The sequence below is a fragment of the Shewanella sp. SW32 genome, assembly GCF_025653365.1.
GTDB classification, from domain to species: Bacteria; Pseudomonadota; Gammaproteobacteria; order Enterobacterales; family Shewanellaceae; genus Shewanella; species Shewanella oncorhynchi.
Genome location: NZ_JAKKSJ010000027.1, coordinates 1 through 57671 on the forward strand (window position 1 = coordinate 1; position 57671 = coordinate 57671).

At 45.8% G+C, this 57671-nt stretch carries 50 protein-coding genes, 1 pseudogene and 1 riboswitch (1 of these 52 running past the window's edge); of the genes and pseudogenes, 27 read left to right on the forward strand and 24 right to left on the reverse strand.

Annotation, left to right across the window (positions count from 1 at the left end):
• Both L5M28_RS16175 and L5M28_RS16180 read right to left on the reverse strand, forming a co-directional pair.
• Positions 1-142: transposase (locus L5M28_RS16175; protein WP_263203336.1), on the reverse strand; the 142-nt coding region annotated here is incomplete at its 3' end.
• A 177-nt stretch (positions 143-319) separates the two neighbouring features.
• Positions 320-1192: a pirin family protein gene (locus L5M28_RS16180; protein ID WP_263203926.1), complete on the reverse strand. Its 873-nt coding sequence runs from the start codon at positions 1190-1192 to the stop codon at positions 320-322.
• A gap of 650 nt (positions 1193-1842) precedes the next feature.
• Between L5M28_RS16180 and L5M28_RS16185 the strand changes: the two genes are divergently transcribed.
• Positions 1843-2394 (forward strand): outer membrane beta-barrel protein, encoded by a 552-nt coding sequence (locus L5M28_RS16185; protein ID WP_113939043.1) that lies wholly within the window; start codon positions 1843-1845, stop codon positions 2392-2394.
• Between the two features lie 369 nt (positions 2395-2763).
• On the opposite strand, the gene prmC is transcribed toward L5M28_RS16185, so the two are convergent.
• The 3 genes from prmC to hemA are packed head-to-tail and all read right to left on the reverse strand — an operon-like array spanning position 2764 to position 5971.
• The gene (gene prmC, locus L5M28_RS16190) at positions 2764-3612 is read right to left on the reverse strand and encodes a peptide chain release factor N(5)-glutamine methyltransferase (RefSeq protein ID WP_113939044.1); all 849 of its coding nucleotides are present in this window, start codon (positions 3610-3612) and stop codon (positions 2764-2766) included.
• A 2-nt stretch (positions 3613-3614) separates the two neighbouring features.
• Positions 3615-4706: a peptide chain release factor 1 gene (gene prfA, locus L5M28_RS16195; protein WP_131523734.1), complete on the reverse strand. Its 1092-nt coding sequence runs from the start codon at positions 4704-4706 to the stop codon at positions 3615-3617.
• 14 nt (positions 4707-4720) lie between these two features.
• Positions 4721-5971 carry a glutamyl-tRNA reductase gene (gene hemA / locus L5M28_RS16200; protein ID WP_028761678.1) on the reverse strand — a complete coding sequence of 417 codons (1251 nt, stop codon included), beginning with the start codon at positions 5969-5971 and terminating at the stop codon, positions 4721-4723.
• 253 nt (positions 5972-6224) lie between these two features.
• Here hemA and lolB point away from each other — a divergent pair, with 253 nt between their 5' ends.
• From lolB to L5M28_RS16215, 3 genes are all read left to right on the forward strand, one after another.
• The gene (gene lolB / locus L5M28_RS16205) at positions 6225-6869 is read left to right on the forward strand and encodes a lipoprotein insertase outer membrane protein LolB (RefSeq protein WP_263203928.1); all 645 of its coding nucleotides are present in this window, start codon (positions 6225-6227) and stop codon (positions 6867-6869) included.
• A 1-nt stretch (position 6870) separates the two neighbouring features.
• Positions 6871-7725, forward strand: coding sequence for a 4-(cytidine 5'-diphospho)-2-C-methyl-D-erythritol kinase (gene ispE, locus L5M28_RS16210; RefSeq protein ID WP_263203930.1), 855 nt, complete (start codon positions 6871-6873; stop codon positions 7723-7725).
• 112 nt (positions 7726-7837) lie between these two features.
• Positions 7838-8785: a ribose-phosphate pyrophosphokinase gene (locus tag L5M28_RS16215; RefSeq protein ID WP_006080255.1), complete on the forward strand. Its 948-nt coding sequence runs from the start codon at positions 7838-7840 to the stop codon at positions 8783-8785.
• 185 nt (positions 8786-8970) lie between these two features.
• Here L5M28_RS16215 and L5M28_RS16220 read toward each other — a convergent pair whose 3' ends face one another.
• Positions 8971-10833, reverse strand: a complete 1863-nt coding sequence (locus tag L5M28_RS16220; protein ID WP_263196960.1) for a methyl-accepting chemotaxis protein — start codon at positions 10831-10833, stop codon at positions 8971-8973.
• A 450-nt stretch (positions 10834-11283) separates the two neighbouring features.
• Here L5M28_RS16220 and L5M28_RS16225 point away from each other — a divergent pair, with 450 nt between their 5' ends.
• From L5M28_RS16225 to L5M28_RS16235, 3 genes are read left to right on the forward strand one after another with little or no spacing between them, the layout of a single operon-like run.
• Positions 11284-11817 (forward strand): RNA polymerase sigma factor, encoded by a 534-nt coding sequence (locus tag L5M28_RS16225; protein ID WP_113939254.1) that lies wholly within the window; start codon positions 11284-11286, stop codon positions 11815-11817.
• Positions 11817-12401: an anti-sigma factor gene (locus L5M28_RS16230; RefSeq protein WP_263196962.1), complete on the forward strand. Its 585-nt coding sequence runs from the start codon at positions 11817-11819 to the stop codon at positions 12399-12401. Before L5M28_RS16225 ends, L5M28_RS16230 begins: the two co-directional genes overlap by 1 nt.
• Entirely contained in the window at positions 12398-13354 is a 957-nt protein-coding gene (locus L5M28_RS16235; RefSeq protein ID WP_263196963.1) for a DUF4097 family beta strand repeat-containing protein, read from the forward strand. Before L5M28_RS16230 ends, L5M28_RS16235 begins: the two co-directional genes overlap by 4 nt.
• A gap of 71 nt (positions 13355-13425) precedes the next feature.
• Here the strand turns inward: L5M28_RS16235 and rsuA are convergent, their stop codons facing one another.
• Positions 13426-14178, reverse strand: coding sequence for a 16S rRNA pseudouridine(516) synthase RsuA (rsuA, locus tag L5M28_RS16240; protein ID WP_263196964.1), 753 nt, complete (start codon positions 14176-14178; stop codon positions 13426-13428).
• Between the two features lie 77 nt (positions 14179-14255).
• Between rsuA and L5M28_RS16245 the strand changes: the two genes are divergently transcribed.
• The 5 genes from L5M28_RS16245 (at position 14256) to L5M28_RS16265 (ending at position 19271) form a co-directional block, all read left to right on the forward strand.
• Positions 14256-14810, forward strand: a complete 555-nt coding sequence (locus L5M28_RS16245) for a sugar O-acetyltransferase (protein WP_263203932.1) — start codon at positions 14256-14258, stop codon at positions 14808-14810.
• A gap of 261 nt (positions 14811-15071) precedes the next feature.
• Positions 15072-17156 (forward strand): M13 family metallopeptidase, encoded by a 2085-nt coding sequence (locus tag L5M28_RS16250; RefSeq protein ID WP_131523741.1) that lies wholly within the window; start codon positions 15072-15074, stop codon positions 17154-17156.
• A 217-nt stretch (positions 17157-17373) separates the two neighbouring features.
• Positions 17374-18159, forward strand: a complete 786-nt coding sequence (locus L5M28_RS16255) for a RelA/SpoT domain-containing protein (RefSeq protein ID WP_263196966.1) — start codon at positions 17374-17376, stop codon at positions 18157-18159.
• A gap of 173 nt (positions 18160-18332) precedes the next feature.
• Positions 18333-18740 (forward strand): SMI1/KNR4 family protein, encoded by a 408-nt coding sequence (locus tag L5M28_RS16260; protein WP_113939053.1) that lies wholly within the window; start codon positions 18333-18335, stop codon positions 18738-18740.
• Between the two features lie 30 nt (positions 18741-18770).
• Complete coding sequence (locus L5M28_RS16265; protein WP_198571879.1) at positions 18771-19271, forward strand: DUF4447 family protein; 501 nt, start codon at positions 18771-18773, stop codon at positions 19269-19271.
• 127 nt (positions 19272-19398) lie between these two features.
• On the opposite strand, the gene L5M28_RS16270 is transcribed toward L5M28_RS16265, so the two are convergent.
• Positions 19399-21984 (reverse strand): TonB-dependent receptor, encoded by a 2586-nt coding sequence (locus L5M28_RS16270; RefSeq protein WP_131523744.1) that lies wholly within the window; start codon positions 21982-21984, stop codon positions 19399-19401.
• 243 nt (positions 21985-22227) lie between these two features.
• Here L5M28_RS16270 and L5M28_RS16275 point away from each other — a divergent pair, with 243 nt between their 5' ends.
• From L5M28_RS16275 to L5M28_RS16290, 4 genes are all read left to right on the forward strand, one after another.
• Positions 22228-22767 carry a PH domain-containing protein gene (locus tag L5M28_RS16275; protein ID WP_263203933.1) on the forward strand — a complete coding sequence of 180 codons (540 nt, stop codon included), beginning with the start codon at positions 22228-22230 and terminating at the stop codon, positions 22765-22767.
• Between the two features lie 151 nt (positions 22768-22918).
• Complete coding sequence (locus L5M28_RS16280; protein ID WP_263181952.1) at positions 22919-24193, forward strand: Nramp family divalent metal transporter; 1275 nt, start codon at positions 22919-22921, stop codon at positions 24191-24193.
• Between the two features lie 141 nt (positions 24194-24334).
• Positions 24335-24799: a DUF1456 family protein gene (locus L5M28_RS16285; RefSeq protein ID WP_168824742.1), complete on the forward strand. Its 465-nt coding sequence runs from the start codon at positions 24335-24337 to the stop codon at positions 24797-24799.
• A gap of 269 nt (positions 24800-25068) precedes the next feature.
• Positions 25069-26757, forward strand: coding sequence for an NAD-dependent malic enzyme (locus tag L5M28_RS16290; protein WP_263203935.1), 1689 nt, complete (start codon positions 25069-25071; stop codon positions 26755-26757).
• A gap of 129 nt (positions 26758-26886) precedes the next feature.
• Here the strand turns inward: L5M28_RS16290 and L5M28_RS16295 are convergent, their stop codons facing one another.
• Both L5M28_RS16295 and L5M28_RS16300 read right to left on the reverse strand, forming a co-directional pair.
• Complete coding sequence (locus L5M28_RS16295; protein ID WP_105250165.1) at positions 26887-27321, reverse strand: DUF3069 domain-containing protein; 435 nt, start codon at positions 27319-27321, stop codon at positions 26887-26889.
• A 31-nt stretch (positions 27322-27352) separates the two neighbouring features.
• Entirely contained in the window at positions 27353-27877 is a 525-nt protein-coding gene (locus L5M28_RS16300; RefSeq protein WP_263203938.1) for a phosphatase PAP2 family protein, read from the reverse strand.
• Positions 27878-28098: 221 nt separating this feature from the next.
• On the opposite strand from L5M28_RS16300, the pseudogene L5M28_RS16305 reads away from it, so the two are divergent.
• Positions 28099-28329, forward strand: a pseudogene (locus L5M28_RS16305) (diguanylate cyclase domain-containing protein); the annotation flags it as partial.
• Here the strand turns inward: L5M28_RS16305 and L5M28_RS16310 are convergent.
• Positions 28326-29123 (reverse strand): substrate-binding periplasmic protein, encoded by a 798-nt coding sequence (locus L5M28_RS16310; RefSeq protein WP_028761670.1) that lies wholly within the window; start codon positions 29121-29123, stop codon positions 28326-28328. The pseudogene L5M28_RS16305 and the gene L5M28_RS16310 overlap by 4 nt on opposite strands.
• 174 nt (positions 29124-29297) lie before the next feature.
• Between L5M28_RS16310 and queG the strand changes: the two genes are divergently transcribed.
• Entirely contained in the window at positions 29298-30500 is a 1203-nt protein-coding gene (queG, locus tag L5M28_RS16315) for a tRNA epoxyqueuosine(34) reductase QueG (protein ID WP_263203940.1), read from the forward strand.
• 95 nt (positions 30501-30595) lie between these two features.
• On the opposite strand, the gene metE is transcribed toward queG, so the two are convergent.
• The gene (gene metE / locus L5M28_RS16320) at positions 30596-32866 is read right to left on the reverse strand and encodes a 5-methyltetrahydropteroyltriglutamate--homocysteine S-methyltransferase (RefSeq protein WP_263203942.1); all 2271 of its coding nucleotides are present in this window, start codon (positions 32864-32866) and stop codon (positions 30596-30598) included.
• Between the two features lie 199 nt (positions 32867-33065).
• On the opposite strand from metE, the gene L5M28_RS16325 reads away from it, so the two are divergent.
• Positions 33066-33971 carry a LysR family transcriptional regulator gene (locus L5M28_RS16325; RefSeq protein ID WP_105250171.1) on the forward strand — a complete coding sequence of 302 codons (906 nt, stop codon included), beginning with the start codon at positions 33066-33068 and terminating at the stop codon, positions 33969-33971.
• A gap of 79 nt (positions 33972-34050) precedes the next feature.
• On the opposite strand, the gene L5M28_RS16330 is transcribed toward L5M28_RS16325, so the two are convergent.
• From L5M28_RS16330 to L5M28_RS16345, 4 genes are all read right to left on the reverse strand, one after another.
• Complete coding sequence (locus L5M28_RS16330; protein ID WP_105250172.1) at positions 34051-34779, reverse strand: HDOD domain-containing protein; 729 nt, start codon at positions 34777-34779, stop codon at positions 34051-34053.
• 281 nt (positions 34780-35060) lie between these two features.
• Positions 35061-37022 (reverse strand): TonB-dependent receptor, encoded by a 1962-nt coding sequence (locus L5M28_RS16335; protein ID WP_113939063.1) that lies wholly within the window; start codon positions 37020-37022, stop codon positions 35061-35063.
• A gap of 108 nt (positions 37023-37130) precedes the next feature.
• Positions 37131-37366, reverse strand: a riboswitch (cobalamin riboswitch).
• A 134-nt stretch (positions 37367-37500) separates the two neighbouring features.
• The gene (locus L5M28_RS16340) at positions 37501-38943 is read right to left on the reverse strand and encodes a hypothetical protein (RefSeq protein ID WP_263203944.1); all 1443 of its coding nucleotides are present in this window, start codon (positions 38941-38943) and stop codon (positions 37501-37503) included.
• A 3-nt stretch (positions 38944-38946) separates the two neighbouring features.
• Positions 38947-40281 (reverse strand): hypothetical protein, encoded by a 1335-nt coding sequence (locus L5M28_RS16345; RefSeq protein WP_263196985.1) that lies wholly within the window; start codon positions 40279-40281, stop codon positions 38947-38949.
• Positions 40282-40484: 203 nt separating this feature from the next.
• Here L5M28_RS16345 and rihA point away from each other — a divergent pair, with 203 nt between their 5' ends.
• The 3 genes from rihA (at position 40485) to azu (ending at position 43143) form a co-directional block, all read left to right on the forward strand.
• A complete protein-coding gene (gene rihA / locus L5M28_RS16350) occupies positions 40485-41441 on the forward strand; it encodes a pyrimidine-specific ribonucleoside hydrolase RihA (RefSeq protein ID WP_263169443.1) in 957 nt (318 codons plus the stop codon).
• A 19-nt stretch (positions 41442-41460) separates the two neighbouring features.
• Positions 41461-42372 carry a ribokinase gene (gene rbsK / locus L5M28_RS16355; RefSeq protein ID WP_263196987.1) on the forward strand — a complete coding sequence of 304 codons (912 nt, stop codon included), beginning with the start codon at positions 41461-41463 and terminating at the stop codon, positions 42370-42372.
• 294 nt (positions 42373-42666) lie between these two features.
• Positions 42667-43143 carry an azurin gene (gene azu, locus L5M28_RS16360; protein ID WP_028759449.1) on the forward strand — a complete coding sequence of 159 codons (477 nt, stop codon included), beginning with the start codon at positions 42667-42669 and terminating at the stop codon, positions 43141-43143.
• Positions 43144-43243: 100 nt separating this feature from the next.
• Here the strand turns inward: azu and L5M28_RS16365 are convergent, their stop codons facing one another.
• Both L5M28_RS16365 and L5M28_RS16370 read right to left on the reverse strand, forming a co-directional pair.
• The gene (locus L5M28_RS16365) at positions 43244-44428 is read right to left on the reverse strand and encodes a DUF3103 domain-containing protein (protein ID WP_263196988.1); all 1185 of its coding nucleotides are present in this window, start codon (positions 44426-44428) and stop codon (positions 43244-43246) included.
• Between the two features lie 380 nt (positions 44429-44808).
• Complete coding sequence (locus L5M28_RS16370; RefSeq protein ID WP_105250177.1) at positions 44809-45111, reverse strand: DUF3622 domain-containing protein; 303 nt, start codon at positions 45109-45111, stop codon at positions 44809-44811.
• Between the two features lie 370 nt (positions 45112-45481).
• On the opposite strand from L5M28_RS16370, the gene L5M28_RS16375 reads away from it, so the two are divergent.
• Positions 45482-46759: a glycerophosphodiester phosphodiesterase family protein gene (locus L5M28_RS16375; protein ID WP_263203946.1), complete on the forward strand. Its 1278-nt coding sequence runs from the start codon at positions 45482-45484 to the stop codon at positions 46757-46759.
• A 108-nt stretch (positions 46760-46867) separates the two neighbouring features.
• Here the strand turns inward: L5M28_RS16375 and L5M28_RS16380 are convergent, their stop codons facing one another.
• Positions 46868-47434 (reverse strand): phosphoribosyltransferase, encoded by a 567-nt coding sequence (locus L5M28_RS16380; protein ID WP_028759331.1) that lies wholly within the window; start codon positions 47432-47434, stop codon positions 46868-46870.
• Between the two features lie 284 nt (positions 47435-47718).
• Positions 47719-49485, reverse strand: coding sequence for an alkaline phosphatase D family protein (locus L5M28_RS16385; protein ID WP_263177111.1), 1767 nt, complete (start codon positions 49483-49485; stop codon positions 47719-47721).
• Positions 49486-49738: 253 nt separating this feature from the next.
• Here L5M28_RS16385 and L5M28_RS16390 point away from each other — a divergent pair, with 253 nt between their 5' ends.
• On the forward strand, positions 49739-50164 hold the full coding sequence (locus L5M28_RS16390; protein ID WP_219253916.1) for an HPP family protein: 426 nt from the start codon (positions 49739-49741) through the stop codon (positions 50162-50164).
• Between the two features lie 98 nt (positions 50165-50262).
• The gene (locus L5M28_RS16395; RefSeq protein WP_263203948.1) at positions 50263-50868 is read left to right on the forward strand and encodes a DUF4274 domain-containing protein; all 606 of its coding nucleotides are present in this window, start codon (positions 50263-50265) and stop codon (positions 50866-50868) included.
• 27 nt (positions 50869-50895) lie between these two features.
• Here the strand turns inward: L5M28_RS16395 and L5M28_RS16400 are convergent, their stop codons facing one another.
• Positions 50896-52257, reverse strand: a complete 1362-nt coding sequence (locus L5M28_RS16400; RefSeq protein WP_263203950.1) for an MATE family efflux transporter — start codon at positions 52255-52257, stop codon at positions 50896-50898.
• A 412-nt stretch (positions 52258-52669) separates the two neighbouring features.
• On the opposite strand from L5M28_RS16400, the gene L5M28_RS16405 reads away from it, so the two are divergent.
• On the forward strand, positions 52670-53587 hold the full coding sequence (locus tag L5M28_RS16405; RefSeq protein WP_263203951.1) for an alpha/beta hydrolase: 918 nt from the start codon (positions 52670-52672) through the stop codon (positions 53585-53587).
• An 83-nt stretch (positions 53588-53670) separates the two neighbouring features.
• On the opposite strand, the gene lgt is transcribed toward L5M28_RS16405, so the two are convergent.
• Both lgt and L5M28_RS16415 read right to left on the reverse strand, forming a co-directional pair.
• Positions 53671-54450 carry a prolipoprotein diacylglyceryl transferase gene (lgt, locus tag L5M28_RS16410; protein ID WP_131523760.1) on the reverse strand — a complete coding sequence of 260 codons (780 nt, stop codon included), beginning with the start codon at positions 54448-54450 and terminating at the stop codon, positions 53671-53673.
• Between the two features lie 216 nt (positions 54451-54666).
• The gene (locus L5M28_RS16415) at positions 54667-55137 is read right to left on the reverse strand and encodes a cupin domain-containing protein (RefSeq protein WP_173242850.1); all 471 of its coding nucleotides are present in this window, start codon (positions 55135-55137) and stop codon (positions 54667-54669) included.
• 398 nt (positions 55138-55535) lie between these two features.
• Between L5M28_RS16415 and L5M28_RS16420 the strand changes: the two genes are divergently transcribed.
• The gene (locus L5M28_RS16420) at positions 55536-56444 is read left to right on the forward strand and encodes a GGDEF domain-containing protein (RefSeq protein WP_263203952.1); all 909 of its coding nucleotides are present in this window, start codon (positions 55536-55538) and stop codon (positions 56442-56444) included.
• Between the two features lie 160 nt (positions 56445-56604).
• On the opposite strand, the gene L5M28_RS16425 is transcribed toward L5M28_RS16420, so the two are convergent.
• Positions 56605-57671, reverse strand: the 3' end of a protein-coding gene (locus L5M28_RS16425) for an OsmC domain/YcaO domain-containing protein (protein WP_263203954.1). Its footprint extends 1123 nt past the window's final position; the window shows 1067 of its 2190 coding nt (coding positions 1124-2190); the start codon falls outside the window, past its right edge; it ends in the stop codon at positions 56605-56607.

The window sequence follows — 57671 nt, forward strand, 5'->3', positions numbered from 1 at the left end:
AAAGGGATTGCACGATAGATTGTCCTGTATGAGCTGCAAGTTGAGCCGCCAACTGTACAAGCCGTTTGGTCCTTCGTACATCCCCTAATTGTGCGCGCTGAAAAATGCTTTGTGCCCAGAGTGATGGTTCACTTAAAAACATGGTATGTGGTATCTGAAACAAAAGGTCAGGATCAGATCAGGGTAATTGAAAATGGTTCAAAAAAATCCCTCGGGGCAAACCGAGGGATTTGTGTAGAAGAGACAGGCAGGAATACAGGGCTTAGGCTTAGGCTTAGGCTTGGATTTAGAATTAGCTCAGTGCGGCAGATTTAACAAATTACGCGATCTGGCCGAAACGCCCTTCTTGGTAATCGCGAATCGCCTGCTGAATCTCCGCTTGGGTGTTCATCACAAAGGGACCCATCTGGACGATTTTTTCACGGATAGGTTTACCCGCAAACAGTAACATCCCAGCGCCACGCTCATCGGCTTTAAGCTTAAGCACACTTTGGCTATTGAGCACTAAAAACTCGCCCTGATGATGTTGATTTGAAGCAGATGACCACTGTGAATCTTCACCTTTACTTAAGTCACCTTGGTACAAGTACAAGGCGACAAACTCGTGTTGAGACAAATCAAGCGTGGCCTCAGCATTTGGCGCTAGGCTCAGATCGGCAATGGCTGCTTCGCCCGCTAACCCTTGAATAGCTGCACTAATAAGCGGTTGATCTTTAAAGCCCCAATCACCCGCTAAGGCTTTTAAGCTAGCACCCGTGTCATTGGCCACTTCAACTCTCGCGCTACCCGCAGTATCTTGATACTTCGCTGGACGCAGCTTGTCTTTGGCGGGCATATTGACCCAAATTTGGAATCCATGCAGACCATCGACAGCATCGGCCAGCGGCATTTCAGAGTGTACTACTCCGAACCCGGTGCTCATCCACTGCACGTCGCCGGCACGAATCGCCTTCACATTGCCCATTTGGTCACGGTGCTCAAAACCGCCCTTACGAATATAAGTGAACGTCTCCATCCCGCGATGGGGATGTGCGGGGAAGCCGCCAATAAAATCTTGTTCATCATCGGATTTTATTTCGTCGATCATCAAGAAAGGATCAAATTTAGTCGTCACAAAATCGGCGACACGGCGAATATTGACCCCATCGCCATCCATCGCGGCTTTGGCGGAAAACTGACTTAATACTTTCATTGCTGCTCTCCTATCGGTTGAGCAAAGCGATACGTGAAACGCCAAGACCGTACGGCTAACACAAGACGCAAACGCTTTGCTGATGGAGGCAGAATAACAAGGAAGTTTACAAAAGAATAACGCGAAATCACGACCTAAACATTCGAAAAAATAGAACGGTATGCAGGAAGGAGCGAGTAACCTAGTGCTCTAACTGGATAATAAAATAGTGGTTTAGTTGCCAAATCTTGCACTTCGGATTTGAACTCGTGGCTATCAAAAATAGCGTTAACAAAAAAATTTAAATTATTATGGTACATAAAAAACAAACCTTAAATCTGAATGAAATAACTTCCATTCATTAAAAATGTATTTCCGCACACTGTATACAAATACAACCAACACAAAAAATACTATAAAAATCTAATTTAGTTCATTTAGAAACAATGAGGATTTAACAATAATTACTGCTTACCAAGCAAAATACATAGCGAATTACTGAAGTCTAAGAAGAAATAATAAATTATTACATTTGTTTCAATATAAACTTACTGACATCTGTCTACTTATCGGGAGACCATACGAAATAAATAAAAATCAAAATATTTACAATTAGCAACCAAATCTGTTACTTTTAGCGTTCATGGATTAATGTGATTACAGGAAGTACAATGAAACGCTTATTTATACTTTTAGCTTTACTCATTTCCACTACAGCATCTAGCGCAGACGAAACCCATGGTTTCTCTGCAGGCTTGGGTTTAGGCTCAACAGAAGACTATGGGGGCTTTACCCATTATGATTTTGCCTATCGCTATCAATTCACCCCAGATTGGGGAGTAGAAGTAGGTTACACACCATTTCAAAGTGAGCCTTTTACCGCAGCAATACATGGTATTTTTGACGATTACGTGTTGGAGAACTCTTATTCCTCTCGGCTTGCTGGCACATATACATACCAAATATCAGCAAGACATAATGCGATATTTAAGGCCGGATTATCTCAATCTAAAGCTAATTATCAATTGAATGACTACGGAAATAGTAGTGATGATGTTATAACTATAGAGGAGTATTCAGACGATGGCTATGGCTTATATGCCGCATTAGGTTGGCGTTGTCGTTTTTATAATGGCTTCGAAATTATGACAACATTAGCCTACCAGGATTCTGGAGTATTTGAAATGACGAGCTTCACTGTAGGAATAGGCTACAGTTTCTAAAGCTATAAATTTAAAACCCATAATGCCAGTAAATACTGGCATTATGTTCCCAATAAAAAATTTAACTTAGAATTATAGTAAAAACCCATTTTTATCATAATTAATTACGTTATTTCTATTAACGCTATATAAAATTTATAGCAAATGCTGAAGAAAAATTTCCCATTCCACAGCTGATTAAACTATATCCCATAACTATATTTCCTAAGAATAGTCATCTTATATTCACTGAAGACACTATTTTAAGCAAATATCTATACATAAAAAACGCTATTGCAGATTGGCAATAGCGTTATATTTGAGATGGCAAGTTAATAAGTCTAAAGTCTCATCATTATTCTATGGGTCATCGAATTTATTTTTAGTAACTTACTCCGCCCATTTACCCATAGTGCATCTGTCATTACTGCCAAAGTCTCGCACTGTGGCGACATTCTCGTAGCCGAGTTCGATAAGCTTAGCTCTGAGTTTTACAGCCTGCTCAAAACCATGTTCGAGCAGGATATAGCCGTTAGGCTTTAAGTAATCTCGAGCTGTGTTGGCAATATAATAAAGATCGGCAAAGCCTTCCTCGGCGGCGGTTAACGCGCTTTGGGGCTCGAAACGCACGTCACCTTGGTGCAAGTGTTCGTCAGCTTCATCAATATAAGGCGGATTTGAAACGATTAAATCAAAGTCCCGCGACTTTACGGCACTGAACCAGTCACTCTGGAGAATTTCGACCTGTGGCAGCTTTAAGTTCTCGCGATTCGCGATAGCCAAAGCCACGGCATCATCGACTTTATCGACCGCGGTGATTTGCCATGACTCACGCTCAGAGGCCAATGCCAGCGCAATTGCCCCAGTGCCAGTGCCTAAATCGAGCACTTTGGCGTAGGTGGAAAGCGGCATGTTCAAGGCGGTTTCAACCAGAATTTCCGTATCAGGACGCGGGATCAAAGTGGTGTCGTTGACGATAAAAGGCAACGACCAAAATTCGCGCTCACCGACAATATGTGCCACAGGCACGCCCTTTTGGCGTTTCTGCACCATTTGCTGGAAGCGTTTCCACTGTTCAACCGTTAGGGATTTTTCAGGCCAAGTATACAAATAGCTGCGGCTTTTATTGAGGCAATATAACAACAAAACCTCTGCATCCAAATGAGCGGATTCAGAGGTTGATGCTAACTGCACATAAGCCCATTGCAGGGCTTCGGCTATGCTAGATTGATCTGACAAAATTACCCCTGCTCGTCAGCCAGTGCGGCTAACTGATCGGCTTGATGCTCTTGCATCAGAGGCAATAAAATAGCATCGAGATCGCCTTCCATTACTTCGTTCAAGCGATATAAGGTCAAGTTGATGCGGTGTTCGCTCACGCGGCCTTGCGGGAAGTTGTAAGTACGTACACGTTCGGAGCGATCGCCACTGGCAACCAGACTACGACGGGTCGATTCTTCGGCGCTGCGGCGTTTTTCGTCTTCAACAGCTTGAATACGTGCGGCCAGTACACTCATGGCTTGGGCACGGTTCTTGTGTTGCGAACGTTGATCTTGGCATTCCACCACGATCCCAGTAGGAATATGGGTGATTCGAATAGCTGAGTCAGTTTTGTTAACGTGCTGACCACCCGCGCCCGATGAACGATAAGTATCGACTTTCAGATCGGCTGGATTGATTGAAATCGCTTCCGCTTCAGGCACTTCGTGGAGTACCACAACAGTAACCGCTGAAGTATGCACACGTCCTTGGGATTCGGTTTCTGGCACACGCTGTACACGGTGGCCGCCGGATTCAAACTTAAGTTTGCCGTATACGCCGTCACCGCTGACCTTCATGATCACTTCTTTAAAGCCACCATGTTCACCTTCGTTACAGCTCATGATTTCGATCTGCCAGCGATTCGCTTCAGCATAACGGCTGTACATGCGGAATAAATCACCGGCAAAAATAGCCGCTTCGTCACCGCCTGCGCCAGCGCGGATCTCAACGAAGGCATTTTTATCGTCGTCAGGATCTTTTGGCAATAATAGAATTTGTAATTCGTCTTCGAGCTGCTCGAGTTTGGCCTTAGCGGCTTTCATCTCTTCCTGCGCCATTTCACGCATTTCAGCATCGTCTTCTTCCAGCATTTCTTTGGCAGAATCGAGATCGGCCTGCGCTTGCTGATAGGCTTTAAAGCCAGCAACAACGTCTTCTAACTGGGCATATTCTTTCGATAACGCACGAAACCTGTCTTGATCAGAAATGACGCTAGCATCACCCAGCAAAGCCATGACTTCTTCATTGCGCTCGAGCAAGCCTTCCAGCTTGCGGATAACGGATTCCTTCATTTAACTCGCTAACCTTAGTTTTTATCTAATCCAAGCGCTGATCTTAACTGACCGAGAGTATTCAAATCGCCCTGACGACTCGCTGCCGTGAGGGCCTGTGTCGGTGCGTGGATAAGTTTGTTAGTCAGGCGATTGGCTAGTTCAATCAATACCTGCTCAGTGTCTGAGCCCTGAGCTAATTTATTCAAGGCGCGTTCCACTAACTCATCTTTTACCGCCATGCTCTGGCTGCGATACTCGCGAATACTGTCGACCGACTCTAAAGAACGGATCCAATCCATAAATAGGAAAGATTGTTCTTCAGTAATTACTTCAGCTTGCTCGGCGGCTTCTTTTCGAGAAGCCATATTCTGTTCAATAATGCTATGCAGGTCGTCCACTGTATACAGAAACGCGTCATCCAAATCGGCGACTTCCGGCTCAATATCCCGGGGAACTGCTATATCAACCAATAACATAGGTTGATGGCGACGCTGCTTTAGCGCTTTTTCGACCATGCCTTTACCTAGGATAGGCAGAGGGCTGGCGGTAGAGGATATCACGATATCGGCTTTTGGGAGATAATCTGGTATCTGCGCCAGTGTAATTGCTGTTGCGCCAAACTCCTCGCACATGCCTTGGGCACGTTCTAACGTCCGATTTGCTACGACCATTGAAGCCACGCCGTTATCTTTAAGATGCTTCGCAACCAGTTCTATGGTTTCACCTGCGCCAATTAACAGTACTTTAGTGGTCGATATCGATGAGAAAATATGTTTCGCCATGCTTACCGCGGCAAATGCCACAGAAACTGCAGCGGCGCCAATTTCAGTGTCAGTGCGGACTTTCTTAGCGACTGAAAAAGTGTTCTGAAAGAGTCTATCTATGGTTAGTGCAACCGTACCAGCCTCTTTGGCCTTAACAAACGCTTGCTTTACTTGACCGAGAATCTGCGGCTCACCAAGGATCAAAGAATCGAGCCCGGAGGCTACGCGCATCAAATGCCTTACGGCATCTTGACCGTGATAGTTATAGAGACAAGGTGCTACATCCTCATGATCTAGGCCGTGATATTCTTCAAGCCACGCAATAATGTCGGCCTCATCGCCGTTGTTGCAATACAACTCAGTGCGATTACAGGTCGAGACAATAACGGCTTCACCCGAGCGTGTACGACTGGCCAGACTCTTCATAGCGTCATGAATTTTGTCCGGAGAGAAGGCGACTTTCTCACGCAGGTCTACCGTGGCTGTTTTATGGTTAATACCGATTGCTACAAGGCTCATCTGACTCTTTCTAGATTCTTGGCGACTCTCTTAATAAGGGCATTCTACTGAATTGGCCCAACTAAAAACAGAATACGCTTAACAAAACCGAATAAAGGTCTAACTTCTTACCTAAATTTTCTATCAATAATAGGTAAGGCAAAATTTGTCCCAAGGGAGCAAATCTAAGTGACCGCCGATGGAAATTTTACGTTTGGCATTGGTATTCTTTCCAAGCCCTCGTATCATAAGGACTTTGGTATATCAGTCATAGATGAATAATTTGAAGCGCCTCACAAAAACCATTTTCTCTTGTTTTACCTTAAGCGCCCTACTCTTACTGGCGGGGTGTGAAACTTTGCCGCCGATGACTGACTTAAGCCCAATCACAGTCAATGATGCGCGCCAAGCCAAAGCTTGGGAATTACAGGGAAAACTCGCGATAAAAACTCCCGACGATAAACTCAGTGCCAATATCTACTGGCGCCACAGTGAAGATCGCAATGAACTCACACTCACGACTATGCTAGGCACAACTGTGTTGACGCTTAATTCAACCTCGAACTCTGCCCATTTACATATCGATGGCAAAGATTTTCGCGACGAGAATGCCCAGCGTTTACTCGAGCGCGTCAGCGGTTGGTCCATCCCCTTGGCCGATTTACCTTTGTGGATCACTGGTCAAGTTGGCCAAAATGATCAAGTACTTGAAAGCGATAGCCAAGGCAAACCCAAACAGCTCACGAACACTCAAACCCCACCGCCTTGGCAGGTCACATTTTTAAGTTGGCAATCCCAGAGCGGCGCCAACGTGCCCCATCAATTAAAGCTTGAGCGTGGTGAGTTACAACTCAGACTACAATTGAATCAATGGCAAGCCCTCGGCAAGCCTGCAATCATACTCGAAGAGAAACCTTAGCATGCCCGCAGCAATTTCACGCCATTGGCCAGCACCAGCAAAGCTTAACTTATTCTTACACGTGAATGGTCGCCGCGCAGATGGTTATCATGAACTGCAAACCTTGTTTCAGTTTATTGATTACTGTGACATGCTCGATTTTAAGGTCACTGAAACCGCAGAACTGATTTTGCACTCCAATATCTCTAATGTTGTCGCCGATAGCGATAACTTAATTCTGCGAGCCGCAAAATCATTACAACAAACCACAGGCTTTACTGGCGGCGCCGAAATCTGGTTGGATAAACGTCTACCCATGGGCGGAGGTTTAGGTGGCGGCTCGTCAGATGCTGCCACCACCTTAGTGGCACTGAACACGTTATGGAACACCCAATTATCGACCGAAGAACTTGCTAAAATCGGCCTTAAATTGGGTGCCGATATTCCTGTTTTTATTCATGGTTTCGCCGCTTTTGCCGAAGGTGTAGGTGAACGCTTACAAGCGGTAAATCCGAGTGAGCCTTGGTACTTAATCATCGCACCCGATGCCCATGTTTCCACCGCTGAAGTATTCCAAGATCCACTTTTACCACGTGATACCCCGAAACTGGCCATAGATACCTTAATGAACCAACCTTGGGCAAATGATTGTCAAAAACTAGTCGTTTCTAAATACCCTCAAGTTGCCAAGGCATTAGGCTGGCTGCTAGAATATGCGCCGTCGAGAATGACAGGAACAGGCGCATGCGTGTTCGGGGAATTCACACAACAGCAACAAGCTCTCGCAGCCTTGGCGAAATTACCGTCTGAAATGCAAGGATTTGTTGCACAAGGGATGAATCTTTCGCCGCTCATCACGCGACTCAGTCACCCTTAAACTACTTTCTTCTAGAGTAACCACTTAACGATAACGCCTCGGGTTCCTCCCGTCCCTACATCGTCGTTACTCTAGCCACTAAAATATAAAGCAAACGCCTGAGGTTCATACAGTGCCCGACATCAAGCTCTTTGCTGGGAACGCCACCCCCAGTCTCGCTAAAAAGATAGCCGATCGTCTATTTTGCAAACTCGGAGACGCAGTGGTTGGTCGTTTCAGCGATGGTGAAATCAGTGTCCAAATTAACGAAAATGTACGTGGGGCCGATGTGTTCATCATCCAATCCACTTGTGCGCCGACAAACGACAACCTGATGGAACTCATCGTGATGGTTGACGCGCTGCGCCGTGCATCTGCTGGCCGTATCACAGCTGTTATTCCTTACTTTGGTTATGCTCGTCAAGACCGTCGCGTTCGTAGCGCCCGTGTACCTATTACTGCAAAAGTGGTTGCCGATTTCCTGTCTAGCGTGGGTGTTGACCGCGTTCTGACCTGTGACCTGCACGCTGAGCAAATCCAAGGTTTCTTCGACGTTCCTGTTGATAACGTATTTGGTAGCCCAGTGCTACTAGAAGATATGTTAGCGAAGAACTTAGATAATCCAGTCGTTGTTTCTCCAGACATCGGTGGTGTTGTTCGCGCTCGCGCAGTAGCAAAACTGTTGGATGATTCTGATTTAGCGATCATTGATAAACGTCGCCCACAAGCGAACGTTGCGCAAGTTATGCACATCATTGGTGATGTTCAAGGTCGTGACTGCATTATCGTTGACGATATGATCGACACAGGCGGCACTCTGTGTAAAGCGGCTGAAGCCTTAAAAGAACATGGTGCGAACCGCGTATTTGCTTACGCAACTCACCCAGTGTTCTCTGGCAAAGCGGCTGAAAATATCGCTAACTCAGTGATTGATGAAGTGATTGTGACTGACACTGTTCCTTTAAGCCCAGAAATGTTGAAAGTGGCTAAAGTAACTCAGTTAACTATGTCTGCGGTACTGGCTGAGGCAATTCGTCGCGTAAGCAACGAAGAGTCTATTTCTGCCATGTTCCGTCACTAATAGTTCTGTTACTGAACGTTCTGACTAATCTGAGCGGTTCCAATGCACAGCTTGCTGTTTTAACGAATCACTAAGCTTGCAGAGCTAATTACTCAGACATAAAAACGCACTCCTCGGAGTGCGTTTTTGTTAGTGTATTTTTTAAGCCAGCTTCTGATCATCAGATGTAAACTGGCTTCTACGCATTAGATTTTAAAATTACTCACCGCACGGAATAAGAACTCAGCCTGCGCCTTAAGCTCATCCGATGCGGACGCATTTGCATCTGCCGCATGGGATGACTCCTCAGCGATATCGCGGATCACCACCACGTTCTTGTTCACTTCAGCCGCCACCATACTTTGCTCTTCAATAGCCGCCGCAATTTGAGTGCTCATGTCCATAATATTACGCACGTCGTTATTGATAAGCTTCAATAAAGCGCCAGCACTTGCCGCTTGTTCAGCGCTTTCAACGCCTTGTTTTTGGCTAGATTCCATCAATTGCACAATCGATCGGGTACGCGTCTGCAGGGTTTGAATGATGTTAGCAATCTCTTGGGTTGACGATTGCGTCCGCATCGCTAAGTTACGTACTTCATCGGCAACCACAGCAAAACCACGGCCCTGCTCACCCGCACGCGCCGCTTCAATCGCGGCGTTCAAGGCTAAAAGATTGGTCTGCTCAGCAATGCCGCGGATCACATCTAACACGCTACCGATAGTCTCGCTGTCACGTTCCAATTCATTAACGACCGCTGCTGAGCTATTTAGCTGCTCAGCAAGTGACTGGATTTTATGTATCGTTTGCTCAACCTCTAATTGACCACTTTGAGCATTATCGTGGGTCTGACCCGCTTTTGATGCCGCTAATTCGGTTGTTTTAGCGATTTCCTCAATCGTTGCGCCCATCTCAGTGATTGCTGTTGCGACCATGTCGGTCTCATTAAGTTGTTGACCCACACCTTCGGAGGCGAGCATGGCATTTTCTGAAACACGTTTACAGGAAGTGTTAATCGTTGCGACCGACTCAATCACTTGCTCAATCAGCTGTTGGAAGCTACTCACCATGCTATTGAAATGCTGTGCAATTTCACCGAGTTCATCTTGGGTAGAAGCATCACACCTCAATGTCAGATCTTTACTCACCTCAATGCGAGAAATGATCTGAGTGATACGCTCAACAGGCGCGATAATACTGCGGATAATCAAGTAGGTAATGATTGATAGTAGTAACGCAATAAAGATAAACACAGTAATACCGACATTAACACTACTACTCTCAGCATCATCAATGGCCTTAAGCGCTAGGTTATGTAAGTCATTCGCACTACTTTCAGTTTCTAGGTTAGCAGCGATAAGACGCGCCATAGTGCCATCCTTCTCTGTCAAACCAAGCTGCTGCTCCTTATTAATTAAGCTTTTGAAATCTTTCTGATACTGAGTAATAAGCTCTTCAATTTTCCGTTGAGTATCAACATCAATACTCGAAGCATGGAGCTTGTCATTAAACTTACCAATATTGGTATCGAAGGTTTCAACATAACTTAACTCACGACGCAGCATAAAATCCTTTTCGTTACGCCTAAGTTGTAGCATAGCCACTTCGAGTGCGGGCTGATCAAATTCCTTCAGTAACGTTTCAACATTATGTACCGCAGTACGCAATGTGCCGTACAAACCTGTTTTAGGTGTTAAGCCAATTTCCTGCTGTAGTAACACCACTTCAGAGAAAGCGGCTTGATACTGATTTAAATTACTGTCGAAACTTTCAAGCGATGCCGTCGACATACCGTAGTCTTTAAACACTCTCTCTAACTCGGGGACAATACTGTCGATTGCCATGTGGCTTTGCTTATGCAGCTCGACATATTTTAAATCCTTACGAGCGAAGAAATCCTTTTCGTTTTTACGCAGCATCAAAACATCGCGCTCTAACTCAAGCACACTTTGAGCTGCATGAGAGAGTTCCGAATCAACCGAATTTGAATAGAGTTGTAATCCAAACATGGCAATTAGTGCCGAAATAGACACTGCAGCACTGAGTAACAACTTTGAGCGGATTAACATAGAAAGTCCCCGAATATATAATCTATCTTAAAAAGATAGCTGGAAATTAAGCCTTTAACAGCGCAAACATAGCAATACATTAAAAGTTCACATCAAATACTTTGATAGCTTGTCGATTTAAGCTCCCATACTGTGAGTAGCGCATTATTTTTAACTTATTTTTAGCTTGGTGCTTCAGGGTGATACCCTATCGTTCCTACAAAGTATTTCGTTTTAATTACGTTAAATATACCGTCTCAAAGCAGATGTAAGTGTCATAATATCAATTGATATAAAATTAATTACTTCATTAGCTTAGCTGTACTTTCTCGATGGGATTCTACTACAAATAACAAAAATATTACGCTGGATAATTAATCTAAATAAAATATATTTTTTAAGGTTCCAAACCTTTTGTAGCGCCCACAGCGTCAAAACTACAACACTCAATCATTATGGCAGGAAATTACAGTGACAGCAGGGATCCTCCCACTCAATGGCTCAATGTCTGACTTTGAACTGGTCACCTTAGCGAGCCAAGGAGACAGAACTGCCTTCAAGTTGCTTTATCAAAGCCATTACCAACGTATTTACGCCCTATCACTGCGCCTTTGCGGCCATAGCGCTATGGCCGAAGAAATTACCCAAGAGTGTTTTATTTTAGTGTGGCAGAAGTTGCCACAATTTCGAGGTGAGAGTCAGTTTTCCACTTGGTTACACAGTATTTGTGTCAATCAAGCATTGAGCAGCATTCGTAAACAAAAGTCCTTTTGGTCACGATTTATTCCGCTGGAACAAGAAACTGAACCCTTAAGCTCTGATAGCAGCTATAGCGGATTAGATAAGTTAATTTTCAAACTGCCAGAACGCGCTCGCATGGTTTTCGTACTCTGTGCAATCGAAGGTTATCAACATGATGAAATCGCTGACTTACTTGGCATTGCCGTCGGCACCAGCAAGACCCAATACCATAGAGCTAAGCAACTACTACAGGAGATGCTGTAATGACGTTAACGCCGCTTTCCCGTGAACAACAGCTTGAGCAATTGATCAATAGCGCGCCCAAAGAGATGTCGCCTACACATGATCTGTGGCAAGGCATTGAAAAACGCATGGATAAAACGCTGATACCCCAAACGTACAAATCCCAGAAGAGTCACACTTGGGCGATAGCGGCTTCGTTTATTATTCTAGCGGCATTGGGATATACCCAATTGCCCTATTTCAACTCATTAATAATACAGCAGACAGAGCTTGCCCAGAACCAAGCTATGCCAGAGCAACCAGGGGATGCGGCCTTACATTTATTACTCACCCAAATTGCAACATCACACCAAGCGCAAGTGGACAACCTAGAACAGGCGCCAAATGCGCTAATGTGGCAAACGAGCAGCTTCAGCGCACCCGTGGAGCAAGGTTTAACTGAGCTAAGGCTCGCGGCAACACAAATTTACCAAGCTTTACAAGCAAATCCAACCGATAAACAACTTTGGCAACTCTGGCTTTGGGTGCAGCAGCGTGAGCTCGACCTATTACAACAGGGCCAAAAATTACCCATTAGAAACTCGACACAAGGAAACACCCTATGAGTAACCTCAATCTCACTAAAGCTAGCATATTGGTTTCGACACTCTGTTTAGGCTTAATGGGCAATGTGTTAGCAGCACAAAGCGTTGATAAACAGTTAAGTGTCAGCAGCGACACTCAACTGCAGATCAAAGTCCAACGCGGTGATGTGACCATTCAAACATGGGACAAGAGTGAAGTGAGTGTCACTGGCACATTAGATGAATTGAGCGAAGGCTTTGTGTTTGAGCAACAGGGAAATAGTCTCAATATCGAAGACAAAATGCCTCGCCACTATAATGGCAATAATGACAAAGGATCACAGCTCACCATTAAAGTCCCAAAAACGGTTAAACTCAGTGCAGATACCATATCTGCCAATCTGCAAGTTGCCGAAACTCAAGGTGAACTAGATTTGAATACGGTAAGCGGCAATATCAACGCCAACAACTTAAGTGGTAAACCTGAGTTACATACAGTCTCTGGTGATATCACGACCAAAGCTCTTGATGGAAAAATCAAATTAGAAACCGTATCCGGCACGATTCAGGACACTGACAGTAAAGGAGAAATGAATTATCGCCTCGTTAGCGGTGACTTAAAAAGCCACACTCAAGCAGAAAAAGTCACGATTGAACAAGTCTCAGGTGAAGTGAATGCTAACTTTAGTGTCACCAAGGAAATCGAGCTCAGAACCGTCAGCGGAGATTCACAAGTGTCACTCGCTAAAAACTTCAACAAAGCGAATTTAGAAAGTGTGAGTGGCGATATTACCGTGATCTTTAATGATGTTCCCGATGCAAGCTTCAACTTAGATGGTGGTCCTGGTGGAAAAATCAACAACGGTTTAACCCAAGATGTACCGCAAAAACAAAAATATGTACCAAGCACAGAGTTATCATTCCAAACAGGCTCTGGTGCAGCCAACGTGAAGATGAATACCATCAGCGGTCATCTGATTTTAAAGAAACAGTAATAAAAGCTATTTAGCACAAATAAAAATGCCGCCAAAGTAAAACTCGGGCGGCATTTTTTATATCAAACTCATCAGACTGAAGCTATCTCTTCAGCCGTCAAATATCGCCATTCACCCAGTGCTAAGGTGGGGTCTAATTCAATTTGCCCTACACTTTCACGATGCAACCCTTGCACATGATTGCCCACAGCGGCAAACATACGCTTCACTTGATGATACTTACCTTCGGTGATGGTTAATCGCACTAATTGTGGTTCAATAATCTCCAGTAACGCTGGCTTAGTTAGACCATCTTCACCGCGCAATTCAACGCCAGCGGCAAATACCGCAATCAAACTAGCATCCACAGGCTCAGCGAGTTGCACTAAATAGCGTTTGCCACATTCTTTCTTCGGTGAGGTGATCTTATGCGACCATTGGCCATCACTGGTAATCAACACGAGACCTGTAGTATCGGCATCTAAACGACCAGCAATGTGCAAAGTTTCTGGCTTAGGCACATCCACTAAGCTCAATACCGAAGGGTAGGTTTCATCTATCGTCGAGCAAATAGTGTCTACCGGTTTGTTAAGCATTAAATAACGCTCGCCCACTAAGACAATCGGCTCGCCTTCAAGGCAAACACACATACCTTCAGTCACTTTAAAACCCGAGTCTTTAACGACTAAGCCATCACAAGTAATATCACCGCGGTGCAGGGCTTTTTTCGCTAATGAGCGAGTCAGCGAGGTACTCTCACAGATAAATTTGTCTAAACGCACGTTAATACTCAACTTCAATAAAGAAAACTGCCGTATTATGAAGCCGACCAGTTCAAAGGGCAAAGAATTGCTGCTCAACGCGAGCTGTGTTTCTATTTAGCCCTTACGTATTGACAGTAATCACCATAGGGAAAGATGCTATGACTGAATTCCAAAAGATGATCACAGGCCAAGAATATGATTGTCTTGACAGCGAACTCTTAAGTTTAAGAACACAACAGCAGCGACTGAATCGACAATTAAATCAAACGATTGCTCAAAATAGCACTGAGTACACCCAACTCTGCCAACAACTTCTGCCCCTTAAATCGCCAGTCGCAACTATCTCCACGCCGATTTTTATCAGTTATGGCATCAATCTCACTCTTGCTGACAGAGTGTTCATCAATGTCAATGTCACCTTGCAGGATAATGCCCCCATTTTTATTGATGAACAGACTATGATTGGTCCCAATGTACAGTTTTATACCTCAAGTCACCCACTTGATGCCGAGCTACGTTGCTCAGGTTTGGAAACCGCTAAAGCGATTCACATCGGTAAACGGGTATGGATTGGCGGCGGCGCAATCATAATGCCAGGAATCAATATTGGTGATGATGCCGTCATTGGTGCTGGCGCCGTAGTAACTAAAAATGTCGCAGCCAAAACAGTGGTTGCAGGCAACCCTGCAAAACTAATTAGGCAACTGAGTTAACCCTATTTTAAAATGATAAATCGAAGTGCTCGCTTACCTGAAAAGGCCTGCATACGGTAACTTTACAGCTACTGACTTAAATATGCTAACTGGTAACCTTTAGTTACATATCACTCAAGATAAATCCACGATAAACACTGTAATGACCTTGTTTCGATTCCTAGTAAGGCATTAACATAGTTCATTGCGCCTGAAGCAATCCCATTTTGCCAAAATAACAGCCCCAATAATGGGCACAATAATAAACTCGAAGGAAACAACATGAGAAAAGTACTCATTGGGGGACTGTGTGCCTCACTTATCGCAGGCCTGACTGCCTGTAATGACAAGGCTGCCGAAGTTAAAGCACCTGAAACTGCTAAAACAGCCACCGCAGCGGCAGTGACTCAAGCACTAGGTTCTGGAATTGAATTTGCTAATTTTGATAAAGCGATTCGTCCACAAGACGATTTCTATAAATACGTTAACGGCACTTGGCTAAAAAACACTGAGATCCCAGCCGATCGCACTAGCATTGGCGCTTTCTACGATTTACGTGAAAAATCACGTGACGACGTAAAAGCCATTATCGAAGAAGTGGCTGCAACACCCAACCTCGCCGTTGGTACAGATGAGCAAAAAGTGGCCGATTTATATCGTTCATTTATGGATACTGAGACACTCAATAAACTGGGAGTCACACCAATCCAAGGCGAATTCGATGCTATTAATGCCTTAAAAGATAAGAATGAATTAGTGAAGTACTTCGCCCACAGCCAAATCGCTGGCGCGGGTACCCCAATAGCATTTTATATCGATATCGATGCGAAAAACTCTAGCCGTTACGCAACACATCTCTATCAATATGGCCTAAGCCTGCCAGAGAAAGACTACTACTTTAACGAATCAGAACGCTTCGTTAATATCCGTAAGGCATATGTCGCCCATATCGAAAAAATGTTTACCCTTGCGGGTCTTGCTAACCCTAAAGCCAGTGCTGAAGCTATTTTAGCCTTAGAAACGGCGATTGCTGCTAAGCATTGGGATGTGGTTGAAAATCGCGACAGCACTAAAACCTACAATCTATATCAAGTCAAAGATCTGCCAACACTGGCACCAGATATCGATTGGGCAGGCTACTTAGCCGCTCTTGGCGCTGACAAGCAAACCGATATCATAGTTAACCAACCTAGCTATATCCAAGGGTTAAACGAAGTTTTAAAAACGACTGAGTTAGCCACTTGGAAAACCTATATGCAATGGCAAGTGCTGACGCACGCGGCGAGCAATCTGAGTGAAGCGTTAGACAATGAAAACTTCGCTTTCTTCTCTAAGACATTGAATGGTCAAGAAGAACAAGAACCTCGTTGGAAGCGTGGCGTTGCAGCCGTCAATGGCGTTCTTGGTGAAGTTGTGGGTAAAGTGTATGTCAAACGTCACTTCACTCCAGAAGCCAAAGACCGTATGCAAGCACTGGTTGAAAACCTGCGTGGTGCTTACGGCGACAGCATCAAAGAATTAACTTGGATGAGCGACAGCACTAAAGTGGCTGCGGCGGATAAGTTAGCAAAATTCAACCCGAAAATCGGTTACCCGAACAAATGGGAAGATTACAGTAAGCTGACCATCAAGGCAGACGACTTAGTCGGTAACGCTATGCGTGCCAGTGAAGTTGAACATGCTAAATCATTAGCCAAACTGGGCGCGCCAATCGATAAAGACGAATGGCACATGACGCCACAAACGGTTAACGCTTACTACAACCCAACCATGAATGAAATCGTATTCCCTGCTGCAATTCTGCAACCACCATTCTTCAATTTGGCAGCTGACGATGCAGTCAACTACGGTGGTATTGGTGCGGTAATCGGCCACGAAATGGGCCATGGTTTTGACGACCAAGGCGCTAAATTCGATGGCGAAGGCAATATGCGTGATTGGTGGACAGAGCAAGACTTGAAAGAGTTCTCTGCTCGCGGCAAAGCGCTAATCGCGCAGTACGATGGTTACGCAGTGTTTGATGATCTGCATGTCAACGGCAGCTTAACCTTAGGCGAAAACATTGGTGACTTGTCAGGTGTGACTATCGCTTATCGTGCTTATAAGAAATCGCTTAACGGTAAAGATGCACCCGTTATCGATGGCTTAACGGGCGATCAACGTTTCTTCATCGGCTTCACGCAAATTTGGCGCGCAAAAGCTAAAGAAGAAGCAATGCGTAACCGCGTAGCGACCGATCCACACTCACCTGCGGAATTCCGCGCACTGGGTGCACTATCTAACATGCCTGAGTTCTACACTACGTATGATGTAAAACCTGGCGATGCCATGTATATCGCACCAGAGAAACGCGTAAAAATTTGGTAAGCCAAATTTAAATCACTGCTCAGCGGCATAAGCTGGCCAACAATGGCGCTCACTGTTAAAGGTGGCGCCATTTTTATTTCCTTAAACCACTGAGTTATGAATGTGAACCCATGCGCAAGATGAACAAGTCTTCATGGTTGGTTCAGCTTTAATTAAGCAATAGAAGCCTATGGTGGATGCGTGACCTGAATAACTCACCCATAAGGAAGTAGGCCGCATGACTAAGTTATTTCGTACCTTTTTTATTTTTCTACTCTTATTATCGAGCCGCGCTGGTGTAGCAAATCCTATCGACATCAGTGACAGTAAAGCAGAACGTGGTAATTACAGTGCAAGACAGGCATCAAGCCATGACCTACAAGGTCTATATGCACTCAGCAGTCAGACCTTCGATGCGCCTCATCAATCCTCGAATGACTTATCCGTGCTCCATCACCAAGCCTATGATGCACAAGCTGAGCTCGCTCAATTACTCACCAAGATTGCCCATTATTCACAGGCACAAGTGATTGTTCCGCCAGTAAAGAGTTACCAAAGAGCAGCCGATAAAGTGGCCACAAAATTTAACGGTGATGCCAGCCAAATTACCGACCTTGCAAGGGCAAGTATTGTGACCGACAGCATTCAAGATCTGATGCAGGCCTACCAAACTTTGAATGAGCACACCCAAGTTGTGAAACAAAAAAACCGCTTTGCCGAACCTAAAGCCTCCGGCTATCGCGATCTCAATCTACTGGTACGCTTACCCCAATCAGGCATGATTGCTGAAGTGCAATTACACCTACAGGATATCGCCGATATTAAAAATGGTCCTGAACACAAGGTATATGAAAAAGTACAGAGGATTGAGGCCAATGCTCGTAAACAACAACGTTCACTAAGTGAGTTTGAACTCGCGCAGATTGCCCAATTACGTCAAGAATCACATAAGTTGTACCATAAGGCATGGCTTAACTATAAACGGGTTGATGAAGCCAGTTTATTAAGAGCCTCAGTCGCTTAACCCACAACCGCTTCCACTGTTGCGCTGGTCTCCTGCAAAGGTGCCAGCGCTTTTTTTATATTACAGAGCCTAAAAAATCATCTTAATAATAAGGTGTAAAAAAGCACTCTCTCGCATCAAAGTGCCATTTGAGTATATAATCCCGCGCCATAGCCCTATCAGCAGGAAATGCCATGCACGACATTATTGAGCAACTCCAAGAACGCAGCGAAACTGTTCCTGTACCACTCGAATTACCCACATTTGAGCAGCTCGTCGAAGTCGAAGAGCAAATCCTGATTTCATTGCCAAGGGAGCTAAAAGAATACTTGCTGTATGCCAGTGATGTGATTTACGGCACGATAGAACCAGTAACAGCATCGGATCCCTACTCGCACACCTACCTGCCCGAAGTGACTTGCTATGCGTGGTCCATCGGTATGCCAAGGGACATGATTGCCATTTGTCAGCAGGGTGATGCTTTTTACTGTATCGACCAAGATGGTCAAGTACATTTCTGGAAAAACGGCGACTTTACCGATATCTATTGGGAGTCGTTTTGGGAATGGGTTGAAGAAATCTGGTTAAAGATCAAATACTAATTTTACTTTTATTGCATTGAGAACACGATTATGTCTAAGAACATTGGCTTGAATGCCATCGAAATGAGCTACTTACGCCAGTCACTCAGCTTAAGCGCGGCTCAAGTTGGTGCTCTGACTAACCATAGCGAAGCCGATGTACTCGCCTGGGAAAGCGGTGAACAACTGGCACCTGAGCTGGCGCAAAAGAAACTGCTTGATATTGATGACATCATTGAGATGCAAGTGCTCAACACCTGCGATGGTATCGAAGAACTATTTAAGAAAGAACCTAAGCGTCACTTAGCCTTCGTGGTCTACCCCACTCAAGCGGTTTACACACAATACAACCCCGAATTCTTAAGTTCACTGCCTTTTACTGAGCTGTACAACACGGCAGCTTGGCGCATTAAGAAAGAGTGCAAACTGGTCCTAGAAGTCGACGTCAGCCTAGTGGCTCTCGACGTGGAGGCCTACAAAGCCTTCCGTGAACCGACCAAAATGAGTGAAAGCCGCGAAAGTCGCGCAAAGTGGGCAGCGACTCAGTTATAAACTCAACCGTCACAAGTTTAACCCTATAAAAATAAAGGCCAATATCATTATTGGCCTTTTTTATTAGAAATCACACCACCCATCATAAATGACGCGCCATTCCGAATGAAATGACGCTAAGCGGTAGTTAGAAGTTCATCGTGAATTTAGTGTAAATGTAGCGGCCCATAGGATTATGTACTGAAATAACATAGCCGTAGAGATCCGTATCACCGTCACCGATAGCAAATGGTGGCTCTTCATCAAATACGTTGTTCACGCCTAGTGTCAGCTTGAACATTTCATTGAAGCGATAAGTACCAGACATGTCGACCAATAATTGAGAGTCGATCATACGAGACTTATTACTTTCAAAATCAAGTACACCATCGAAATTGATATCTGGGGTATCTTCAAATTCACCGATGTAACTCAAATTAATATTGGCGGCAAAATTATCCATAGTCCAGTTAGTGGTGAGTAACCAGCGATGTTGAGGGAACTTATACTCACCCGTGTAATCCAGACCATCTTTCTCAAAATTATGTAAGTAGCTGTACTCTAAGCCAAACTTCAAATCCCCATAGCTATCTAGCTCAAAACCATAATGACTAGAAACATCCATCCCTTGTACATCTTGAGAGCTTAAGTTGATAAAGCTTGAATGGATAATACTGATCGGACCTAAAGTTTGACCTAGCTGTGGCGCTAAGCGCTCGCACACAGTGCTATTTTGATCGTTGCAATTTGCAGTATAGATATCGCCTAATGGCTGTTTATCAATTTTGTTGTCTTGCGTGATGCTAAAGATATCAAAACCCACATCAAACGTCTGACTCGGCGCCCAAATCATACCGACGTTCCAAGTTTCGGATTCTTCAGCATCCAGCTCAGAGTTACCTTCAAATTCAGTGTTGTAATCTAAGGCTTCACAGTCAACATTATCGGCAGCGCAACGGTAAGTATCGACAAAGAAACTACTTTCGCGAGATGGACCAAGACCGATTTGCGCTAACGAGGGTGCACGGAAGCCCGTAGACCAAGACGCGCGCGCCGTTAGCTCGTCAGTCACTCCCCATTGAAAGGCGACTTTAGGGTTAGTCGTTGAACCAAAATCGCTGTAATGATCATATCGACCAGCGAGTTGCAACTCGAAGTTATCCGTGACTGGAATAGATAATTCCATATAAGCGGCATATTGCTCACGGGATGCCGCCGCAGAGACAGCTTCAGTACCAAAAATCAATCCACGTTGGAATTGCTCATCGGGCACATCACTGACATCTTCTTCGCGATATTCAGCTCCCGCCGCCATCATGATGTCGCGACCGGCCAAGGTAAATGCTTGACCAGATATGTTAGCCGCATAAGATGTCATGTTTGACAAACCTTGGCGTACTAAACTGGTGGTAATAGCGTCAATGACCTCTTGTGAGTTCATCGTGCCGCCGAAAGGATTGTAACGACCCGCATCAATTTCACGTTGCAAATAATCTGTTCTTACCCAGCCTTGGCTGCGATCACCCGTTTGAGTCGACTCACTGCGACCTTTTTGAACAGAAGCTTCCCAATCCCACTCTTTTACTACACCGCGTAAACCAGCAACTAAACGTAAACTATCGGATTCAATATCCCAGCGTCGCGCCCCCGCATCAACCGTACGGAAGCGACCAATTTCAATATCTTTCCCCCAAGGATTATTCGGGTGAGATCCAGGTACAGTTAAACCAGCATCCTCGTCAAGTGGTGTCGGTGCTCCACCTGCGATTGAGGTATTGTGCTGCGCCGCTAACTCTAAAAATGCTGTTAAATCATCATTAAAATGATAGTCAAATTGGCCAATAGCCCCTACGCGCTCCGCAGCCGGCGCAACAAAATTGTATGAGCCGTACTCAAATAAACAACTTCCACTCGCGGTTGCACTATCAGCGGGACAAGCAGGGTCGATAGTTTTAACACCATCAACATAGAAATACCCAGGAAAACCACGGGAAGAACGAAAATCTTCACCACCATAAGGTGATTGATTTGAAACACCAAAACGTCCTAAATCAGTCGCAGCTAAAGTATCATTTTTGAAATAGTCGAGGATAACCGATGCGCTACCCTTATCGGACTTCATCCCCCACACCATATTCGCTGTAGTTTCATCGTAGCCAGTGCCTGAAGCATCACCGTAACCAAGATTGACCTCAATGCCTTCAATATCTTTTTTCAGAACAATGTTAACCACACCCGCGATCGCATCAGAACCATAAATAGCCGATGCACCGTCCTTCAGTATGTCGATACGTTCAATAGCTGATACCGGAATATTATTGATATCAACAAAGGAATTAGTGATACCTTCGGCAAAAGCACTCGCCGCAACACGACGACCGTTAATTAACACTAAGGTCGCGTCTGGGCCTAAACCACGTAGACTGATAGATGCGCCGCCGTTGGCGGTTGAATCTTGGCTGTTTCCTCGGGTAGAAAACGCGCCAGCACCATTGGCAGGCATGCGTTCAAGTAATTGCTGCAGGTTATCAAATCCCATATTGGCAATATCGTCTTTACTGATCGATTGAATAGGGGAAGGGCCTTCAATATCGGTACGTTTAATACGGGAACCCGTTACTTCAATACGTTCAACTTTTTCTGCACCTTTATCGGCAGCATGGGCCACTGTTGGCGCACATGCCATAGCAATTGCGATTGCACAAGCACTGGGTAGAATCTGAGGTCTGTTCATACATTTCCCTTGTTTTATTTATCTCATTAAAATTATTTAAACAATAAGAAAACCCTAAATTAACAATAAACAAGGTAATGAGTTACAAACCAAAGTCAATGGCAGAGATATAAAAAGTTAAACTTTTGTTACATTTGAGGCGGTGTATTTTCCTCATACGAGAATCAAAGAAGGTCTAGGCACTAAAGATTCAACCTACAAGACAAGTCGCAGTATTTGAATATCAGAATTAAAGGAAGAAATATGGAAGACAAGATTATTTATCAAGCAGAGTTTGAACCCCATTTAGGTTGGTATTGGTTGCTTTCAGGGGCCGCCTATTTCAGCCTGAGCATAATAGGTATTCCCTTGTTATTACTTTGGTTTCCAATAGGGCTGTGGGGGACTCGCCGCTATATTAACAACATGAGTGCGCAGCTCACCAGCAATAAACTTATTGTCAGGAGGGGCATATTAACTCGTACTGAAAACACAGTGCCTTTGGACAAAATTACCGATATGGCATTGATCCAAGGCCCAATTATGCGCCTATTTGGTCTGCATAAACTCACGGTAGAAACCGCAGGGCAATCGGGCGCAGGCGCATTGATAAGCTTAGTCGGCATAGTCGATGCGCCTCAATTTAGAACCCGCGTATTAGAACAAAAAGAACGGCTTACCCAACCCTTGCACCCAACAATCCCATCGGCACAGCCAGATAATACGCTGTTACAAATCGTAGCCGAAATGGCTGCAAGCTTAAAACGCATTGAAACTTTACTCAGCCAAAAATTAAACGGATAAATTGAATAAAACAACTTTTAGTTCAATCACTTTACCTTTAATGTTGAGCCACTCACTTAGCGTTAGCGCAGCTTTTACATGAGCGCAGCCTTCGCATGAGGGCTTATTCGATTCCCCAGATTAATTTTCAACAGGCATTTTTAATAACGACATGACAGAATCTTCAGTAACTTCTCCTTCATCCTCTTGGATGACACACCTAACTCTCGGCATTAAAGCCATGGGCCCAGGTGTTCTTATGGCCGCAGCGGCGATTGGCGCATCCCATTTAGTCGCCTCGACTCGGGCGGGCGCCGAATTTGGTTGGCAACTGGCTTGGGTTATTCTTGGGGTGAATTTACTTAAGTATCCCTTCTTTGCAGCTGGCGCACGCTACACAGCTGCCACAGGGGAGAGTCTACTGCACGGCTACCAAAAACAGGGCCGAGGTTACTTACTGCTGTTTACTGGGCTCAATGTGATCGCCGCCATTGCCAGTACAGCAGGGGTGTGCATGTTAACCGCCGCTATGTTGACCCAATTTATTCCGCTCCCCATCGATTGGTTAGCCCTACTGGTATTGCTGAGTTCATTGGCTTTACTGATTTTAGGCCATTATCAACTGCTTGATAGACTCACTAAGATCATCATGTTCGCCCTAACCTTAACCACCTTAATTGCCGTGGCCTTGGCTTGGGATCACGCTCAACCATTAGCGAGCAATTTTGTCTCTCCTTCACCTTGGCAATGGGCCCATGTGGGATTTTTGGTCGCCATGATGGGTTGGATGCCAGCACCGATTGAAGTCAGCGCTTGGAATTCTCTCTGGTTGCTCGAAAAACAAAAAAGCCAGACGGTCACGAAAGCGCAGGCACTGCTCGACTTTAACTTAGGCTATATCATCACTGCGATCCTCGCGATCGTGTTTTTGTCCTTGGGCGCTTTAGTGATGCACGGCAGTGGCGAACACTTTTCAGATTCCGGCGCACAGTTTGCTAATCAATTGATTAATCTTTACAGCCAAGTGATGGGCGGCGAGAGTCGTTATCTTATTGGTATTGTGGCATTTCTGTGTATTTTCAGCACAACAGTAACAGTGATTGATGGCTATAGCCGTACCTTAGATATGGGCTGGCAGTTACTCACCTCAAAGACCAGTTCAGACAAACGCCTCACAGGGATTATGCTCGCCATCAGTGCCTTTGGCTTATTGCTGATCCTCTTCTTTAAAGGTGCACTCTTACCGTTACTCGAGTTTGTGATGATCTTGGCCTTTATGACCACAGTCATTTTTGCTTGGTTAAATTACCGCTTAATGACCAGCAAACAGCTTCCCGAGACAGACAGATATGGGACTAAGATGAAACTCCTCTCTTGGTTTGGCCTGATTTATCTACTGATTTTCGCGGCACTGTTTATCTATTGGTACAACATCATTAAAGGTTAATTGCCCAGAATGTTTATGCCGGAGCAATAAATGGCCTTAACTAACTGCCATTAAATTCCCGCTGAATTCTGCAATTAAGGTGGTTTGGGTATATAATGCGGGCTCTTAAACCAGACAGCGCAGCCGCGCCAAGAGATGACCATGATTAATAATGATATTTTGCGCCGTTTGCGCTTCGTGTTTGATTTTAGCAATGCAAAAATGATTAAAATTTTTGCTAAAGCTGGAAGAGAAGTGCCTGTCGAAGAGATGATTGATCTTCTACGTAAAGAAGAGGAAGAAGGTTATAAAGCTTGTAACGACACGACCTTATGTCAATTTTTAGATGGTCTTATCATAGAGAAGCGCGGTCTACGTGAAGGTGCAGAAATTCCAGCGCCCGTTTCACGTTTAAACAACAACCTCATCTTTAAAAAGCTGAGAGTTGCCCTCGAAATGCGTGAAGAAGACATAGTAGCAGCTTTGGCTTTAGCCGAAGTGCAAATGTCAAAATCAGAGCTAAGCGCCCTGTTCCGCAATCCAGACCACAAGAATTTTAAAGAGTGTGGCGATCAAATACTGCGTAACTTTATCCGCGGCTTATCACTTAAGTATCGCGGCGTATAACGCTAAACTTATGACATAAAACGCAGCTTAGGCTGCGTTTTTTTATATCCGTTTTTATCTACACCTGAGCTTGTTTGGATATAAACAAGACCTTAACAATTCCATCTCAACAACCTCAGAAATCCTGTTTAAAACAGCTGACTTTTTTACTGCTGCAAAAAAAACCACAAATACCTCGTTCCACGGACAACAAAGATCACATTTCATGATAACCTTACGTGACTTACAGCACGTATTGACCACTTAAACAATAACTCAAAAGGTTACCCATGGACGATAATAAACGCCCCCTCTATCTTCCGTTTGCAGGACCTGCCATTCTTGAAGCCCCACTGATTAACAAGGGCAGTGCATTTTCTGAAGAAGAGCGTATTTTCTTTAACCTCGAAGGCTTAGTCCCCTATGCCATTGAAACGATTGAGGAGCAGGCTTCTCGCGCCTACGATCAATTTAGAAGTTTCAATAACGACTTAGACAAGCACATTTACCTACGTAATATCCAAGACACAAACGAGACCTTATTTTATCGTTTAGTGCAAAATAACATCAGCGAGATGATGCCCATCATCTATACGCCGACGGTAGGTTTAGCTTGTGAACGTTTCTCGAAAAACTATCGCCGCAACCGTGGTTTGTTTATCTCCTATCCGAACAAAGATAGGATCGATGACATCCTCAATAACTCGACTCGTCAAAAAGTTAAAATTATCGTAGTCACTGATGGTGAACGTATTTTAGGCCTTGGCGATCAAGGTATTGGCGGCATGGGGATCCCTATCGGTAAGCTGTCACTCTACACTAGCTGTGGCGGTATCAGTCCGGCTTATACCCTGCCTATTACCTTAGATGTAGGCACAGATAATCCGCAGTTGTTAGAAGATCCTATGTATATGGGTTGGCGCCATCCACGCATCGGTGGTGAAGAATACGCCGAGTTTATCGAAGCCTTTATGCAAGCTGTACATGTGCGTTGGCCGGATACTTTGATCCAGTTCGAAGACTTTGCCCAAAAGAATGCCATGCCGATCCTAGAGCGTTATAAAGATCGCTATTGCTGCTTTAACGATGATATTCAAGGCACTGCTGCGGTTGCCGTTGGTTGCTTGCTCGCCGCGTGTAAGGCTGCGGGCACTGAATTGAATCAACAACGTATCGCCTTCCTCGGTGCTGGTAGTGCTGGTTGCGGTATTGCCGAAGCTATCGTGGCACAAATGGTGTCTGAAGGGATCAGCGACGAGCAAGCTCGCACTCAAGTGTGTATGGTTGACCGTTGGGGCTTATTGCTCGACAACATGCCTAACCTGTTGCCATTCCAGCAAAAATTGGCGCAGAAATGCACCAACATCCAAAATTGGAGCAATTTCAGCGACAATATTTCACTGCTCGATGTGGTTAACAACGCCAAGCCGACAGTGCTGATTGGGGTATCTGGCGTTCCAGGACTCTTCACCGAAGAAATCATCCGTGCTATGCACAGCCATTGTGCTCGGCCGATTATTTTCCCTATGTCGAACCCGACCAGTCGCGTAGAAGCGACACCGAAGGACATTTTGCATTGGACCTCAGGTCAAGCACTCGTCGCTACGGGCAGCCCATTCGAACCTGTGGTTGTCGATGGTGAAACCTATGAAATAGCCCAGTGCAACAACAGCTTTATCTTCCCAGGTATTGGCTTAGGCGTATTAGCTTCGGGCGCACGTCATGTATCCGATGCCATGTTGATGGCTTCAAGTCGCGCACTTGCAGAATGCTCGCCACTGGCAATCGACGGTAGCGGCCCATTGTTACCTAAACTCGAAGATATCCACGCGGTCAGTAAACACATCGCTTTCGCCGTAGGTAAAGTCGCAGTTGAACAAGGGTTAACGCTGCCAATGAGCGATGAAATCTTACAACAATCAATTGAAGGCAATTTCTGGAGTCCAGAATATCGCCGCTACAAACGCACTTCGTTCTAAGCAATAACGTTGCCGCGACTTAAGTCGTGGCAACGCAGCTTTAGCTAAGGGTTTGTGCCAGCAAAAAGCCCGTTACTTTACAGTAACGGGCTTTTTAATTTTCTGACTCTGTGCTGATTTCAATAAAAACTAAGGCGCCATCACCTGTTTAAAGCTATTGAGCAAAGCACGATCGGTACGCGCTTTCTTCAACTTACGTAGGCTTTCTTTGAGCGATTCATCGGCTAAGCGCGTAAAAATGCCATTATATTCTTGCTCTTGGATTGCACTATCGGTATCGGCTTGCTCAGAAATTTCTTGGGCGACACGACTCAATTGCAACCAAGCATTAGCAATATAGAAACCGTGGAATGCGGCTTGTTCCATTAGATTACGTGCACTGGCAGGTAAAGATGCCCAAGCTTGGCTAAATTTACCTTCCCTGTCTTCCAACAGTTCGGCACACAAACCTTGGTACGCTGCTAATAAGTCACCCGGTAATTTCGCCATTGGTAACACTTTATTCGCAACATTGTAAGAAATCTGCTCGGCAGTTTCGCGGTAAACAGCTGATAATTCGCTCATAAAAATCTCGATTCACATCCCAAAAATAGTCTTAAAACTGGCCACTCACATATAAACCATAAACGCCGTTACCCGCAATCGGCGTAACTGTAATCCCCTCATAGGGTTGAGTAAAATACCACCCCGCCAGCGCGCCAATCGCCGCGCCAGCTAACACATCCTCGAGGTAATGCTGGTCGCTCGCCACTCGAGTGTAGCCCACATAAGATGCGGCAACATAGGCAGGTAAACCATATTGCCAACCATAGCGCTGCTGAATAAACGTCGCCGCCATAAAGCTGTCTGAGGTATGACCCGATGGAAACGAATCATCGCCACTATCGTCTGGCCTGTCTTTACTCACACCATACTTAAGACCTTCAACAATTAACCGACTCGACACCGCTGCCTGAATTAACTGCCAACTACCATCATAACCCTCTTCATAAAACAAGGTCGCACCCATCGCAGTAGCGGGTAATAATAAATGCAATACATCGCCAGAGGTTTCTAAATCTGAGCCTGCCCAGCTAGTGCCACTTATCATGAATAATGCAGCACAGAGTAATTTCTTCAAGGGTGATTCCTTTGTGGGATAATAACCAAGGCGGAGTTTATACCTTGATCATTAACCGAATGCAAAATTGCTATACATCTATATTAAAAATGAACAAACAAGTTATGCTAAGCTAATAATTAGCTATTGATTTTAATGCGAACAGGAATCTTTTTTGCTACATCAACTTAGGTATTTATCATTCTCCTTATTGCTGCTTCTACTGCCGCTCAGCAACGCTATGGCAGAACCATATTAGCCGCCTTAGCGCACAGAATTTACCAGCAGAACTCAAATTAACCGTTAGCGCTGGTGTCGCCACTTTAGAACCACAAAATAATACTGAAGATGCATATCAAGATAAAGATTTTGCCACCTTGCTAAAGCGGGCCGACAATGCTCTTTATGAGGCTAAAAATGCGGGCAGAAATTGTGTGAAATCAGCCAAGAATGAGGCTTTAAAAGAGAATTAAACGGCCTTATGCCAAAACACTTGATGTTGTAATGGCGGTGGCAAAGTGCCAAACCATGTCTGATACAAACGACTAAATTCACCTGAGTCTTTCATTTTCTCTAGCTCTGTTTGCCAACTGATAACGGTTGCCGCCGATGTCCCTTTAGAAAAAGCTAAATAGAGATTAATCTCCGATACTACAAACACTTGGCGGATATCTGTCTCACTCGCGCCTACTTCTTCGAGTATCTGCTTTACCGCAAGATCCGCTTGGCACCAAAAACGAATTCGAGAAAACAGCAACTGTTTCGCCGATTGCTGTGGAAAACTCGCCACCAGCAAATTATCCACGCCCGCTTGTTGTAGCAACTGCGCACCCGCCGATTCCCGATAAACCCCCACAATATCTGTCGATTGAAGTTCAGCAAGTTGATCGAGAGCTATGGGATCTGCCGCCCTTGCGTACAATGCAATTTTGCTGGTCGCAATAGGACCGATAAAATCAAACTGCTCAGCTCGCTCATCATTAATTGACGTAGCAAAAAGTAAAACGTTCGCAGAGGTATTGGCAATCGAATACGCCCGAGCCCAAGGTAACACATCGATTTTTTCACTCTGACCCAGTCTTGATTGCAAGGTATTGACTAAGTCCACCGCAAAACCTTGCGGCACACCATTTTGCTCGTAACTCATGGGAGGCCAAGCTTCGGTCACCAATTTCAACTTGTCAGGCGCCGCAAAAACAAGATTAGGCATCAAGCCTAATAAGCTCATCGCAAGAAAACACGCCCTAAGGGGAAACGCACTCAGCATACGAATACCAAACGATAAACATTAGACCTAATCATAGACTCAATCCCAACTGCAAATAAACAAATACCCCAAAGAAAATATCGCCTCATGCCCCCTTCTGAGTAAACTCGTCCTCAATAAGTGAAAACTGCTATCATATTGCCACCTAGCCAAGAGCCTCGCTGCAATCAATTCATGTCAACTTTAGCCAATCAAACCCCAAGCCAATCCTATGCCAGCATGCTGTCGCGGCTCGCTCTGCAAATTAAAACGTGGGGAAAAGCACTCGGATTTGCGCAGGTTGGCATTTGCGATACGGATTTAACCGCTGAAGAAGCCAAACTTCAAGCATGGCTAGACAAAGGTTTTCATGGCGAAATGGCCTATATGGCCACCCATGGCATGATGCGCGCTCGCCCGCAAGAACTGCATCCGGGCACAGTGCGGGTGATCTCCGTACGGATGGACTATTTACCACCCGAAGCTGGCTTTGCAACGAATCTCACCGATCCCAACTTAGGTTATATTTCCCGTTATGCAGGAGGTCGCGACTACCACAAGTTGATCCGCGCTCGGCTTAAAAAGCTGGGGGATCAAATCAGTGCAGAGTTAGTTTCTCTCGGTTTCGATGCCGCTGACTTTCGCCCCTTTGTTGACTCAGCCCCTGTACTTGAGCGCCCCTTAGCCGAAAAAGCCGGTATAGGCTGGACAGGTAAACACTCACTCATACTCAACCATGAGGCTGGCAGTTGGTTCTTTTTAGGTGAGCTACTGATCAATTTGCCTCTACCTGTGGATATTCCCATTCAAGAAGGCTGTAACACTTGTGTCGCCTGCATCACCTCCTGCCCAACGGGTGCAATCGTAGAACCTTATGTGGTCGATGGCAGGCGCTGTATTTCCTATCTCACCATTGAACTGCAGGGCGCTATTCCCGAAGAATTTAGGCCACTCATGGGCAATCGCATCTATGGCTGCGATGATTGCCAACTCGCGTGTCCCATCAATCGCCAAGCGCCGCTGACTGAAGAAACTGACTTTCATATTCGTCCGCAGTTAAAGCAACCAGACCTTCTCAGCCTTTTTGCTTGGAGCGAGGCCGAGTTTCTTAAACAAACTGAAGGCAGCGCCATTCGCCGCATTGGACATAAACGTTGGCTACGTAATATTGCAGTAGCACTGGGTAACGCTCCCGCAAGCACAAGCATTATTGCCGCACTTAACGCCCGCAATCACAGCGAAGATATCGATGAGATAGTGCGTGAGCATATTGAATGGGCGCTTAATGCCCAGCAATCGCGCCTTGCTGAAAGCACCACAACTGAACAACAAAAAGCCCGCCGCAAAACCGAGCGCATGGTGCGCATTATCGAAAAAGGCTTACCGCGAGATGCTTAAGTCAGTCGGCAATAAATAAAAGACAACGGATGCATAAGCATCCGCTGTTACTAACTCAATAAGATCAATAAAAAATATTTCACTCAAGCATAATATTAACTAAGGCGGCGACGTAGTTCTCGCGTGGCATCGACCATGTTTTTCAATGCGGGTTCGACTTCATCCCAAGTACGGGTTTTTAGGCCACAATCTGGGTTGACCCACAGCTGACGTACGGGCACTTTTTGCGCCGCTTTCTCGATTAAGTACACCATGGCCTCCACACTTGGAGTGTTTGGCGAGTGAATGTCATACACACCGGGGCCGATTTCATTGGGATATTCAAAATCTTCAAAGGCGTTGAGTAACTCCATCCGTGAACGCGAAGTCTCGATAGTAATCACATCGGCATCCATGGCGGCAATCGCGGCAATCGTGTCGTTAAACTCGCTGTAACACATGTGGGTGTGGATTTGAGTCTCATCAGTCACGCCAGCAGCGCTGAGTTTAAAGGCATTCACCGCCCAATCTAAGTAGGCTTGCCATTCACTTTGTTTCAATGGCAGACCTTCACGGAAGGCGGGCTCATCGATTTGTATAATACCAATACCGGCATTTTGTAAGTCCACCACTTCATCACGGATCGCCAGCGCCAGCTGAGTCGCAATCACATCGCGGCCGATATCTTCACGGGCGAATGACCAATGCAGAATCGTCACAGGACCAGTTAACATGCCTTTTACAGGTTTGTCGGTGAGACTTTGGGCAAACTCGGCCCAATCAACCGTCATCGCCTTTGGACGACTAACATCACCATAGATCAACGGCGGCTTAACACAGCGTGAACCATAGCTTTGCACCCAACCATTTTTGGTAAAGCCAACGCCCGCAAGCTGCTCACCAAAGTATTCCACCATATCGTTGCGCTCGGCCTCACCATGAACCAGCACATCGATACCGAGTTTAAGCTGGCGGTCGATAGTATCGCGGGTGACTTGTTGTAATTGCTCTGTATATTGTGCATCACTCAGATCGCCCTTGCGCCAACGACTGCGTAGTCCACGGATTGCAGGTGTTTGTGGGAAGGAGCCAATGGTGGTGGTCGGCAACAGAGGTAAACGGTATTTCTGCTGCTGCACTGCTTGGCGTACGGTGAAATCACTGACGCGCTCATAATCGGCAGATGTCAACGCGGCAACGCGGGCAATCACTTGACTGTCGGCAGCCTGCGCTTTCGCCTCGCGGCGCGCCAAACTGGTTTGCACAATCTCTTTTGCCGCGATAGATTCAGGTGCCAGTAGCAATTGGCGCACATTGGCCAGTTCAAGTAATTTTTGCTTCGCAAACGCGAGTTGTTGACGCAGCGCGGGCTCAAGCGTGGCTTCCACATCTAAATCCACAGGGCTGTGCAGGAGTGAGCAAGAAGTACCGATCCACAAGCGATCTCCGAGATCACGGGCAACCGCGCCTATGCGTTCGGCAATCAAATCCGCCTCTGCCGCCCACACGTTGCGACCATTGACCACACCCACCGACAAAATTTGATCTCGACCAAGCGCATGGGCAAAGACTGCCAATTGATCCGGCGCTGTGACTAAATCGACATGCAACCCCGCGACCGGCAAGGCCGATACCAGCGCTTGATGGTGTGCGATACCGCCGTAATAACTGGTAAGAAGGATCTTCACCTTCGCAGTGCTGAGGGCTTGATACGCCTCAGTCATCGCCGCTTGCCATTCGCCATCCAATTCCAATGCGAGAATGGGCTCATCGAGCTGTACCCATTGCACTCCCAGAGCAGCAAAACGCACCAAAATGTCAGCATAAGCAGCTAATAAATTGGGTAATAAGCTTAACTTATCAAACTCTTGGCCCACGGTTTTAGCTAGGAACAAGTAGCTAACAGGGCCGAGTAGCACAGGTTTTGCTTTATAACCTAAGGACTGCGCTTCGCTAACTTCATCAAAGAACTGCTCATAGGCAATCGAAAACTCTTGGTTTTGGCTGAGCTCAGGTACCAGATAGTGATAGTTAGTATTGAAATACTTGGTCATTTCAGAGGCTGGCGCATCTTGGCCCGTTGGCGCTCTGCCGCGGGCAACACGGAATAAAGTATCGAGATCGATTGCCCCTTCACCACGATGACGATCAGGAATGGCATTTAAAGTCGCGCTTAAGGTCAGCACTTGATCATAAAAGGCAAAATCACCTACGGGAACTTGCTCAATGCCAGCAGCAGCTTGCCACTGCCAATGGGTGCGGCGAAGTTCACTCGCCACTTCACGTAATTGTGCCTGAGTGCTCTCACCACGCCAGTATTTTTCTAAGGCAAATTTCAATTCACGACGACGCCCAATACGGGGAAACCCAAGACTATTTAATTGCATACTCTATCTTCCTTTATTTGAGATAAGCCATATTCGGCACTTACACCCACCAGATTGTTTTCTCTTGGCACTTTTCAGCACTTCAGCCTGATAAATAACAATGGGCGTCTGGACGTCTAGAAGTTTATTGTGTTAGTCTCTATTCCAGCAACCGAATTGATTTCAAGCACAACATGAGCGAAATTCACTTGGAGTGAACATGATCGAACTAAGACACCTGCGAACCTTAATGGCCCTGAAAGAAAGCGGCAGTTTGGCGGGCGCAGCCAAAAAACGTTTTGTCACTCAATCCGCCCTCTCCCACCAGATTAAGGAGCTGGAGCAAAGGATTAACTCGCCCATTTTTGTGCGTAAGAGTAAGCCACTGTCATTCACCCAAGAAGGTGCACGCCTGCTGCATCTGGCCGAAGAAATTTTGCCTAAGGTGTTAGAAACCGAGACAGATTTGAAGAATGGGCTGGAAACCGAAACCAATCAGTTGCGTGTCGGCATTGAGTGCCATAGCTGTTTTCGCTGGTTAATGCCTGTAATGGAGCAATTTAGGCAAGATCATCCGGCAGCCGAGTTAGACTTGTCGAGCCGTCATCTGTTCGACTCGCTCAATGCCTTAGAAATGGGTGAACTGGATATTGTATTAACCTCAGATCCTGTGCCTGGGCATTCACTCGCCTACCAGCATTTGTTTGATTTTGAAGTGAAGTTAGTGGTTGCTAAGGATCATCCTTTAGCGAAAGAAGCCTATGTCACACCTAAGCAATTAGCACACTTGCCTATTATCAGTTATCCAGTGCCGTTGACACGTTTAGATATTTATCGCCACTTTTTAGAGCCTGCGGGCATAGAGGCGGGCGAGCAAAAAACCTGTGATTTAACCATGATGTTATTGCAACGCATCGCCTGTAAAGACGGCATAGCCGCACTGCCAAGCTGGTCGATTAATGAAGGACATGGACTGAGTCTCGCTACGGTAAAACTCGGCCAAGAAGGCCTGAAACGACCGCTATTTGGTGCCTATCGCCGCCACAGTGCTAACTCTGCATTGATCCAAAATTGGTTACAACTGGTGGCGAGGGAAGGTTTATCCCGCCAGCAGAAGACGAATTAATGCGGGTGACATAGAGTAAAAAGCCTGCGAATGCAGGCTTGTTTATTGAGTCAAATGACTATTTCATAGCATCGACAAATTACAGCGGATTCATCAACAATCCACGCATAGACAAGACACGGCGCAGTATCAACCCTGATGAATTAGGATTACGGGTCTGACGCAAATTATGGGCGATCATAAATTCTTGACGCAGATCCTGATCGAGATCTAACGCCTCGAACGCTTCGATGGTTAAGGTCTGTTGTTGATTATCAATCAATGACTTAATCACACTTAAAGGAAATGACTGTTCGGCATTAGCATTTAAATAGGCAAATGCGGTCAGTGCGATAATTTGGCCGAACACACTGAACAGAGCTAAGGTTTGTACTTCGTCAGCATCAACCTCCACACCTTCCATATCCGCTAAGCTATCTACCGCATCCGTTGCAATATCTTCAGTCAGCTTCCAATAACCTTGGACCAACTTTTTATAGGGCTGTGGCAGTTCATCGAGGCGTTCTTTTAAATAGAACGTAAAAGCGTAGCGATAGATATTAACTTGACCTAAGCGGATCAAAGCTTCTTTCAACGAACGAGTTTTGTGATTTTCCACTACAGCAGCCTGTGCGGAATTACTGCGCATAAGCATGTGCGCTGCCAATGCGGGATCGCTCGAGATAATGTCAATCACATTACGAATGTCGCCTTCAGCAAGGATCGCTTTTTTGAGTGGAATTAGAATTCCTCGGCGGCCAATCACTTGCTCTTCGTTCGCTATGATAGCTCTAACTTGAGTAAAAACCTGTTGCTCAAGATCAGTCATAAGACACTTTACACCTGTTTATTAACAATAAGATGATTCGGTTACAGCTCACATCATACCTAAAATACTAAGAATTTCAGCCATAAACAGCAGAGTAAAATATAAATTACTCCTATTTAGTGATGACTGCCCGCTAACACACTATAGATAACGACAATTAAACCACTCTACTAAAACGATATTCAAGACTATACCTATTTTAAGATTTATTCTTTGAACTCAGCGTAAAAAATAAAAAGCCAGACTGAGTCTGGCTTTGTTATTAGATAGCTCATTAATATTTAGAAGCGGTAGCCCACAGTGAAACGAATATCGCGACCTCGACCAGAATAGTAACTATCCCCCCAATCGCCACCGTAATAACCTGCACTGACATAATCTTTATCGAATACATTATCGATACGCAGACTGGCAAGCCAAGCATCACGATTATAATTCAAGGCTAAATTACCAAGCACGTAACTTGCTAGCTTATCACCTTGATTAGCGTTATCGCCTTCGATAAAACGATCCCCCGTGTAGATAGCTTCGGCAAATACTTGGAAATGCTCAGCAAAATCCATGCTGACATAACCGCGTCCCGTGTGTTTTGCCACCCAAGACAGCTCTTTGCCATCGTTAGCACCATCGGTAAATTCGGCGTCGGTATAGTTATACTCTAGCCCGAGTTGCAGCGCTTTAGTGATCTGCCAATCCCAATCGGCACCCGCGCCATAACGACGAGAAGCGTCGGCATTGACGTTTGCACCGTTGAAATTTCCACCTATGGGTTTAACTGCACTCGAGTCATAAACAATTTCATCCTCTAAATCGAGACGATATAGGCTGACTCGTAGGGTTTGACTAGCGACAGCCCAATCCCAACCCGCCTCATAGGAACGGCCTGTTTGCGGCTTTAAGCCAAATACGCCCGGCGATGTATAAGCTTGCTCATCCACTTTGGCAAAACGGAAGTTATCATCAGCGCGCACATAGAGTCTGTGCTCCGCAGTTGGGCGGTAATTTAAACCCAGTTCGAATGCGTGGGCATTTTCGTCTAAATCCATGCCATTGGGATAGACATTGCCATCGACTAACTCATCGGTCACCCGCGCATATCGTCCACCCACAACGTAACTTAAAGTATGGCTTAAAGGCACTGTAGCTTGTAGATAGGCGCTTTGCATTTGCTGCACATTACTGCGCGCCATAGTGTCAAAATCAGCCTTGCCACGGCTGATGTCTAAACCTGTGACTAGGCTTAGCTCGCCTTGACGCGTACTGTAATTCGCTAACGCTTTAGGGCTAAACATTAACAGTGAGCGTGTGTTATGGCTGTTCGCCCCCCAATTAAGAGAAGACACTAAGGTATCGCTGTAATCTAAATCCGCCGCCAGCGCCCAGTTTTGATTAAGCTGATGCTGGTAACCCGTTCGCGCCGCAGTGGTCATCTCGTGGGCATACTCTACCTTATTTGATGAAGCACGGGGATCGTCTTTAAATTGCTTTTCAGTAAGCGAGCCCGGATTTTCACGATCGTTATCGTAGTAGCTGGTTTCAACAAAGAACGAGTCTGTGGCTGTTTTATATTGAATGCGGCCAAGAATAGAGCCGGTTTCGTTGGCATTATGCTGGCGATAGTTGTCACCTTGGTTGTAACTACCGGTGAAAAAGTAACGCCAATCTTTGTTGATCGCGCCAGACACATCACCACGACCTTCATAGGTATCAAAGCTACCGCCAGATAACTGCACGCTGCCGCCAGTATTTTCAGGGGACTTAGTGACAATATTGATCACGCCGCCCACGGCTTGATCGCCATAAAGTACACCTGCACTACCCGATAAAATTTCAATACGATCCACTTGATTAAGCGGAATGGCATTAAGGCTAGGTGCGGCGATATCGATATTATTGAGACGACGACCATCAAGTAAAATCAGCGTGTTATTAACGGCAGTGCTGGCGCTAAAACCACGCATAGCAAAGCTAGTTCCAATATTGTTATCCGAAATTTGAATACCGCTTTGACCGCGTAATACGTCGGTCAAATTAGTCGCGCCACTCATTTCAATAGCCGCAGCATCAATCACATTCACATTGGCAGCAATATTTAACGGGGTCTTATCAGAGCGGCCGATCACGACAAGATGCTCGTCAACTTTAGCTGTGCTGGTATCGTCAGCCGCCATAACGGGCGCGATAATTGAAAAACTGCAAAGGCTGCCGATCAGCAGCGCGATTTTTGTTGGATTTGTTCCCATTTTACCTTTAACTCCTGCAAGGAAAACGGGGCATTGACGCCACGATACCGTTAATTCAGTCGTAAATACTGACGGTGATTATCGCATTTTGAGATCTGCCCACCGAAATCTCAAAAACACCTTTAGGGCCGGTCTCCGGACTTAGGCTATGTTAATCCATTAAAAGTTAGATTAACGCGAGACTGACCTTTCACATTCTGACTTTCGGGTTCACTCTTGAACACACCAATCAAACGCGGTCTTCTCTCACCTTTTACCGTTGCGGGGGCAGTGCCAGAATTTCACTGGCTTCCCGATTATCTCACGACACTATCATCGTAAGCACCACAGAAGGTTGACTCAAAATTAGGTTAAAAGGGCGTACAACCTGTTAACGCCCAACAAGGCTCAGGGCATATCAGACCTGAGCGCGCGCATTATAGACGTCTATACGGATGAAAGTCCATTAATCTCAGATTAGCGAGAAAACTCACATGAGCTAGAAAACACCATCCCAGTTTTTTGCCGCAGGTTTTGGTCTGTCTTTGCTCAAAATCGCCTGACGCTGCTCAGGGGTTTCGCATTGGGCAACGGGGGTAAAATCCAGCGGTTTAATCACTAACGAGTCAGCAGGTTGCACTGGCGACTTGTCGAACATTGGCAAATTCATCGACCAAGAGACCAGCTCCCCCTTTTCGCTGATGCCAACATAACCGTCATTTGCGCCATCTAACCAAGTGAGTCGCGGAATACGTGCAATCAACTTCTCCACATTTTCACGGTTGGCGCGATAACCAACAGGCACCACTTTGCCATCGGGACGCGTAAACACAAAGGAGGCAGGCCCTCGAGTAATAACACTCCCTTCCTGCCAATATTTATCAAGAATCTCTTGGGCATAGTGAAACCCAAACATATGAGCGTAATCAGTATCGTCGGCCACTATTTGCGGCACGGCCTTATCCCGCAGTAATAAAAAGCCTGAGCCGATGCTGATAATCTCTTTTACCCCTGTGATATCGGTTTTTTGAATCCAATCGACACCACAGTTAATCCCATCGCCCCAAAAATGCGCATCCCCCGTAGGACTTAAAATCGCAAAGGCACAATTGTTTGCCGTCATACTCGCCACATCCTTTAAGGCGCTGCGGATCGAGTAAGCATCACTGCGCCAACCCCAACTCACCACAGTGCCGTCCTTTTTCAAGGCGGCATAGGTGTGTTGAAAATATTCGATCTTCGCTACATCCGTAAGCTGCGGGAGTAACTTTTTCATATTGGTCGACTCTTCAACCTGCCCCCAAATCACAGCACTGCCCTCTTTTTTGAGGGCGACAAAACTGCGACCTCTGGCAAAGATATCGACAACATCAACTAATTGATCCTGCACATGTAAGCTACTGCCGCCGTAGGGGCCATAACCCCAAGTGTGTACCTTGCCATTGGCATCAAGGGCCGCAATGGCCTCTTGATTAGCGAACAACTTGGTAATATTGGTCATGCGGTTTTGCAGGGCTTTGTCGAGGCTATATTTCCCCGCATTGCCCCAGTACACCACAGTGCCATCTTGACGTAGCGCGGCAAACCCGTCCTTAACTGGGACGATTTGCTTAACTTGCTTAAGCTGCTCCGTTACTTCCCGGCTATCACCACCAGCATAACTGTCGCCCCAAGTGATCACCTCACCAGATTGTGTTAACGCCGCAAAGGCCGAACTGTTGGTGACTACAGTCTCGACTGCGGATAAATCACAGGGAATATGGCGATACTGTGGACTCGGATTTTCCTTAAGTTGGAGCAATTTGCCGTTATCAAACTGCAATAAGGATTCCTTATCATTTTCGAACACGGTTAAGGGTTTCGGCTGACTACAAGCCGTTAATTGCAGGGCGATTAAAACTGACACGAATGCCAAAGGGCGAGGAATTGAATAAGACTGCATAACTTATTTCCTTGTCGTTGCTGAAAACGTGAGTTGCTGAATATGTTGCGCTACTTTATCCGATAATGACTCGATTATCGGCCTCAATGCGCGCTGAAAACCATGATTCATATCTAACCGAGACAATAGTGCTTGTGCATGTTTATCAGTGGTCTGCGCGCTATCAAGGCTGAGGGTTTGAAGCGCCATCGTCTGGCCAAATGCCGCTAAAATCACCGCTTGCACAGGGCTAACACTTGGCTCCGGCGCGCTACGCGTATCATCGAGCACCCATTTAACTAACCAAAGTAAATATTCGATACGGGCTGCAAGGTCGACACTGCATTTTTTTTCATCCTCCAAGCCAAAACTGAGCTCCTTGGCATAACAAAGTGCCTCCAATGCCTTGAGCTTTTCTGCCGATAATGTCAGTGCAAAAGGGAGCTGCGCAGTGCGAGTCATCAGCACAAAGGTTGCCAAGGTTCTTGCTGTTAAGGCTTGATTGCAACGGGCTAACATCGCGAGCGCTAAGTCGTGAAACCCTAATGAAATCAAGCGATAAAAGCTAATCATCACAATAGTTTCATCTATCGATTCCAGCTGTTTTTTGCTTGGTGCAGATTGCATTTGGGCAAATAAGGCAACAAAACTTGGGTATAACTCAGGGCAATGGCCAATATGGTCGGCCGCTTCCCATACCAGAATATTAGCGGCTGGGTGGCGCCTGTAGGTTTCAAGCAAATTGATAATTCCAACGTAATCTTGCTGATCCCCTAAACGCTTGAGTATTGGGATATAACGAGACTCAGCCCAGCAAATTCTTAAAGGAGTCGAACAGAAATAGCCCACCAGCAAACCCAATAATAAGCTTGCAGTACCAAAGGCAAAGTCCCACTTGGCGAGATCGCGGGTTAATTTAAGGTCTGCACTTGCACGGGTTGGTGCATCAGGAAGGTAGCTCACAGCACTTTGCGCATAATGGGGCCCTAATGCCCACGGCGTATCACCCTGCGGCGGAGCTAATTGATAAGTCGCACGGCAATCAACACCATCAAGCCCCCACTGACGAATCACCTCGCCCTCGGCGGTGTGATATTCCACTAAGCAAACCAATCTTTGGCGAGAAATGCCGTTCGAACCTCGTTCACTCCGATACTCAGTTTCAATCACCCGGCCAATGGCAACATCGCCACGCACTTCAAGCTGATTGACCAAATACCACTTTTGCCATCCTTCAGTGATAAAAAAGGCCGCAAGACTCAAGATTAAAATGGGAGGTAAGGTAAACAAGAGTACTTCGAGCCCCCCCCAACCTCGCTCGGGTGCGCTAGAGGTTAACTTACTGCGATTAATCAACACGCCAAAACGTCCTTATCATTCCATGATGCTTAAGCATTAAATGAATTTTGTTTGTGCCTACAGCGGGGCGCAATTTTAGCAGCTTATTGATAAAAATCAGAAAAAGCTCACAGTTTACTGTAAAGACACCATCACACTCATCGCCCCCCCGCTTGAACATGCTATTCTAAGCCCCCATCACCGCTGTTTAAAGGAGTAACAGTATGACTCGCCCTATTATTCTGGATTGCGATCCCGGCCATGACGACGCTATTGCGCTCATTTTAGCTCTCGCCCATCCAGAGCTGGTTCCACTGGCCGTCACCACCAGCGCCGGTAACCAAACGCCGGATAAAACGCTCAATAATGCCCTGCGGATCTTAACCTTATTAAATCGCAGTGATATTCCTGTCGCTGGCGGCGCAGTCAAGCCATTAGCTCGCGAATTAATCATTGCCGACAATGTCCATGGTGAAACCGGACTCGACGGCCCTGCATTGCCTAATCCAAGTTTTAGCCCTCAAGCCATTACCGCAGTTGAATTAATGGCGCAGCAAATTCGCCAAAGTCATCAGCCAGTAACCTTAATTCCCACAGGGCCGCTGACTAACATCGCCCTTTTACTGGCGAGTCATAGCGAGTTACACGATAAAATTGAGCGCATAGTGCTAATGGGCGGCGCAGCCGGTGTCGGTAATTGGACCCCAGCCGCCGAGTTTAATATTTTTGTCGACCCCGAAGCCGCCGATATTGTCTTTAAATCCGGTATTCCCATCACTATGTGTGGGCTCGATGTGACTCATCAGGCACAAATCATGGATGAAGACATAGAACGCATTCGCGCGATTCAAAATCCAATTGCTCAGTGTGTCGCCGAATTATTGGATTTCTTTATGATTTACCACAGAGATCCTAAATGGGGCTTTATTGGTGCGCCATTGCACGACCCCTGCACTATCGCTTGGTTGCTTAAACCTGAGCTATTTGAGGCGCAAGATTGCTGGGTAAGTATTGAAACCCAAAGTGAGTTGACTTTAGGCATGACAGTGGTCGATCGCTATCAGCTAACAGGTAAAGCCGCCAATGCGACAGTGCTGTTTGGGATCGATAGGCAAGGCTTTGTCGATTTACTGGTAGACAGTTTACGCGTCTATGATGCAACTTATCTCAATCGCAGATAAAAATGACAGTGAGTCTTCTATGAGCCAGATACTCGTTATCGGCAGTGCAAATGCCGACCATGTGATGAAATTTGAGTACCTGCCCGCTGCAGGGCAAACCTTAATGAGCCGAGATTACCGCCTCGAACAGGGCGGCAAAGGGGCCAATCAAGCCGTCGCCTGCGCGCGCTTAGCCAAATCAGGTTCACGCACTGATTTTATCTGCCATCTCGGCCAAGACAGTATCGGCGATGATATGCGTCAAAGCTGGATGAAAGATGGCATCAGCGCGGAAGGGATCCGCCAAATAGCCGGACTGAGCACTGGCACTGCCATGATTTTTATCGGTGATAACGGTGAGAATACGATTGGCGTTGCCGCAGGTGCTAACGCCAGCCTTTCACCCGATGACTTAGAAGCTCATTACGCCCTATTTGCTAATGCTGAGTACTTATTAACACAATTAGAAACGCCCGCTGCCACAGTGGCAAAGGCGCTGCAAATAGCCAAGAATCTTGGCGTGACGACTGTACTAAATCCCGCTCCAGCGACGGCACTTGGCCAAGATGTACTCAAGTGGGTAGATATTATTACCCCCAATGAAACCGAAGCAGAAGCCTTAACGGGAGTTGAGATCAACCATCTTGATGATGCACACATGGCAGCGCAACTTCTCCACCAGCAGGGAGTAAAGATTGTGGTCATCACCTTAGGTAGCCGTGGCGCATATATCAGTAGCCCAGGTTTTAATGGGCTAATACCTGCGTTTGAAGTGCAGGCCATAGACACAGTCGCCGCAGGAGATACCTTCAATGGCGCCTTAGCTGTGGGCTTAAGCGAGGGCATGTCGATTACTGCAGCCGTGGGATTTGCCAATGCAGCCAGTGCAATTACTGTCACTCGCCCAGGTGCACAACGTGCGATTCCCTATCGACAGGAGCTTTCGTACTAAAAACGTAAGAAGTTCAGAAGTAGACGCCCTGCGTTAGAACCTACAAATTATCATTTATAAATCAAACATATAAATAATAACTTCTGAGTACTTAGTTCACTCCAACTAAGTACTCACCTATGTTTACCGCTAACAATTTTGCCGCCAATAACGATGCAAGCTTTCAACCGAAAGTTGCATATACATAATTTACACGCTGATTTCATTCCCATTTAATGAAGATTGCTTATGCTGGCAGGTGCATGTCCGAGTCAAAACGGCTCGGCTACCCTTGTTCAAATAAGGAAGTACCAGATGAAAGCAAAAAGCACAGCTTTACGTAACGTGACCAGCACTAGCCTAATCGGCCTAGGATTATTATTCGCTAGCCAAGCGAGTGCCAACGAATGTGAACTGAAAATTGCCGCCACTGATGCAATGCAATTTGACACTAAAGAGCTGTCTGTACCTGCAAGCTGTAAAGAAGTGACCTTAACCTTAACCCACTCAGGCACCTTGCCAAAAGCAGCAATGGGCCATAACTGGGTATTAACTAAGGCAGCCGATATGTCAGCCGTAGCGACCGAAGGCATGAGTGCCGGTCCTGATGCAGCCTATGTCAAAGCCGGTGATACGCGCGTTATCGCACACACAGATTTAGTGGGCGGTGGCGAATCAACGTCGATCACCTTTAGCACTGCCGGTATGAGCGCTACCGAAGCCTACCAATTTTTCTGCAGCTTCCCAGGTCACTGGGCGATTATGCAAGGCAGTTTCAAGTTAAAAGCTTAAGGTGAATGGCTTAGCCTAATGTTAAGTGATAAAAACAAAAAAAGCGGATCTTAGGATCCGCTTTTACATTTCAGCCATTGCATTTAGCCGCACTAATCCATCATGGTCTTGGTTGGATGACTAATGGCGCAAAGCTCGTCATCGCATTACCGTTAGCGCCGTTCAAGTTGGGATAGTCCCCCCCTTCCTGCAAGGTGTAATACACGTCGACAAAGTCATCGTCATTGGTGAACCAAGCATCCGGCATCACACTTAAAATACCATTGGTGATTTGTGGGATCAGCGCATAACCCTGAGCTTCAGGATCGGGGATCGACTTTAAGATCTGCTCCGCTGCTTCCAACAGCTTAGTGGCCAACACTTTATAATTAGTGCCATCGTCATGCTCCATTAGGATCATGTCCGCAGCCGCCCAACGATAACGCTCCCAATGTATGATGATTTGATTCGGATAATAGGTCGTATCCGCATAATCTAAATAGGGCATTTCGACGATATCGAGCACAGGTTCTTCACGGCTCGGGTCAACCCCAGTCACTATGCCGTAAATCTCGGCTCGACCAGAAATCCACGGCTCATGGTCATCCTTCAAGGATATTTGTTTGATCACTGTGGTTGAAATCGACTTGTCTGCCACCGCCTGTGTTTGCGCACGGCTCAGTAGCGCGCCATCTTTTTTCGCCGATTGTGCTTCGGCAAATGTCGTCCGCATCACCTCTAAGCCAGCCACAAAGGCTTTTTTACTATCGATACCGACCACAAACACCGGCTGCTGCGGTAGGTTATACACATCTAATTGATGCACTTGCCCATGAATATCAAAGGCTTCAATATAATCCCACTGACTCTCGTCACCATCGGGCTCATAGGCAAATAGAGGAGACTCACCTTGCTGCCATGGGGTTAACATGGTTTCATCCGCCAGACGCACTTGCACCAGAGAATCTGCTTTGGCACTTAAGCCCTTCACTCGGCGAATCGACGCATCGGCTTTGGTGATCACATTATCATTGAGCCTATGCTGAGACAGAATGTCATCGGCATTTACTGCCAACTGATACTGGTTTATTTCAGTCTGTAAGATAGGCGCAAGCTGCGCATATTGATGGCTTAAATCTAACGCCAATGCCCGCTTAGTATTGGTTAACTGCGCTTGTGCATCCAAAGTCGAATCCTTTAGCGACGCTTGTAGTAAGCGTAACGCCTCTCCATCTAAGGCTTGGCCATAACTCAGGGTTGCCGAAGCTGACAAACACAGCAATAAACTGGATTGAAGTAGTTTCATAGGAGTTCCCTTACCTTGATAAAGTTAAACGTGCGTTCGAATTCCTTACATATGAGCACAGAGCAGCATCTAAGTAAATCAAATGATAATAGTTATCGTTAATTATTAATGGTATAGGGTACGTAATCCCGGCTAAATGCGATAAAAACAAGCTAATGACAGCATCAGTAGATCAGTCCAGCCGAACAGAGTGTATGAAGATAAACAAGGAAATAGGATGAAATGAATTGATATGCGCAGTTTCGCGAGCGACAAAAACACAAAAGGCAGATCTTAAGATCTGCCTTTTGCTGTTCATCGCCAGAGTGACGTTTCAGAACCCGTTATGCGCGCCCTAACAGTCACACTGGCTTGATAAGACAAGGTTAAACGAATGAGTGTTACTCTTCGTCGAAATCATCTTCATCAAGATCTTCGGCATCAGTAGCCGCTTCAGCCGCTAATGCTGCGGCTAATTTTGCTTTAGCTTGTTTCTCTGAACGACGTTTATTGCGCTCAGTTAACGTGCCTAAAAACACTTGTAATTCAGTTAAGCCCCAAGCTTGCGCTTCGGCTTCGGTCGCAAAGCCATCGTGGCTCTTAGATACAACTGTTTTAGTTGATGTCATGCGACGAGTGATTTCAGTTTTCCAACCGTTGTCGCCCTGTGTCACGCGAAAATCGTATTTTTTGCCCTTGCTCATTCTGCTCTATTTCCTAAATGATGCTTGTCACGTTTGTCTTATCAAGCGAACCAAACGCTCATCATAAAACAAAAGGAGCGCAGTGTACTTGATTTCGGCCCAGAAAGATCGCCCAGATGAAAATATTCATGCCAGTTTCATTGACTCGCTCAGTGGAGTCAATGCTCACATCTAAAGCAACACTGTGTATATATCCCGACCGTCCTCTGTCTATGGCAGTTTATCGCAAGCTAGCGTGCCTTAGATAATCGTCGTGCAAACGGTATATATTCTTGTTTATGTCATACAAATAGGCTTTTTCAGTCACATTAACACTTTAGAGTTTCTGATTAATATTAATAATTTACATCATTACTCATAGGTAAATCTGATGAAACTACGCCCTATTTCGTCGCTCTCACTCGGCCTGTTAATTGCCACGAGCGCTTTATTAGCCGGTTGCAATAATGACGATGATAACGCCGCAGTCACGCCACCCACCAGCAAACCTGTTCCTGCTCAAGTGGGAGAAAGACCCTTATTCCTCGTTCGTCAGATGCAAGACAGCACACTTAAAACCCGCTTAGAACAATGCACTACTGACAGTTTTTATCGCAGCGAATTTTCCATAGGTCACCGTGGCGCGCCAATGAAATTCCCTGAGCATACAAAGGAATCCTACCAAGCGGCTATCGATTCGGGCGCAGGCATAGTTGAGTGTGATGTCACCTTCACCGCCGATAAAGCTTTAGTTTGCCGCCACTCACAGTGCGATCTTGCCAGCACGACCAACATTTTAGCCATACCCGAACTTGCCAATAAATGTTCGAGCCCATTCATTCCTGCCGATCCCGCCAATGGCGTCAGCGCATCGGCAACCTGTTGCACTAGCGATATCACCCTTGCCGAATTTAAAACTCTCAAGGGTAAGATGGAAGGCAGCAATCCGAAAGCGACCACTGCGGCCGAATTCATCAATGGCACCCCAAGTTGGCGCACCGATCTCTACGCTGGCAATGGCACCTTGATGACCCACGCTGAAAGTATTGAAATGTTTAAAAAAGCCGGTGTGAAGATGACGCCTGAGCTAAAAGCGGCGAGCGTATCTATGCCCTTCGATGGCTTTACTCAGCAGGATTACGCGCAAAAAATGTTAGATGAATACACGGCGGCGGGCGTCGATGTTTCGCAAGTATTCCCCCAGTCATTTATTTTGGATGACATCAAATACTGGGTCGCCAACGCACCTGAATTTGCGAAGCAAGCCGTGTTTCTCGATGACAGATACGATTATAACAGCGCCTTTGATCCGCAGAACTCAGCAACTTGGTCACCATCAATGGCGGATTTAAAGACCCAAGGCGTCGAAATTATTGCGCCGCCACTCTGGGTATTAGTCGCCTTAGATGCGGATAAGAAAATCATTCCTTCGGAATACGCTAAGGCCGCCAAAGGCGCAGGGCTTAAGATCATCACTTGGTCGCTAGAACGTTCTGGTTTATTAAAAAATGGCGGCGGCTTTTACTATCAAAGCATTACCGAAGCGATAGATAACGAAGGCGATACCTTTGAATTACTTGATGTACTTGCGAAAGATGTCGGCGTGATTGGAGTGTTCTCCGACTGGCCCGCCACAGTGACTTACTATGCTAACTGTATGGATTTATAAGTTTTAAAACAGAAAAAAAAAATGCGTTAACGATTCATCGTTAACGCGTTTTTTGTAGCGACAATATTCTAAGCTCGCCGCAAGCGACCTCTTTAACCCGAGTTCAGGTTATTTAAACAGGTGCTGAATATTCTTTAAATCGCCCTTACCTTCGGCAATTTCTTCAGGCGTTAAACCTGTGACTTCGTGCGGGAAAACTAACCAGTCTTCAGAGGCATGAATGTAATAGTCGGGTTTTAAAGGCACTGCGGTATTTTTTGGCTTGTAATAAGGGCAAGCGATACGGATATCGGTTGGCATATTCAAGCGCATCAGTTGGCTGAGTTTTTCTTTTAATGCATGAATACTACGGCCAGAGTCAAACACGTCATCCACAATCAACAAACCGTCACTCGCGTTCGCATTTTCAACGATGTAATGCAGGCCATGAACTTTGATTTCTTTGCTTTGTTTGTCAGTGCCAATCCCATAATAAGAAGAGGTACGCACGGCAATGTGATCGGTTTCAACTTGTTTAAAATCGAAAAACTCCTGTACCGCGATACCGATTGGAGCACCGCCACGCCAAATACCCACGATAAATTGCGGACGAAAGCCACTCTCATACACTTGCGAAGCTAATAAAAATGAATCTTCCAGCAATTGCTGCGCGGTAACAAAATACTTTTCTGACATGACACAGTCCCCATCACATTGATTTTATTCTTAGGTCGTTAAAGCTTATGACCCCAGTAAGGTCTGTTCGGCGGGTAAAGGTTCCCAAAACACTAGAACAGCTTTGCCTTAGCAAGTGTAGGCAGCCGCCGAATTTTGGGAGCGAATTTTATACCAAAAAAATGCGATGTGCTGCAGTAATAGTAAGAACTTGCGTGACAACAGACATTTATTTTGCCTTTTAAAGCCAAAAGCAACAAAAAGGCCACCCTAAGGTGGCCGATAAACAAGCGAACAATACCGCATTAAACGATAGGCGTAATCACATGCTCGCCTACTTTTGTCTTAGCACTATAACCACGGGCCGTTGCGACTTGGAAATCCTTCGACAAAATGGTATCCACATAATGCCAGTCGCTGCGCACCTCATCAGCGGTAAAGGTGAGCGTCATAAAGCCTCGGTCTTTTAAGTTAGCGTACTTAAGATCTGGCACTAACTCGACAATTGCCGCCTCGGTCGCGGGGATCTGTTCCGCAGGGAGATTCAAATAATATTCAAGGCCTGGCGATGATACTGAGCTAGTCGCAAACTCCACCCCAACGGTATCGCCATTCACGTCTTTAAGCTCGTTAGCCCATGCATTATGGGTGTCACCCGCGATCACAACTAGGTTAAGATTTTTCGATTTAGCCGTACCTAAAATCACTTCACGCTCATAGGCGTAACCGTCCCAAGCATCTAAGTTATATGGAATGGCTGGCAATTTCAGCAGTGCAATAACTTCTGGGGTTAATAGGGCTTGATTAGCTTGAAGATATTGCAGCTCTTGGGCAGTAAGTGTGGGATCATTTGCCGCCGCACGGGCCGCTAACTTAGCTAAAGCCCCTAACATGGCAAATTGGGGAATGCTCATCTGCTGAGTGGCAATCGCCGCCGGCAATGACATCTTACCCATTAATACCTGCTGTCCCAGTACTTGCCACTTGCCTGTCGATTGTAGCAATGTGCCCTGCAGCCATAATAATTGCGTCAGCCCCAGCATAGTGCGAGTGGTCGAAGTGACATCAGCAAGGAAACGCTCTCCAGCAAACGAGCCCGTGGTAGGATCCATATAATCGGCATAATCGAGCTGTTTATCACGGGCTAATACGCGAGTATCCAGCATATGCAGATCGACGAGATTGCCGTAACTGAAGCTGCGGTAAATCTCTTCATGATTCCCTTCACGCCATGGGCGAATCGGCAACCACTCGAAATAAGCTTGTAGTGCCGCTTCTTTACGAACGGCAAAATCCCCTTCGCCTTCGTTGTGATTCTCGGCACTATCACGCCAAGTATCATTGGCCACTTCATGATCATCCCACACTGTGATAAAAGGCACTTTCGCGTGTAACTTTTGCAGACTCGCATCGGTATGGTACTGACCATGGCGAGTGCGGTAATCACTCAACGTCAGCAACTCATTGGCGGGTAACACTTCACGCCCCAATTCGGCAGCATGCTCACTGGCATAACCACCGCGGGCATATTCATAGATGTAATCGCCTAAATGCACAACAGCATCTAAATCATCCTGCGCCGCCGCTAACTCATAGACGTTAAAATAACCGGCAGGAAAGTTAGCACAGGACATCACGGCTAATTTGACTGAGCTAACGTCACCCTCAGGCAGAGTGCGGGTTTTACCCACAACTGAGGTTTTATCACCCGTCATAAAGCGATAAAAGTAGGTTTGCCCGGCACGTAAACCACGGGCATCAATCTTAACCGTGTAGTCACGGCTCGCATTAGTGACAGTCTCACCTGTGGTCACTAATTGACTAAAGGCCGCATCGCTTGCCACTTGCCAACTCACTTTTACATCGCCCTCAGACTCAGGCGTGACACGGGTCCAGAGGATCACGGCATCGACTGCCGGATCGCCACTGGCAATTCCATGTAAAAATTGCGCGGGTACAGAATTATCATCATTACTATCACTACAGCCCATCAAGCCGTAAGAGATCACAGCAACACCAACACCTTTGGCCGACATAGCCAAAAAATCACGACGAGTTACGGTACGATTCATTATTATTCCTTGTTAGATAAGGCTTCACTGGTATGAGGTCTAATAAGACCACGATTGTGAGATATCACTGTTACATATTTGTGACATCTTTGTCAGCCTTTTATGATATCTATCAATTCAAACACTTATACTGGATAGCGTACTTTATTTGTGCAGGACTGGCGTAGCTTACAGAGAAGCTGCTAACATCGGTGCAGGCTAACGCAGCGTGTGAAATGCACGCCAGAGAATGGCAAGAAAAGGAATTTATACAATGAAAGTCAGCGATATTATGAGTGATCAAGTCATTTGCATCAGCGATGGCGCCAGTTTGAAAGATGCCCACCATCTGATGCAAACCCGTGGCGTACGCCACTTACCTGTGATTTCTGAAATTGATGGCACCCTCGTTGGCGTACTCACCCATAAAAAGATGATCGCCAGCGTGATGACTATGTTGAACAAGTACGGCCAAGGCGCGCTCGAGCGCAAGGAACGATACACGCCGATCACAACTGTGATGGATAAAGACTATCAGCATCTCACCGCCGACGAGCCTTTAACTGTGGTGGTGGAATATTTTATCGAGAACAAACTTGGTTGCCTGCCCGTCGTCGATGTCGATAAAAAGGTACTCGGTATCGTCACTTCATCGGACTTTATCAAGCTGTGCCGTACCCTGCTGCAACAGCAAGCGTAACGTTTTACGCTCCCTTTCTGCCATGTCAGCCTTTTGCTACGCAAGGCTGACGCTGTCTTTTTTATAAACTGTGTTTTCTATAAAAAGAAAGGATTCCCTTGGCTAAATTACTCTCACAAGAACAATTTATTCGCGCCTATGAATGCACAGAATTAGGCTGTATTGCCAATCAACAACTACTCGCCAAATTACTCGCCGATCCCGATTATGACGCTTTACATGAATACAGCGCCTACTTTGGCAAAGCGGCGGCGCAAATCACCTGTATCAGTGACTTACAAAGTATGGAGGAATTGCATTTTGTCGCGGGGAACTTGAATTGGGACGATCATGACCCAAACATGGTCAGGGCGATTATCGAACATCCACTGTGTGACGCGGGTACCGCCTTATTACTTTACTGGTACGGACAAGGCTTTTATTACTCCACGCCGGAGACGCTCGACACACCTTTTGGACAGCTATTCAAAACCATAACCGATAGATTTGTTACGCGCGGCTATGCCAGTTATAAAATCCATTTTGACCCGATTAAAGAATGTTTTATGCCCTCATTAGAAGACGTTCTTACTAGAGGATGCCAAATTCCAGGGGCTATTTTTGCCCCCTACAGCACCATGGAAATCGAAACCTATGAAGGGCACCCAAGGTATCTACAATTTAAAAATGAACTACTGCAATCGGGCAAATGGGGCAACCAATAAGCATTGACCTTTTGATATCAGAATAGTTTAAGCTGGGGTTACTGGCGGAATACGCGTAAAACGCTGCCAGCGACCCGAGCGCCAACGGTGCACCATAATCAATCCACGCACCCACTCATCTGCCGCAACGGCAAGCCATGCCGCAAGCACGCCATAACCTAAATGCAAGCCAAAGAACCAAGCCAATAACACGCCAATGCCCCACATACTAAAGAGACCAATCCGCACGGGGAATGCCACATCACCCGCGCCCTTGAGCGCCGAGATAATCACCAGATTAAACACTCGCCCTGTTTCAAGCGCGATAGAACCCGCAAGCAATAACGCTGTTAGTTGGATGACTTCTTCGTTTTCACTCAACCAGCCGACAATAACGAATCGCTGCCAGTAGAAGACTAATACTATGGTCAGTGAAGCGATAAAGCCCACCAAACAGTAACGCTGCACCCGAGTGGTGATTTCATCGAACCATTGTTTACCCACATAATATCCAGTCTGGATTTGCGTCGCCTGCCCGAGTGCGACTGCAAAACAATAGATAAAACGGCTAATGTTCAAGCCATAGGTGTAGGCCGTGAGCGATAAAGTGCCCATCTGGCTGATAAAGTAGATGATGGTCATCTGAGCCACATTGTAAGACAGCATCTCGCCAGCATTGAGCAGGCCAATACGCATCACACTCCAATAAGTGCTGCGCGGTAAAAGCTTAAGTCGTTGCAGTGGCAGCGGAATTTGCTTATGCCGGATCACCATCAACATGATACACGCACCGATGATCTGGCTGGTCACTGTCGATATCGCCACCCCTGTTACCCCATAAACAGGCAAGTCAAAGGGAGAATACAGGGCAATATAATTACCGATCACGTTTATTAAGCCCGTACTCGAGGTGACTAACATGGCCGAGCGGGTAAAACCGTAACTACGCAAAATAGCGGCGAAGGCAATGTTCATCACTAGCCCTATGCTCAAGCTGCCGCAAATCACTAAATAGTCATATCCAAAACCAGCCACATCGTGCTCAAGCGCAAATAAGCCGATAATACCCTTAGCACCAAAGAACATAGATGCGCCCATGACCAAGGCTAATACCAAACTCAATACGACACTCGCCACCCCGATATCGACAGCCTGCTGCGGTTGGCCGGCCCCATTGCTTTGGCTAATCAAAATACTTGCGCCCGTACTCACCATCATGGACATGACCATCATGAAGAACATCAGTTGAGTCGTGAGTCCCACCGCGGCAACCGCATTATCGGAATAATGGCTCAGCATAAAGATATCGCTGATCCCAAGCAGAGATTGCAGCAAGGTCTCGATAAAAATCGGCCACGTCAGGGCAACTATGCCCATGCGCTGTTGCAATGTTTTGGGTGCTTTTGCCACGAAAGATTCCTGCAAATAGAGAACGAATAACGAGTGTGATCGCTGGCTCAATGTGTCGCTCAAACAGCATCTTGGCAACCTATATTTTAGCCAAGAGACTGAAACCCACTTTCACAAATAGACATCAAAGTGCTATCGAACGCACAATCAGGCGGACATTTAAGCGCATTAAGCCTGACAGTCAATTAAGTTGGTAATTTTCTTACAAGACACCCTACAACTCAATCTGTAATAGTGAAAAAGATGCCGACTGCAACCGTATTCATTACTGAGTTAATACCAAAGTTAATTTCCGCAATCATGATAAAGCTCATGGCTGAGTGTGAATCTAGGCTACCAATTCAATTAAGCTGCCGATAAACTCAGCCCATTGCAGAACAGCCGAGCGCACTAAAAATTGAGGGAGTATTAAATGAGCCAACTCTATTTAGAAGAGGGAATTAAACAATTGGTTAGCGAGTTTATCGCGGCGGGTTGCCCATCGGTGCGAGAGCAAACAATTGAGCAACGTAGACAAGGTTATATTGCCAGCACTGTACTCGCAGGTGAGCCTGAAGAGGTGTTCGAAGTGCGTGCAATTTCCATCGATGGCACAGAATTAACTCTGTTCAAACCCTCGGCGGCAAACAATTTACCTATCGTCATTTACTACCATGGTGGCTGTTTTGTCAGTGGCGGCGTTGAAACCCATAATCAACAACTGCGAAAACTCGCCAATGATTCTGGCGCACTGGTGATCGCCGTTCGCTATCGCCTCGCCCCAGAACATGTTTATCCCGCTGCCCACGACGATGCCTGCCATGCCGCAGAAGTCATCTATCAACATTGTCACCAATGGGGCGGTGATAACACTAAGATCACCCTAATGGGCGACAGCGCCGGCGGCCATTTAGCCCTAGTCACTTGCCTGCGTTTAAAAGCCAAAGGGCAATGGTTGCCACAGAAACAAGTGCTTATCTATCCTATGCTCGATGCCACCGCGAAGAGCCAAAGCTATAGCGACAATGGCGAGAAATACATCATCACCCGCGACACCTTGCTAACAGGTTTCGATCTGTATTTAGATTGGCACCCCAGAACCGATGGCGAAGCCAGTCCACTACGCCGTGATGACTTAGCAGGCTTACCCGAAACCCATATCATCACCGCCGAATTCGATCCACTCGTCGATGAAGGTGAACAGCTATTTAGGAATCTATTAGAGGCTGGCGTAAATACCCACTGCCGTCGTTATCTTGGCGTCATCCATGGCTTCTTCCAACTCTCGGGCGTGAGCCGTTCCGCTCGGGATGCCATGGTGCAGGTGACTAATATAGTGAAGACAGCCTAACGTCATACTTGATGATTAATTCATTCATAAAAAAGGCTTTCTATCAAGATAGAAAGCCTTTTTTAACCGTTTGATATTTAAATTTAAACGGTTTTCTTTCGATACGCCAAGAACAACAAGACTATACCTACGGCTAAAAACGGTAAGCTCAGAAGTTGTCCCGCACTTAAGAAAGTTTCAGAGTAAGCCGCTTGGCTAACTTTAATCGACTCAATCGCAATTCGCGCACTAAACACCGATACCAGAAACAGGCCGAAAATAGCCCCATGTCTTTGTTTAATCTGCGTGTATTGATACAAAGCATACAGACCAATAAAGATAGCTAAATAAGCGAAAGCCTCATAGAGCTGTGCTGGATGTCTTGGCAACATGTCGACACGGGCAAATATAATACCCCAAGGTTGAGTCGTAGGATCGCCTAAAATTTCTGAGTTGGCGAAGTTTGCCATACGCACAAAAAAGCCAAAAATGGCGGTGGCGATCGCGAGTCTGTCCAACAAAAACAGAAATGGTAGCTTCACTTTACGTTGGTAATAATACAAGGCCAGAATCGCGCCTAAACCACCACCGTGGCTGGCGAGTCCGCCTTCCCAAATCGCCAAGATCTTAAGCGGATGAGCAAAGTAATAAGTCGGATCGTAGAACATACAATGGGCCAAACGCGCACCCACAATAATGCCAACCACACAATAAATCAGTAAATTATCAAGGGACTCAAGATCGAGATTTTCCTTGATATAAATCCGCTTCATCACCTGAAAACCAGCAGTAATAGCAACAGCAAATAGGACTCCATACCAATGTATTTTTAGTCCCATAAACGAGATTAATACAGGATCGAGCTCCCACACTAAGTGTTCCAAATTCAATTACTCCATAACACTTGGTACATAGAGGTACGCCAAAAAGCATGTTTTACGTGGTTAAACGCCAATAGACAAGCCTTGTCGCGGGGATATCTTACTATTGAGTCAAATTTAATGACTCAGAGCGACCTTGGTTTTGCCGAATGAGGCAATGTCAACCAAGTTACCATTTAACGAATCAACTGGCTAAATTTAACTGACTTTAGCGATTCCCTACCTGCTCAGACGTTGGATGATGTCACTATGCTGTGGATATTGGGCTAACAAAGTTTGTTGGCTAAACAGCTCAAAATCATCAAAGGTAAAACCGGGCGATACCATACAGCCCACTAATGAAAAACCATCTTGATTCATGGCTGAACCAAAGATACAGCCCTTAGGGACTAAAAACTGTGGCCGCTCGCCCGCAGCTAAATTAAGCCCTAATTGCGCCGTCGTTAGCACCCCATCAGGATCAATCATGTAAATCGTCAGCGATTGCCCCGCATGGAAATACCACATTTCATCAGCTGTCAGACGATGGAAATGGGAAACCTCTCCTGTACGCAGCAAAAAATAGATACTGCTCCATAATGCCCGAGTCTGATCAAATGCCGTTTCTGAACGATAGGATGAGCGGTAATAACCGCCCTCAACATGCTGCTCTAGCGCTAAATGTTCAATAAAATCATCTGCAGTATGCATTATAAATCCCTGTGTAAAATTAAAACCACAATTAAGGCCCTAGATTCTACTCGAAAATCATCTGTCCACTAAGCACCGCAATGAAGCTTTTTGAACATAAGCACAAACGCTAAAGTTCAAGACATCACGACTGACTCGATACGATCGCAGGGCTTAGGTTTTAAGCCTCAACAGGGATACAACTCTGCGCCATCGAACGCTCTGATGCCTTGGTAAAATCGCGACGACAAATAAATTGTACGGCATATTGTTATGGTTTGTTGTTACCCACAAAAGCGGCTAAATTGTAATGAGTTCGCAGGATGCATTCGCGGCTAAAGCGCCAAAGAGTAGTTTATCTATGATAACTTGGACACGCGGACTTAAGGTTGGGTGATTTTCCACAGGGATTTTAATCGATGATCAAAATAGAAGAAATGGCTTTAGTCCTTGATGCACTTCCTGATCCTACTTTTGTTCTGTCAAAAAGTGGTAAATACATTGCCGTCTTCGGTGGTAAAGATGACCGTTATTACCACGATGGTAGTGGACTAATCGGCTTGTATCTTAGCGATGTGTTAAAGGCTGATAAACTCAAATACTTTTTACAGGTTATCGAAAGTGCATTAACCAGCCGAAAATTACTGATCGAAGAATATGAATTGAGCAATAAAGATGTCAAAGGCTTACCCGATATAGGTCCTGAACAACCCATTTGGTTTGAGGGACGCATTCAAGCACTAGACTTTCTGGTTGATAATGAGCCTGTGGTGCTTTGGGTCGCCAGTAATATTTCCAAGCGGCATGAGCTTGAACTGCAACTACGTCAGCTAAGCGATACCGATCAGCTGACAGGGCTGTATAACCGTCGCCGCTTAGAACGTGATTTAACCTTCCAATTCGATATATTTCAGCGCCACCGTATTCCCACCTCAATCTTGATCCTCGATTTAGACCACTTAAAGTCCATCAATGATCAGTTGGGTCATTATGCTGGCGATCAAATCATCATCGCAGTTGCCGAAACCTGCCGAACTCAATTTAGAAAAACCGATAGCGCGTATCGTTTTGGTGGCGATGAATTTGTGATTGCCCTACCTGGGGTAGAGCATTCACAAGCGGTTGAATTTGCAGAATACCTCTGCGATTGCTTTTACACTGAACTGCAAAAATATGCGGTCAATGGCTTGTTTGCCACCGTAAGCATTGGAGTCGCTTCTATCGAACCATTGGATAAGTCCTATGAAGAAACGCTTAAGCGGGCCGATGCAGCCTTGTATCAAGCTAAACGTAACGGTAAAAATCGAGTTATATCAAATACAGCCTGAGCGGACTGAACATTTCAAACCACACATAGCAATAATAAGCGTCCTTAATAAGTGATAGCCACAAGTGCTCATAAGAAGCGCGAACCAAAAGAGCAACAAACAAAAAAGCGAACCAAAGGGTTCGCTTTTAAACACATTAAGCTAATGCCAACTAACAGAATTAATTAAGGTTTTTCGCAGCTTTACGGGCTTGATGCAGCTTCTTATAGCTTTCAATCAATCTTAAATGCGGCTCAATACCTTCGAGCTGCATGCTAGTCTTAGTTAAACCATAAAAACGCACTTTACCTGTGACTGAGCCAACGACGTTGTCCATCACTTCTTTACCGAACATACGGTTGAAGTTATGGATAAAATCATCAAGTTCTAACTCTTCATCTAAGGTCACTTCCAGCACAGCATTCATGGCTTGGTAAAACAGGCCACGTTTAACGGTATTGTCGTTAAACTGTAGGAACTCACCGACCAGCTCAATCGCGTCTTCGTGTGCACCGAGTGCCAAATAAATCAGGATCTTAAGCTCAATAATCGTCAGTTTTCCCCACACAGTATTTTCATCAAATACAATGCCGATTAAGGTGCGAATATCCGTGTAGTTATCGAGTTGGCTTTCTTCTAAACGGTTGACCAAATTAGCCAATTGCTTAGTGCTTAACGAATGCAGATTTAAGATATCTTCACGGTACGCCAGCGCCTTGTTGGTGTTATCCCAAATCAAGTCATCAACTGGATAAATCTCAGAATAATCAGGAACTAAAATACGGCACGCCGATGCGCCTAAATCGGTAAACTCGGCGATATACACCTCTTTACCTAACGCTTCTAAGATCCCAAACAGGCCGTCAGCTTCTTCTTCGCTAGTGCCAGAAAAATCCCATTCGCAGAATTCATAATCAAATTTACTGCTAAAGAAGCGCCATGAAATCACTCCTGTTGAATCAATAAAGTGCTCAACAAAGTTTTCTGGCTCGCTAACCGCCATGCTGTTAAAGGTCAGTTTTGGCACATCATTTAAGCCTTCGAAGCTACGGCCTTGCAGCAATTCAGTTAAGCTACGCTCTAACGCCACTTCAAAGCTTGGGTGCGCGCCAAAGGAGGCAAATACGCCGCCAGTTTTCGGGTTCATCAGGGTGACGCACATCACAGGGAACTGGCCGCCGAGTGAGGCATCTTTGACCACAACCGGGAAGCCTTGATCTTCTAAGCCGTTAATGCCCGCGAGGATGC

What these genes read in the sequence shown, in the direction of transcription:
- L5M28_RS16180 (WP_263203926.1), bottom strand. Translation starts at nt 1,192, where the DNA reads ATGAAAGTATTAAGTCAGTTTTCCGCCAAAGCCGCGATGGATGGCGAT.
- L5M28_RS16185 (WP_113939043.1), top strand. Translation starts at nt 1,843, where the DNA reads ATGAAACGCTTATTTATACTTTTAGCTTTACTCATTTCCACTACAGCA.
- prfA (WP_131523734.1), bottom strand. Translation starts at nt 4,706, where the DNA reads ATGAAGGAATCCGTTATCCGCAAGCTGGAAGGCTTGCTCGAGCGCAAT.
- hemA (WP_028761678.1), bottom strand. Translation starts at nt 5,971, where the DNA reads ATGAGCCTTGTAGCAATCGGTATTAACCATAAAACAGCCACGGTAGAC.
- lolB (WP_263203928.1), top strand. Translation starts at nt 6,225, where the DNA reads ATGAATAATTTGAAGCGCCTCACAAAAACCATTTTCTCTTGTTTTACC.
- ispE (WP_263203930.1), top strand. Translation starts at nt 6,871, where the DNA reads ATGCCCGCAGCAATTTCACGCCATTGGCCAGCACCAGCAAAGCTTAAC.
- L5M28_RS16220 (WP_263196960.1), bottom strand. Translation starts at nt 10,833, where the DNA reads ATGTTAATCCGCTCAAAGTTGTTACTCAGTGCTGCAGTGTCTATTTCG.
- L5M28_RS16230 (WP_263196962.1), top strand. Translation starts at nt 11,817, where the DNA reads ATGACGTTAACGCCGCTTTCCCGTGAACAACAGCTTGAGCAATTGATC.
- L5M28_RS16235 (WP_263196963.1), top strand. Translation starts at nt 12,398, where the DNA reads ATGAGTAACCTCAATCTCACTAAAGCTAGCATATTGGTTTCGACACTC.
- L5M28_RS16245 (WP_263203932.1), top strand. Translation starts at nt 14,256, where the DNA reads ATGACTGAATTCCAAAAGATGATCACAGGCCAAGAATATGATTGTCTT.
- L5M28_RS16250 (WP_131523741.1), top strand. Translation starts at nt 15,072, where the DNA reads ATGAGAAAAGTACTCATTGGGGGACTGTGTGCCTCACTTATCGCAGGC.
- L5M28_RS16255 (WP_263196966.1), top strand. Translation starts at nt 17,374, where the DNA reads ATGACTAAGTTATTTCGTACCTTTTTTATTTTTCTACTCTTATTATCG.
- L5M28_RS16260 (WP_113939053.1), top strand. Translation starts at nt 18,333, where the DNA reads ATGCACGACATTATTGAGCAACTCCAAGAACGCAGCGAAACTGTTCCT.
- L5M28_RS16265 (WP_198571879.1), top strand. Translation starts at nt 18,771, where the DNA reads ATGTCTAAGAACATTGGCTTGAATGCCATCGAAATGAGCTACTTACGC.
- L5M28_RS16270 (WP_131523744.1), bottom strand. Translation starts at nt 21,984, where the DNA reads ATGAACAGACCTCAGATTCTACCCAGTGCTTGTGCAATCGCAATTGCT.
- L5M28_RS16275 (WP_263203933.1), top strand. Translation starts at nt 22,228, where the DNA reads ATGGAAGACAAGATTATTTATCAAGCAGAGTTTGAACCCCATTTAGGT.
- L5M28_RS16280 (WP_263181952.1), top strand. Translation starts at nt 22,919, where the DNA reads ATGACAGAATCTTCAGTAACTTCTCCTTCATCCTCTTGGATGACACAC.
- L5M28_RS16285 (WP_168824742.1), top strand. Translation starts at nt 24,335, where the DNA reads ATGATTAATAATGATATTTTGCGCCGTTTGCGCTTCGTGTTTGATTTT.
- L5M28_RS16290 (WP_263203935.1), top strand. Translation starts at nt 25,069, where the DNA reads ATGGACGATAATAAACGCCCCCTCTATCTTCCGTTTGCAGGACCTGCC.
- L5M28_RS16295 (WP_105250165.1), bottom strand. Translation starts at nt 27,321, where the DNA reads ATGAGCGAATTATCAGCTGTTTACCGCGAAACTGCCGAGCAGATTTCT.
- L5M28_RS16310 (WP_028761670.1), bottom strand. Translation starts at nt 29,123, where the DNA reads ATGCTGAGTGCGTTTCCCCTTAGGGCGTGTTTTCTTGCGATGAGCTTA.
- queG (WP_263203940.1), top strand. Translation starts at nt 29,298, where the DNA reads ATGTCAACTTTAGCCAATCAAACCCCAAGCCAATCCTATGCCAGCATG.
- metE (WP_263203942.1), bottom strand. Translation starts at nt 32,866, where the DNA reads ATGCAATTAAATAGTCTTGGGTTTCCCCGTATTGGGCGTCGTCGTGAA.
- L5M28_RS16325 (WP_105250171.1), top strand. Translation starts at nt 33,066, where the DNA reads ATGATCGAACTAAGACACCTGCGAACCTTAATGGCCCTGAAAGAAAGC.
- L5M28_RS16330 (WP_105250172.1), bottom strand. Translation starts at nt 34,779, where the DNA reads ATGACTGATCTTGAGCAACAGGTTTTTACTCAAGTTAGAGCTATCATA.
- L5M28_RS16335 (WP_113939063.1), bottom strand. Translation starts at nt 37,022, where the DNA reads ATGGGAACAAATCCAACAAAAATCGCGCTGCTGATCGGCAGCCTTTGC.
- L5M28_RS16340 (WP_263203944.1), bottom strand. Translation starts at nt 38,943, where the DNA reads ATGCAGTCTTATTCAATTCCTCGCCCTTTGGCATTCGTGTCAGTTTTA.
- rihA (WP_263169443.1), top strand. Translation starts at nt 40,485, where the DNA reads ATGACTCGCCCTATTATTCTGGATTGCGATCCCGGCCATGACGACGCT.
- rbsK (WP_263196987.1), top strand. Translation starts at nt 41,461, where the DNA reads ATGAGCCAGATACTCGTTATCGGCAGTGCAAATGCCGACCATGTGATG.
- azu (WP_028759449.1), top strand. Translation starts at nt 42,667, where the DNA reads ATGAAAGCAAAAAGCACAGCTTTACGTAACGTGACCAGCACTAGCCTA.
- L5M28_RS16365 (WP_263196988.1), bottom strand. Translation starts at nt 44,428, where the DNA reads ATGAAACTACTTCAATCCAGTTTATTGCTGTGTTTGTCAGCTTCGGCA.
- L5M28_RS16370 (WP_105250177.1), bottom strand. Translation starts at nt 45,111, where the DNA reads ATGAGCAAGGGCAAAAAATACGATTTTCGCGTGACACAGGGCGACAAC.
- L5M28_RS16375 (WP_263203946.1), top strand. Translation starts at nt 45,482, where the DNA reads ATGAAACTACGCCCTATTTCGTCGCTCTCACTCGGCCTGTTAATTGCC.
- L5M28_RS16380 (WP_028759331.1), bottom strand. Translation starts at nt 47,434, where the DNA reads ATGTCAGAAAAGTATTTTGTTACCGCGCAGCAATTGCTGGAAGATTCA.
- L5M28_RS16385 (WP_263177111.1), bottom strand. Translation starts at nt 49,485, where the DNA reads ATGAATCGTACCGTAACTCGTCGTGATTTTTTGGCTATGTCGGCCAAA.
- L5M28_RS16390 (WP_219253916.1), top strand. Translation starts at nt 49,739, where the DNA reads ATGAAAGTCAGCGATATTATGAGTGATCAAGTCATTTGCATCAGCGAT.
- L5M28_RS16405 (WP_263203951.1), top strand. Translation starts at nt 52,670, where the DNA reads ATGAGCCAACTCTATTTAGAAGAGGGAATTAAACAATTGGTTAGCGAG.
- L5M28_RS16415 (WP_173242850.1), bottom strand. Translation starts at nt 55,137, where the DNA reads ATGCATACTGCAGATGATTTTATTGAACATTTAGCGCTAGAGCAGCAT.
- L5M28_RS16420 (WP_263203952.1), top strand. Translation starts at nt 55,536, where the DNA reads ATGATCAAAATAGAAGAAATGGCTTTAGTCCTTGATGCACTTCCTGAT.